General features: G+C 61.4%; 43 protein-coding genes and 1 tRNA gene (1 of these 44 running past the window's edge). 35 read left to right on the top strand and 9 right to left on the bottom strand.

Annotated features, from left to right (window positions below):
- The first annotated feature begins 197 nt into the window (after window positions 1-197).
- From carA to DWZ15_RS07020, 6 genes are all read left to right on the top strand, one after another.
- Window positions 198-1,637 (top strand): glutamine-hydrolyzing carbamoyl-phosphate synthase small subunit, encoded by a 1,440-nt coding sequence (carA, locus tag DWZ15_RS06995; protein WP_118450132.1) that lies wholly within the window; start codon window positions 198-200, stop codon window positions 1,635-1,637.
- Window position 1,638: 1 nt separating this feature from the next.
- On the top strand, window positions 1,639-4,953 hold the full coding sequence (gene carB / locus DWZ15_RS07000) for a carbamoyl-phosphate synthase large subunit (protein ID WP_117564030.1): 3,315 nt from the start codon (window positions 1,639-1,641) through the stop codon (window positions 4,951-4,953).
- Window positions 4,954-5,885: 932 nt separating this feature from the next.
- Complete coding sequence (locus DWZ15_RS07005; RefSeq protein WP_158572513.1) at window positions 5,886-12,266, top strand: discoidin domain-containing protein; 6,381 nt, start codon at window positions 5,886-5,888, stop codon at window positions 12,264-12,266.
- A gap of 217 nt (window positions 12,267-12,483) precedes the next feature.
- Window positions 12,484-12,948, top strand: coding sequence for a 5-(carboxyamino)imidazole ribonucleotide mutase (gene purE, locus DWZ15_RS07010; RefSeq protein WP_006235810.1), 465 nt, complete (start codon window positions 12,484-12,486; stop codon window positions 12,946-12,948).
- Between the two features lie 36 nt (window positions 12,949-12,984).
- Window positions 12,985-13,983: a class B sortase gene (locus DWZ15_RS07015; protein WP_118450136.1), complete on the top strand. Its 999-nt coding sequence runs from the start codon at window positions 12,985-12,987 to the stop codon at window positions 13,981-13,983.
- Window positions 13,984-14,048: 65 nt separating this feature from the next.
- Entirely contained in the window at window positions 14,049-14,468 is a 420-nt protein-coding gene (locus DWZ15_RS07020) for a molybdenum cofactor biosynthesis protein MoaE (protein WP_233544662.1), read from the top strand.
- A 100-nt stretch (window positions 14,469-14,568) separates the two neighbouring features.
- Here DWZ15_RS07020 and DWZ15_RS07025 read toward each other — a convergent pair whose 3' ends face one another.
- Complete coding sequence (locus DWZ15_RS07025; RefSeq protein WP_118450138.1) at window positions 14,569-15,798, bottom strand: putative ABC transporter permease; 1,230 nt, start codon at window positions 15,796-15,798, stop codon at window positions 14,569-14,571.
- Window positions 15,799-16,083: 285 nt separating this feature from the next.
- Here DWZ15_RS07025 and purF point away from each other — a divergent pair, with 285 nt between their 5' ends.
- The 13 genes from purF (at window position 16,084) to DWZ15_RS07090 (ending at window position 27,086) form a co-directional block, all read left to right on the top strand.
- Entirely contained in the window at window positions 16,084-17,754 is a 1,671-nt protein-coding gene (purF, locus tag DWZ15_RS07030) for an amidophosphoribosyltransferase (RefSeq protein WP_118450140.1), read from the top strand.
- 157 nt (window positions 17,755-17,911) lie between these two features.
- Window positions 17,912-19,015, top strand: a complete 1,104-nt coding sequence (gene purM, locus DWZ15_RS07035) for a phosphoribosylformylglycinamidine cyclo-ligase (protein WP_118450142.1) — start codon at window positions 17,912-17,914, stop codon at window positions 19,013-19,015.
- A complete protein-coding gene (gene purN / locus DWZ15_RS07040) occupies window positions 19,005-19,703 on the top strand; it encodes a phosphoribosylglycinamide formyltransferase (protein WP_117862818.1) in 699 nt (232 codons plus the stop codon). Before purM ends, purN begins: the two co-directional genes overlap by 11 nt.
- 144 nt (window positions 19,704-19,847) lie before the next feature.
- Window positions 19,848-20,192: a type II toxin-antitoxin system RelB/DinJ family antitoxin gene (locus DWZ15_RS07045; RefSeq protein WP_117776588.1), complete on the top strand. Its 345-nt coding sequence runs from the start codon at window positions 19,848-19,850 to the stop codon at window positions 20,190-20,192.
- Window positions 20,189-20,656, top strand: a complete 468-nt coding sequence (locus DWZ15_RS07050) for a PIN domain-containing protein (protein ID WP_199574312.1) — start codon at window positions 20,189-20,191, stop codon at window positions 20,654-20,656. Before DWZ15_RS07045 ends, DWZ15_RS07050 begins: the two co-directional genes overlap by 4 nt.
- A 65-nt stretch (window positions 20,657-20,721) precedes the next feature.
- On the top strand, window positions 20,722-21,186 hold the full coding sequence (locus tag DWZ15_RS07055) for a PTS sugar transporter subunit IIA (protein WP_118450144.1): 465 nt from the start codon (window positions 20,722-20,724) through the stop codon (window positions 21,184-21,186).
- An 88-nt stretch (window positions 21,187-21,274) separates the two neighbouring features.
- Window positions 21,275-22,495: a peptidylprolyl isomerase gene (locus tag DWZ15_RS07060; RefSeq protein WP_118450146.1), complete on the top strand. Its 1,221-nt coding sequence runs from the start codon at window positions 21,275-21,277 to the stop codon at window positions 22,493-22,495.
- A 54-nt stretch (window positions 22,496-22,549) separates the two neighbouring features.
- Entirely contained in the window at window positions 22,550-22,993 is a 444-nt protein-coding gene (locus tag DWZ15_RS07065; RefSeq protein WP_118270581.1) for a GatB/YqeY domain-containing protein, read from the top strand.
- A gap of 272 nt (window positions 22,994-23,265) precedes the next feature.
- On the top strand, window positions 23,266-23,997 hold the full coding sequence (locus DWZ15_RS07070) for an amino acid ABC transporter ATP-binding protein (RefSeq protein ID WP_118450148.1): 732 nt from the start codon (window positions 23,266-23,268) through the stop codon (window positions 23,995-23,997).
- Between the two features lie 8 nt (window positions 23,998-24,005).
- Window positions 24,006-24,881: a transporter substrate-binding domain-containing protein gene (locus DWZ15_RS07075; RefSeq protein ID WP_118450150.1), complete on the top strand. Its 876-nt coding sequence runs from the start codon at window positions 24,006-24,008 to the stop codon at window positions 24,879-24,881.
- 25 nt (window positions 24,882-24,906) lie between these two features.
- Window positions 24,907-25,653: an amino acid ABC transporter permease gene (locus tag DWZ15_RS07080; protein WP_117734777.1), complete on the top strand. Its 747-nt coding sequence runs from the start codon at window positions 24,907-24,909 to the stop codon at window positions 25,651-25,653.
- Window positions 25,654-25,656: 3 nt separating this feature from the next.
- Window positions 25,657-26,295, top strand: a complete 639-nt coding sequence (locus DWZ15_RS07085) for an amino acid ABC transporter permease (protein WP_055285379.1) — start codon at window positions 25,657-25,659, stop codon at window positions 26,293-26,295.
- Between the two features lie 167 nt (window positions 26,296-26,462).
- Complete coding sequence (locus DWZ15_RS07090) at window positions 26,463-27,086, top strand: AAA family ATPase (protein ID WP_089572632.1); 624 nt, start codon at window positions 26,463-26,465, stop codon at window positions 27,084-27,086.
- A gap of 461 nt (window positions 27,087-27,547) precedes the next feature.
- Here the strand turns inward: DWZ15_RS07090 and gltA are convergent, their stop codons facing one another.
- The 5 genes from gltA to glmU form a co-directional block, all read right to left on the bottom strand.
- Entirely contained in the window at window positions 27,548-28,957 is a 1,410-nt protein-coding gene (gene gltA / locus DWZ15_RS07095) for an NADPH-dependent glutamate synthase (RefSeq protein ID WP_118450152.1), read from the bottom strand.
- Entirely contained in the window at window positions 28,948-29,787 is an 840-nt protein-coding gene (locus tag DWZ15_RS07100) for a sulfide/dihydroorotate dehydrogenase-like FAD/NAD-binding protein (RefSeq protein ID WP_006235793.1), read from the bottom strand. The genes gltA and DWZ15_RS07100 overlap by 10 nt, the downstream gene beginning before the upstream one ends.
- Before the next feature lie 374 nt (window positions 29,788-30,161).
- Window positions 30,162-30,791 (bottom strand): aminoacyl-tRNA hydrolase, encoded by a 630-nt coding sequence (pth, locus tag DWZ15_RS07105; RefSeq protein ID WP_199580047.1) that lies wholly within the window; start codon window positions 30,789-30,791, stop codon window positions 30,162-30,164.
- A 239-nt stretch (window positions 30,792-31,030) separates the two neighbouring features.
- Window positions 31,031-32,017, bottom strand: a complete 987-nt coding sequence (locus tag DWZ15_RS07110; protein WP_089573682.1) for a ribose-phosphate pyrophosphokinase — start codon at window positions 32,015-32,017, stop codon at window positions 31,031-31,033.
- A 192-nt stretch (window positions 32,018-32,209) separates the two neighbouring features.
- Window positions 32,210-33,622, bottom strand: coding sequence for a bifunctional UDP-N-acetylglucosamine diphosphorylase/glucosamine-1-phosphate N-acetyltransferase GlmU (glmU, locus tag DWZ15_RS07115; protein WP_099432438.1), 1,413 nt, complete (start codon window positions 33,620-33,622; stop codon window positions 32,210-32,212).
- 199 nt (window positions 33,623-33,821) lie between these two features.
- Here glmU and DWZ15_RS07120 point away from each other — a divergent pair, with 199 nt between their 5' ends.
- Genes DWZ15_RS07120 through DWZ15_RS07130 form a run of 3 tightly spaced genes read left to right on the top strand, consistent with a single transcriptional unit; the run spans window position 33,822 to window position 37,070 of the window.
- The gene (locus DWZ15_RS07120; RefSeq protein ID WP_233506729.1) at window positions 33,822-34,709 is read left to right on the top strand and encodes an energy-coupling factor transporter transmembrane component T; all 888 of its coding nucleotides are present in this window, start codon (window positions 33,822-33,824) and stop codon (window positions 34,707-34,709) included.
- A complete protein-coding gene (locus DWZ15_RS07125) occupies window positions 34,709-36,352 on the top strand; it encodes an ABC transporter ATP-binding protein (protein WP_118450154.1) in 1,644 nt (547 codons plus the stop codon). The genes DWZ15_RS07120 and DWZ15_RS07125 overlap by 1 nt, the downstream gene beginning before the upstream one ends.
- 4 nt (window positions 36,353-36,356) lie before the next feature.
- Window positions 36,357-37,070, top strand: a complete 714-nt coding sequence (locus DWZ15_RS07130) for a DUF6580 family putative transport protein (RefSeq protein ID WP_117766305.1) — start codon at window positions 36,357-36,359, stop codon at window positions 37,068-37,070.
- A 535-nt stretch (window positions 37,071-37,605) separates the two neighbouring features.
- Here DWZ15_RS07130 and DWZ15_RS07135 read toward each other — a convergent pair.
- Entirely contained in the window at window positions 37,606-38,424 is an 819-nt protein-coding gene (locus DWZ15_RS07135) for an exodeoxyribonuclease III (RefSeq protein ID WP_117629805.1), read from the bottom strand.
- 135 nt (window positions 38,425-38,559) lie between these two features.
- On the opposite strand from DWZ15_RS07135, the gene DWZ15_RS07140 reads away from it, so the two are divergent.
- The 3 genes from DWZ15_RS07140 (at window position 38,560) to DWZ15_RS07150 (ending at window position 41,840) form a co-directional block, all read left to right on the top strand.
- On the top strand, window positions 38,560-39,312 hold the full coding sequence (locus DWZ15_RS07140; RefSeq protein ID WP_117776603.1) for an NAD-dependent protein deacylase: 753 nt from the start codon (window positions 38,560-38,562) through the stop codon (window positions 39,310-39,312).
- A 95-nt stretch (window positions 39,313-39,407) separates the two neighbouring features.
- Window positions 39,408-41,138 (top strand): dihydropteroate synthase, encoded by a 1,731-nt coding sequence (gene folP / locus DWZ15_RS07145; RefSeq protein ID WP_117766302.1) that lies wholly within the window; start codon window positions 39,408-39,410, stop codon window positions 41,136-41,138.
- Entirely contained in the window at window positions 41,139-41,840 is a 702-nt protein-coding gene (locus DWZ15_RS07150; RefSeq protein WP_118450156.1) for a hypothetical protein, read from the top strand.
- Window positions 41,841-42,035: 195 nt separating this feature from the next.
- Here DWZ15_RS07150 and DWZ15_RS07155 read toward each other — a convergent pair whose 3' ends face one another.
- On the bottom strand, window positions 42,036-42,809 hold the full coding sequence (locus DWZ15_RS07155) for a type III pantothenate kinase (protein ID WP_118450158.1): 774 nt from the start codon (window positions 42,807-42,809) through the stop codon (window positions 42,036-42,038).
- Between the two features lie 253 nt (window positions 42,810-43,062).
- On the opposite strand from DWZ15_RS07155, the gene DWZ15_RS07160 reads away from it, so the two are divergent.
- From DWZ15_RS07160 to DWZ15_RS07190, 7 genes are all read left to right on the top strand, one after another.
- Complete coding sequence (locus DWZ15_RS07160) at window positions 43,063-44,250, top strand: protein phosphatase 2C domain-containing protein (RefSeq protein ID WP_118450160.1); 1,188 nt, start codon at window positions 43,063-43,065, stop codon at window positions 44,248-44,250.
- A gap of 135 nt (window positions 44,251-44,385) precedes the next feature.
- A tRNA-Met gene (locus tag DWZ15_RS07165) sits at window positions 44,386-44,462 on the top strand.
- A gap of 380 nt (window positions 44,463-44,842) precedes the next feature.
- Entirely contained in the window at window positions 44,843-45,115 is a 273-nt protein-coding gene (locus DWZ15_RS07170; protein ID WP_158572514.1) for a hypothetical protein, read from the top strand.
- A gap of 256 nt (window positions 45,116-45,371) precedes the next feature.
- Complete coding sequence (locus DWZ15_RS07175; protein ID WP_118450164.1) at window positions 45,372-46,877, top strand: FAD-dependent oxidoreductase; 1,506 nt, start codon at window positions 45,372-45,374, stop codon at window positions 46,875-46,877.
- A 133-nt stretch (window positions 46,878-47,010) separates the two neighbouring features.
- Window positions 47,011-49,143 (top strand): FAD-dependent oxidoreductase, encoded by a 2,133-nt coding sequence (locus DWZ15_RS07180; protein WP_118450166.1) that lies wholly within the window; start codon window positions 47,011-47,013, stop codon window positions 49,141-49,143.
- A 17-nt stretch (window positions 49,144-49,160) separates the two neighbouring features.
- Entirely contained in the window at window positions 49,161-50,237 is a 1,077-nt protein-coding gene (locus DWZ15_RS07185; protein ID WP_118450168.1) for an NADH-ubiquinone oxidoreductase-F iron-sulfur binding region domain-containing protein, read from the top strand.
- A 194-nt stretch (window positions 50,238-50,431) separates the two neighbouring features.
- Window positions 50,432-51,424, top strand: a complete 993-nt coding sequence (locus DWZ15_RS07190) for a flavodoxin family protein (RefSeq protein ID WP_118450170.1) — start codon at window positions 50,432-50,434, stop codon at window positions 51,422-51,424.
- A gap of 22 nt (window positions 51,425-51,446) precedes the next feature.
- Here the strand turns inward: DWZ15_RS07190 and DWZ15_RS07195 are convergent, their stop codons facing one another.
- Complete coding sequence (locus tag DWZ15_RS07195) at window positions 51,447-52,760, bottom strand: CdaR family transcriptional regulator (protein WP_118450172.1); 1,314 nt, start codon at window positions 52,758-52,760, stop codon at window positions 51,447-51,449.
- A 501-nt stretch (window positions 52,761-53,261) separates the two neighbouring features.
- Here DWZ15_RS07195 and bilR point away from each other — a divergent pair.
- The 3 genes from bilR to DWZ15_RS07210 all read left to right on the top strand — a co-directional run.
- Window positions 53,262-55,292: a bilirubin reductase, long form gene (gene bilR / locus DWZ15_RS07200; protein WP_233544664.1), complete on the top strand. Its 2,031-nt coding sequence runs from the start codon at window positions 53,262-53,264 to the stop codon at window positions 55,290-55,292.
- A gap of 447 nt (window positions 55,293-55,739) precedes the next feature.
- Window positions 55,740-56,135, top strand: coding sequence for a helix-turn-helix domain-containing protein (locus tag DWZ15_RS07205; RefSeq protein WP_118450176.1), 396 nt, complete (start codon window positions 55,740-55,742; stop codon window positions 56,133-56,135).
- A 287-nt stretch (window positions 56,136-56,422) separates the two neighbouring features.
- Window positions 56,423-57,671: the 5' portion of a proton-conducting transporter membrane subunit gene (locus tag DWZ15_RS07210; protein WP_118450178.1), read on the top strand. The gene runs 1,634 nt beyond the window's last position; only the first 1,249 of its 2,883 coding nucleotides appear in the window; its start codon is at window positions 56,423-56,425; its stop codon lies beyond the right edge, outside the window.

The following is a 57,671-nucleotide window of genomic DNA, read 5'->3' on the forward strand; positions in this document are numbered from 1 at the left end:
GCAACGGAAAAGAGCCGCCCTTTCGGACGACTCAAACTGTAATGGGGATTAAAAAATCATTATGCATAGAAAGTCATAATTATCATTTCGTAAACATTTCGATGAAATTAACGCCATGAGGCATGCTTGCGGTTACAATACCGCGAGGCCTAACTGCACACCTTTAAGCCGGTCCTGTGAGACCGGGAAGGAGAACTATGGCGAACAACCATATTGCGGGCGCTGCCGCCCGCACCATCGCGCCCAGCGAGCTGTGCCAGCGTATGCTGGCCAAAACCAGCAAGGGCGCTTGCGGTCCCTGCACCCTGTATCTTGAGGATGGGACCATTTTTTATGGACGCGCATGCGGCGCCGAGGGCACCGCGACCGGCGAAGTCTGCTTCAACACCTCGCTCGAGGGCTACTTTGAGGTCATGACCGACCCGAGCTATGCCGGCCAAATCGTAACCATGACCTATCCGCAGATCGGCAACTACGGTATCGACGAGACCGATGTCCAGTCGGCCTTCCCCGGCGGCGCCGTGCGCCCTGCGAGCGCTCCGGCCATGCGTGGCATGATCGTTCGCGACATGTGCGCCACGCCTTCTAACTGGCGCTCGGCCGTCAGCGTGCCGGAGTACCTGCGCGCTCACGGCATCGTCGCTATCGAGGGCGTCGACACCCGCGCTCTGGTGCGCCACCTGCGCGACAACGGCTCCAAGATGGGCATTATCTCGACCGAGATCTTCGACGTCGACGAGCTTGCCGAGCGTCTGGCCGCAGCGCCCACGCTGGTAGGCGAGAACCTGGTCAAGACCGTAAGTTGCCCCGCGCCTCACGAGTTTGTGGCCGCCGACCTGCCTGCCACGCATGACTTTGCGCTGGCTCCTGCTGCTCCCGCCCGTCACAAAGTGGTCGCCTACGACTGCGGTGTGAAGCGCGGTATTCTGGAGGGCCTGGTCCGTGCCGGCTGCGACCTCACCGTCGTGCCGTGGGATACGCCCGCCCAGCAGGTGCTCGACATGAATCCTGATGGCGTCTTTTTGTCCAACGGCCCCGGCGACCCCGATGCCGTGGTGGAGACCTACGAGCAGGTGCAGCAGCTGATCGGCAAGGTGCCGGTCTTTGGTATTTGCCTGGGTCACCAGATGATCAGCTTGGCCTGCGGCGCCCAAATGGAAAAGCTTAAATTCGGTCACCGTGGCGGTAACCAGCCGGTTATGAATCTGGTGAGCCGTCGCGTGGAGATCACCGCGCAAAACCACGGCTTTGGCCTGCTGTTCCCCAGTCTGGGCAAACTGATTCCGGAGCTTTCCGGCGGCGAAACCGAGCATGCGGCCGATGGCGACCTGCGCGCCTGGGTGCGTCGCGGCGTCGCGCCGGTCGTGATGAACGAGCGCTTTGGTCGCATTCGCCTGACACATGTGAACCTCAACGACGGCACCGCCGAGGGCATCCAGCTGCTCGACGCCCCGTGTTTCTCGGTCCAGTACCACCCCGAGGCTTCGCCCGGCCCCACCGATGCCCACTATCTCTTTACCGCCTTTACGCGACTCATGGACGGCGAGGAGAACTACCTGGACATCGACACCGCGAAGGACCGCCTCGCCGGCTGGAATTTCGCCGAGTCCGAGAACGCTGCGACCGAGGAGAACTAACATGCCTAAACGTACTGACATCAAGCGCATCCTCGTTATTGGTTCGGGCCCCATCGTTATTGGCCAGGCCTGCGAGTTCGACTACTCCGGCGCCCAGGCCTGCAAGGTGCTCAAGGAGGATGGCTTTGAGGTCATCCTGGTCAACTCCAATCCGGCGACCATCATGACCGACCCGGGCTTGGCCGACCGCACCTATGTTGAGCCTATCACCGCCGAGTTTATCGAGCGCGTGATCAAGAAAGAGCGCCCGGACGCGCTGCTGCCCACGCTGGGCGGCCAGACCGGTCTGAACGCCGCCGTCGAGCTGGCAAAGGACGGCACGCTCGACAAGTACGGCGTCGAGATGATCGGCTGCGACCTGGCCGCTATCGAGCGCGGCGAGGACCGCAAACTCTTTAACGAGGCCATGGCCGAGATCGGCCTGGAGGTCGCGCGCTCGGGCTATGCCTACAGCGTGGCCGACGCCGAGGCTATCGCCGAGCGCGTGGGATATCCCTGCGTACTGCGTCCGAGCTTTACCCTCGGTGGCGCCGGCGGCGGCATCGCGCATACCCACGAGGAGCTCGTCTCCATCGTGAGCCAGGGCCTTGAGCTCTCGCCTGCCCATGAGGTGCTGGTCGAGGAGTCCATCGAGGGTTGGAAAGAGTATGAGATGGAGGTCATGCGCGACCACGCCGGCAACGGCATCATCGTGTGCTCCATCGAGAACCTCGACCCCATGGGCGTGCACACCGGCGACTCCATCACCGTGGCGCCAGCGCAGACCCTCTCCGACCTTGAGTACCAGCGCATGCGTGTCGCGTCGCTCGCCATTCTGGAGAAGATTGGCGTCGAGACCGGCGGCTCCAACGTGCAGTTTGCCGTGAACCCCCAGACCGGCCGTCTGATCGTCATCGAGATGAACCCGCGCGTGAGCCGTTCGTCCGCACTGGCCTCCAAGGCCACGGGCTTCCCCATCGCCAAGGCCGCCGCTCGCCTGGCCGTGGGCTACACGCTCGACGAGATCGTCAACGACATCACCAAGGCAACGCCCGCCTGCTTTGAGCCCACGATCGACTACTGTGTGGTCAAGGTGCCGCGCTTTGCCTTCGAGAAGTTTAAGGGTACCGACCCCACGCTCACCACGCGCATGAAGGCCGTGGGCGAGATTATGGCGATCGGCCGCACCTTTGAGGAGGCCTTCGGCAAGGCCATGCGCTCACTGGAGGACGGTCACCAGGGCATCTGCGCCGGTGGCAAGGAGGGTGCCGACAAGCTGAGCGACGATGAGCTCGCTCAGGCCGTGGCAACCCCGACCGAGCACCGCATCTTCTTTGTGGTCGAGGCCCTGCGCCGTGGCTGGGACATCGCCCACATCCATGCCATCTGCGGTATCGATCCGTGGTACCTCAACCGTATCAACGACATGGTGCAGGTCCAGGAGAGCATCCGCGGCCTGCGTGTGGAGGATATCGACGCCGACGCGATGCGCCTGCTCAAGCAGTACGGCACGAGCGACGCCGAGATTGCCGCGCTGACCGGCTCGGACGAGCGCTTTGTGCGCGCCTATCGCAAGGGTCTGGGCGTGGTTCCCAGCATGAAGACGGTCGATACCTGCGCTGCGGAGTTTTCGAGCGCCACGGAGTACCACTACAAGACGTACGAGAACATCTACCGCACGAGCCCGGATGCCAAGAAGTGCGTGGCTCCCGACGAGACCACGCCGGCGGACAAGCCCAAGGCGATGATCCTGGGCGCCGGCCCCAACCGCATTGGCCAGGGTATCGAGTTCGATTACTGCTGCGTGCACGCGAGCTACGCGCTGGCGGCCCGCGGCTTCGAGACCATCATGGTCAACTGCAATCCCGAGACCGTCTCGACCGACTATGACACGTCCGACCGTCTGTACTTTGAGCCGCTCACCTACGAGGACGTCATGGACGTTATCGATGTCGAGCGCCCCGACGGCGTCGTGGTGACGCTCGGCGGCCAGACCCCGCTTAAACTGGCGCGCATGCTCGAGGAGAGCGGCGTCAACATTATGGGCACAAAGCCCGACGCCATCGACTTTGCCGAGGACCGCGAGCGCTTTGCCGCCCTACTCGACAAGCTGGGCATTATGTACCCGCCGGCGGGTCAGGCCACCTCGTTTGAGGAGGCCGAGGCCGTGGCCGCGCACATCGGCTACCCGCTGCTGGTGCGTCCGAGCTACGTGCTGGGTGGCCGCGGCATGATGATCGCCTACGATGCCGGGCATCTACGCGATTACATGGCCGAGGCTGCGCGCATTAGCCCCGACTACCCGGTGTACCTCGACCGCTTCCTGGAGGGTGCGATTGAGTCCGATGTCGATGCCCTGTGCGACGGCGAAGAGGTCTACATCGGCGGCATCCTGGAACATATTGAGGAGGCCGGTATTCACTCCGGCGACTCTGCGACCTGCATTCCGCCGTTTAGCTTTAGCGAGAGCCTGCAGGCGAAGCTCCGCGAGACCACGCGCCGCATCGCGATGGCGCTGGGCGTACGCGGCCTGGTCAACGTGCAGTATGCCATCAAGGGTGAGACCGTCTACGTGATCGAGGCCAACCCGCGTGCCAGCCGTACCGTGCCGTTTATCTCCAAGGCCACCGGCGTGCCGCTGGCCAAGTGCGCGGCGCGTATCATGGCGGGCGATTCCATCGCGAGCTTGGGCCTGCCGAGCGATGAGCGTCAGCTGGACTGGTTCTGCATGAAGGAAGCCGTTATGCCCTGGGGCCGTTTCCCGGGCGCCGACGTCATCCTGGGGCCCGAGATGAAGTCGACGGGCGAGGTCATGGGTATCGCCAAGAGCTATCCCGAGGCATACGCCAAGACGCAGCTGGCGATCGACTACAAGCTGCCCGACCCGAGTTGCGGCAAGGTGTTCATTAGCGTGTGCGACCGCGACAAGCGCCATATCCTTTCGGTCGCCCGTATCCTGCGCTATCTGGGCTTTGACATCTGCTCTACCGAGGGTACGGCGCGCGTGCTGCGTGGAGGCAACGTGACGTGCGAGATCGTGGAGAAGATTAGCGGCCCGCACGACGGCGAGCGCCCCAACATCGGCGACCTCATCGCCGATGGCAAGATCGCGGTGATCATCAACACGCCGTACGGTCCGGGCTCGCGCGGCGACGGCTATCTGCTGCGCACCGAGGCAGTGCGACGCGGTGTGACCTGCGTGACCGCGATGTCTGCCGCCAACACGTACGTGAGTGCCATCGAGGCGGTGCGTGAGGACCAGCAGGGTCACGGCAGCGCCAACGACATGGGCATGGACGTCATCGCCCTGCAGGACCTGCCGCAGCACACGGTGTAATGTGACCTGGTCGGCCGGGGCGGCAGCCGGACACTTTCTCTCGGAAACTGGGCTTCGCGAAGTTTTCCGAGAGAAAGGACCGCCTCCCGCCCCGGCCTACGGTGACTCGGTTGCACCGTGTGCTGCCGAAGGGGCTTTGTGCGATGACTAGGGCTAAATAGAAAATGAGTGTGGGCCCTGCCGTTCGTTCGAGCGGCAGGGCCCACGTTTTGTATGGAGGCCTTTTTACTGTTAGTCGAGGACGCCTCTGGACAGTTAGTTCAAATTCGTATTTATTAGAGAGTAGGAGAAGATCGATTTGGACTCATTCGGCCTACTTTTGGCAATCTGAATCGATCAAGATGCTCAGCCAAGCCGGGAACGGCCCAATATTGGGTCCGCGTCGGCTTCCAAGCGGCAATTTTGTGCCCAAGGCCACGGCCAAATTATACGTATCTGAACTAACTGCCCATCACTCTCCATCAACCTTTTTCCAAACCAAATCAGTCAACGTACGTCATGGCAATATCCGGTAGGTCGCAGGGTGGCGGCTGAGCCTTTCCCTCGGGAAACTTCGCGAAGCCCAGTTCCCGAGGGAAAGGTATGGTCTGTGTAATACCAGATAAACAGTACATTTTTGCTAGATTGGTATTTGACTGAAGAACCAATTGGTATGGCTTATTAAGCCCACCTTGTCGTTGACGCTCATTTTACTGCCGCTGGGAGAATTCCGAACTTGGTTGCGCAAGTGCTCCCATATATTGATATGACCTAGTAGGTGGCTATCTGGTTACTACCAGTTGGCCCCTTGGTAACGGGTGGCCCCATTGTGCGGAATGTACCGAACATCCCCGTTTGATACGTTTTCCCATGCTGCCGGGGGGGGGGCGTCCTCGGCATGTCGGAAGAAAGGAGCCCAGGTGCGCAGGAATTCCATTTTTACGAAACGGTGGGTGAAGGGAAGCGCGGTCCTCGTTGCCACTGCAGCGACGCTCGTGTTTGCCAATCCCCAGCAGGCGATTGCCACGCCACTCAAGGGCGTCGACTCAGCGACCGTGTCCCAGTCTGCCTCGAATGTCGTCGACATCGATTTCGCTGACGGCATCAAGGGCCGTATTACGTTCCTCGAGGACGGTATTTTCCGTTATAACGTCGACCCCAAGGGTGAGTTTTCCGATTACGCCACACCGCGCAGTAAGTCCCACACGGCTAAAATCCAGGCTCAGCCCGATACCTCGGACACCTACAGCAAGCCGAGCGCGACGGTTGCCGACAAGGGCGACACTATCGAGATCACCGGCGGAAAGGCGACCGTGATCCTGGACAAGGCGACTGGCAAGATGAGTATCAAGTCAGGCGACCGTGTCGTGGTTTCCGAGTCCGCGTCCCTCGACCTTGATAAGAAGGGTACCGTCCAGACGCTCGCCAAGGAGAAGTCCGAGAACTTCTTTGGCGGCGGCACCCAGAACGGACGCTTCCTGCACACCAACCAGACCATCGCCATCTCCAACACGAACAACTGGACTGATGGCGGCGTTGCCTCGCCCAACCCGTTTTATTGGACGAGTGACGGCTACGGCGTACTCCGAAACACGTTTGCAGAGGGTTCCTACGACTTCGGTTCCACGGACTCATCGACGGTCACGACTTTGCACAGCGAGAATGAGTTTGATGCCTACTACTTCGTGGCGACCAACGAGGGCGCTTCGAACGTGGCAACCGAGATGCTGCAGGACTACTACAAGGTGACCGGTAACCCGGTACTGCTGCCCGAGTACGGGTTCTACCTTGGTCATCTTAATGCCTATAACCGTGATGGCTGGTCAACGACCTCGGGTCAAAAGAAGTGGGAGACCAAGGGCAGCAAGTCCTCGAGCGAGAAGGGCGACGTTAAGTACGAGTCTGGCATGTCGACGGGCTACAAGCTCGACGGCACACTTGCGGCCGAGACGCTCAACGGTGAGGGCCCTACGGTTGATACCGAGAACATGAAAGCGACCGATTTCGACCGCCAGTTCTCTGCTCGTCAGGTTATCGATGACTACGAGGACAACGACATGCCGCTCGGCTGGTTCCTGCCGAACGACGGTTACGGCGCCGGCTATGGCCAGAACGGTTACTACAAGACCGGCGGCGTCAACTCCGACGGAGCGAGCTCGGCCGACCGTCTTAACGCTGTGCGTGCCAATGTCGACAACCTTAAGAAGTTCACCGAGTATGCCAACTCCAAGGGTGTGAGCACGGGCTTGTGGACCCAGTCCAACCTTGAGCCCGACAGCAACCCTGAGACCCCGTGGCATCTGCTTCGCGACTTCGACGCCGAGGTCAAGACGGGAGGCATCACTACCCTTAAGACCGACGTTGCCTGGGTTGGATCTGGCTACTCCTTTGGTCTTAATGGCATCAAGACAGCTTATGACACGGTGACGACCGGCGCTAACAAGCGCCCCAACATCATCACGCTCGATGGTTGGGCCGGCACGCAGCGCTTTGGTGGCATTTGGACCGGCGACCAGTATGGCGGTAACTGGGAGTACATTCGCTTCCATATCCCCACGTATATCGGTCAGAGTCTTTCGGGCAACCCCAACATCGGCTCCGACATGGATGGCATCTTTGGCGGCGACCCCATCATCTCTGCGCGTGACTACCAGTGGAAGACGTTCACGCCCTCTATGCTTGACATGGACGGTTGGGGCACCTACCGTAAATCGCCCATGACGCACGGCGATCCCTACACAGGCATCTCGCGCTTCTACCTCAAGCTCAAGGCGCAGCTCATGCCCTATATCTACACGAGCGCGGCCTCGGCGGCCAACATCGACACGGGTAACGGCGATGCCGGCCTGCCCATGATCCGCGCCATGCTGCTTTCCGACAACTCCGAGTACGCCGCAAGCACTTCGACGCAGTACCAGTATATGTTCGGTGAGAACTTCCTAGTGGCACCGGTGTATCAGGATACCCAGGCAGACGAGAACGGCAACGACATTCGCAATGGGATTTACCTCCCCAACTACGGCACCGAGGAGGATCCCACCATCTGGATCGACTACTTCTCGGGTAAGCAGTATCGCGGCGGCCAGGTTCTCAACAATTACGAGGCTCCGCTTTGGAAGCTGCCGCTGTTTGTGAAGGCCAACGCTATCGTGCCGATGTACGCCGAGAACAACAACCCCGAGGCCGTGAGCGACACCAACACCAAGGGTACCGACCGTAGCCAGCGTATCGTCGAGTTCTTCGCCACCGAGGGCGACGGCACCTTTACGCAGTACGAGGACGACGGCTCCTCCATCGAAAACAACACGACTGAGGACGATTCCTACGGCACGATCGACAATATCTCCTACGGTGAGCATGTGAGCACCGTCTACAGCTCCAAGGCCGCAGGTGGCACCGCGACCTTTACCGCCGAGGCCTCGAAGGGCGGCTACAACGGCTACGACTCCAACCGCACCACGACCTTCGTGGCCAATGTGTCCGCCAAGCCCACGAGCGTTGTCGCCAAGAACGGCGGATCCGCACTCAACGTGGTTGAGGTCGACTCGCAGGAGACCTTTGACGCCGCGACCCCCGAGGCCGGCCAGGCGGTCTACTTCTACAGCGAGACCCCCAACCTCAACCACTACGGCAGCGATGCGGACGGCACCGAGGCCGAGCAGGGCGAGAGCTTTAACAACACCAAGATCACCACGAACCCCAAGGTCTACGTCAAGTTCGCGAAGACCGATGTTGCTGCAGCGGCGCAGACGCTTGAGCTGGGCGGTTTCGTGAATGCCGACGCCACGCTCACAGCCGATCGCCTCAACGAGAACCTCTCCGCACCCACGAACCTTGCTGCCCCCGAGGACGTCACGACCCCAACGAGCATCAAGCTCACCTGGGGAAAGGTCGATGGTGCTACCTCCTACGACCTTAAGGTCGACGGCACTGTGTTTGCCGTGGGTGATGCGGCCGAGTTCACGCACACCGACCTCGCCTACAATAGCAAGCACACCTACCAGATTCGTTCGCGCAACGCCGAGGGTTACTCCGCCTGGAGCGATGTGCTCGAGGCGAACTCCGCACTCGATCCGTGGCGGAACGTCCCCGACGCCGAGCAAATCACCTGGGAGGGCTCACTTTACGGCAGCCATAAGGCCGAGCTCGCCTTCGACCATGAGTTCCAGTCGGGCGACGGCGGTTTCCACTCCGGTGGCAACGATCTGGGCAAGGCGCTTACCGTTGACTATGGACGCGCTTACAAGCTCGATAAGCTCGAGTACTATCCGCGCGATGACGCCGGCAACGGCACTGTGACCAAGATGCGTGTTGAGACGAGTCTCGATGGCGTCCACTGGACGAGCCAGGAGGTCGATTGGGCACGTTCCGCTGATTGTAAGACGGTAGCGTTTGACGGCACCGTGGCCGCCCGTTACGTGCGCATGACACCGCTCGCCTCGGTCGGCAATTTCTTCTCCGCGTCCGAGATTGCCATCTACAAGACCGACGGCACGGATGGCTTCGCCGTGGGCTCCAACCTCAACAAGGCCACGATCTCCGACGGAGACTACTCCAACATGAAGAACTATCTGGGCCTCGAGAATCGCGAGCCCGATACCCCGACGTTCGGTTCGCAGATCCGCGACCACTTCGCCGACCTCAACGATAACGGCGTTTACGACGTCTACGATTACTCGTTCACCATGGCGGGTCTTGACGGCGGCACTAAACAAAAGGGCAAGGTCGCAGGTTCGCTCGCGGTGATTCCGAGCAAGACCGAGGTCGAGGCCGGTGATGAGATCACCGTTGATGTCTATGCGGCCGACGCCAAGAACGTCAACGCCCTGGGCGCTCTCGTCAACTTCAAGAGCGACCAGTTCGAGTTTGTGTCCGAGAGCATCGCGCAGGACGGCTCGACTGCCGGCATGGAGAACCTGTCTCGCGAGAAGGTCCAGTTCGCGGACAGAACGCAGACTATCAATCTCGCCTTTGCCAACCGCGGCGATGGCAAGCTCTACAACGGTACCGGCGCGGTGGCGAGTTTCAAGCTCAAGGCCAAGACCGCCGGCAAGGTCGAACTGCCCTCGACATCTTGGCTCATCGGTCCGGCATGCGACGCACTTGAGTTTGCGAGCGACGGCACGGTGACGATGCCGGATGTTCCTCAGCCAACGGTCGCCGAGTACGGTCAGGATGCCTTCAACATCACGATGACCAACGATGAGCTCACGACCGACGACGGGACCAACGTCGAGAAACTTATCCAGCAGAAGAGCTATAACGCGCTGTTCGATAATAACGAGGGCGACAACGGCTTTGAGTTCCTATGGAACTGGAGCGGCAACTGGGACAGCGAGGGTAAGCTTCCGAGTTACGTGAAGCTTCCCACCACGATGACATTCGCATTTAAGACGCCTTCGAAACTCGATAGTGTCGAGGTCGTTAACCGCAACGGTGGCAACGGAACCGTGCAGAAGATCAAGGCTGTCGTGACGTTCGAGGATGGCTCGACCCAAGAGTTCGCGGGCGGGGAGTACGATTCCTTCCGGGCTCGCTACGCCTTTGGCCTCTCTGCCGAGAACAAGGGCAAGAAGGCGACCAAGGTTGACCTCACGCCGCTTGAGGCATCGGGTGACCAGATGCTCACACTGCGTGAGGTCAACTTCAACTACACGCAGGGTGTCGAGGCCATCGAGGGTGTCGAGCTAGGCAAGAACCAGACCGAGTTCTTTGAAGGCGACGTTACGCTCGTCGACGCCAAGGCCACGCCTGAGAGCGCCGGCTACCCCTATGTGACGGTCGAGAGCTCCGACCCCTCTGTGGTAAGCGTCTCCGCTGTTCAGGCTGGCGATAGCGTGAGCTACTACCTGCGTGCCAACAAGGCCGGCAAGGCAAAGATCACGGTGGCGTCGGTACTCGACCCCTCCAAGACCGCATCCTATGAGGTCGAGGTCAAGGCTGGTGTCGATACCTCTGCGCTCGTGGCAGCGCTTTCCGAGGCCGCGGGCTACAGCGAATCCGTCTACACTAAGGATTCCTATGCAGCTCTCACCGCTGCGGTCGAGGCGGCTCAGAAGCTCCTCGACGGCGGCCAAGGCAGCTATAGCAAGAAGGATGTCGCAGACGCCACAGCCAAGATCGAGAAGGCAATCGACGGCCTCAAGATGCGCCCTGTCGATGAGAAGATTCTTATCAACACGCCCGAGAACCGCAAGAACGTCAAGGTGGCCGGCTTCTCGAGTGAGGCCGACTACGAGGGCAGCAACGCCGTCAACGCTCTCGACGGCGACGAGCGGACGCTTTGGCACAGCGACTGGGCCCATGGGACCGGTATGCCCCAGTATCTGAGTGTCGACCTGGGCCGCGACTACGATCTCACCGACGTTACATTCCTGCCGCGCCAGGACGGCGGCACTAACGGCGATATCTTCGAGGCCGAGATACTGGTCTCCGACACTGCCGACGGTTATGAGATGGGCACCGCCGCGTCGATGGGTACGTTCGCCTTCGACAACGACGGCCGCGTGCTCACCGACCGTGGCGACTGGAAACAGATGAGCTTTGGCGCCGCGCGCGGTCGCTACGTGACCGTCAAGGTGATTCACGCCGGCGGTGGCAACGTTGATGCCTACTGCAGCATGGCGGAGCTCAAGTTCTACGGTACGGCCGTCCCCGATCCGGTGGCGAAGGATGATCTCGCTACCGCGATCGAAAAGGTTGATGCCGAGGTTGCTGCCGGCGACCTCAAGGCCGGTGACTACACCGAGGCCTCCTGGACGGCGCTCGAGAACGCCCTGGCGAGCGCCCGCGCCATCTTGAGCGACGAGAAAGCCACGCAGGACGAGGTCGACCAGGCGCTCAGGGCGCTCGAGAGCGCCCGCGGCGCGCTCGAGAAGACCCCGGTGGCCCCGGTCGAGAAACCGACTAAGAAGCAGCTCAAGGCCCTGGTCAAGCAGGCGAAGGAGACTGACACCAGGGGCAAGACGGCCGAGTCTGTCAAGGCCCTGACGGATGCCATTACCTACGCCGAGGACGTCTTGGGTGCTGAGAATGCTTCCGACACCCAGCTCCAGGCGGCCTATGACCAGCTCAAGCTGGCTATTGAGAGCCTCAAGGATGCCGATTCCGGCAATCAGGGCGGCTCGGGCAACCAGGGTTCCGGCAATGGCTCGAACGGCGGCAACCAGGCGGGCAAGCCCGCAGGCGACAAGACCCAGGGCAGCAAGAAGAACGGTTCGGCGATTCCCAATACCGGAGACCAGACGGCGGCGACCGTCGCGACCGTCGGTGGTCTTGGCGCCATCATCGCCGCGATCGGCGCTTTCTTCCATCGTCGCAGCAAGGCTAAGTAGCCCCAGCAACAGCTAAGCAAGCGTGCCCGCCGTCCCACCCAAGGATGGTGGGCACGCTTTTTGAATGTAGGCGGAAAGCTCCGACCCTTCGGCCTTAATCTCGCAAAGCGTTCCGTCTCCCGCCGAACACATCAGCATCGGCGGCTATACTTGAATTATTTGCAGTTAAGGGTCGCGGATTCGCCGCGTCACCGCTCTCAACAGGAGGTCTTTGTTTATGGCAGATCAGAAGCCGGTTGTCGGGATCATCATGGGCTCCAAGTCCGATCTGGGCGTTATGGAAGGTTGCACCGCCGAGCTCGAGGCGCTAGGCGTGCCCTATGAGCTCGTGATTGCAAGCGCGCACCGTACGCCGGCGAAGGTCCATGAGTGGGCCTCGACTGCTGCTGACCGCGGCATCAAGGTGATTATCGCTGCTGCCGGCAAGGCTGCTCACCTGGGCGGTGTCGTGGCGGCCTTTACGCCGCTGCCGGTCATCGGCGTGCCTATGAAGACGAGTGACCTGGGTGGTATGGACTCGCTACTGTCGATGGTGCAGATGCCTTCGGGCGTGCCCGTTGCCTGTGTGGCCATCAACGGCGCCAAGAATGCCGCGATCTACGCCACGCAGATTCTGGGCGCTTGCGACCCCGAGTACCGCAAGGTTATCGAGAAGATGAAGCAGGAGATGGCTGACGCCTAAGCGCTCTGCCAGTCCATTTGCAGCATAAGGAGAGCCATGTCCGACTATCAGGGAAAGCGTTTTTCGGCTTCTCGGATTCCCGATCCAGCCACGTCGGGAGCAGCCCGCGCGCCGCAGCAGGGTCGGACATCCTCTCCTCAGCAGCCGCGCGCGCCGCGCCCCGTGACGCCGGCGAAGCATCGCCGTCAGGATACTCCTGCTGCATATCGCCCTTCGTCATACAGTACGGCCAAGAAGTCACCTCGCTCTTCGGCGCATACCGCGCCATCGAGCTATACCGAGACGCCGCGCAAAAAGCGTCGCTCCGTTATCCCCATCTTGCTCATCATTATCGGCATCGGCCTAATCGTTGCTGCGGCCGCCATCTTTATCAACGCGCAGATTGGCTACAAGCAGGCGAGCGAGTCGTATCAAAAGATCGAAAAACAATATGTGAGCGACAAGGACGCCAGCGGCGTGCCGATTATCGACTTCAATGCGCTTGCCCAGACAAATCCCGAGGTTGTGGGTTGGATTTACGCGCCCGGCACCAACATCAACTACCCCGTGGTGCAGACCAACAACAACTCCAAGTACCTCAACACGCTGTTCGACGGCACCGCCAATGCCTCGGGAGCCATCTTCTTGGATAGCGACGACACCGCGCCGGGCATGGTGGATCAGCAGACCACGATTTACGGTCATCACATGAACGACGGTTCGATGTTCAACGTGATTTCGGGTACGACCGATCAGGCGACGTTCGACAGCATAGAATACGTGTACTACATTACGCGCGATGCGACGTATAAGTTGCGCCCACTGGCGACCAAGGTGGTCGAGGACACGTATGCCAAGGCGCGCACGCCCAACTTTGAGGGCGATGACGGACTGAAGAATTACCTGTCCGAGATGCTCGACGGTGCCTCTGCCGTGGCGAGCGACGCAGGCGACCGCGCCGCTTCGGCAACGAAGGTCGTAACGCTTGTGACCTGCCGCTCGCTGTCATTTAGCAATACGCGCGCCGTCATGGTGCTCACGCCGGTCGAGGAATAAGTTGTTCAAGAGTAGCTAAAAAGCCCCGTCCCAAATGAGCTACTCGACGACGGTAAAAGGGAGAAATGATGCTTGAAAGTGGCAAACCGATGCCTTCGATTGATGCTTGGCTGCGCGAGGCCAAGGCCGATTCGTCGGCATCTGCGTGCGGTATGTACCTGACGCATAACGGTGTGGTGCGTGCGACGCCTAAGTCCGAGGTGCGTGGGGTCGAGACAGATGGTGTGGCGCCTGGACATAAGGTGGGCGGCATGGTGTTTGGCTTCGATGCCGAAAAGGTGCAGGCCGCTATCGAGGCAACGCGCGCGATGCCGGGTATCGGCTATGTGCGCGTGTGGCTGGCGAACGGCGAGCTTACCGTGGGCGACGACATCATGCTCGTGCTCATTGGCGGGGACATTCGCCCGCATGTGGTCGATGCGCTGCAGGCGCTCGTCGGTACCATCAAAAATGAATGTGTGAGCGAGGTCGAGCGCGAGGCGTAATGCCGGCAGCAGCACTCGCCAACAAAAAGCCCGCTGGCAGTTCAAATCAGTCTGCCAGCGGGCTTTTCTGTGCGTTGGAAAATCTCGGCATTGCTTGGCGCTACACGCGCGTCGCATCCTTGGGACTCATGGTCATGCTCTGGAAGCGGTTCTCCATATAGTCGTTATCGAAATACTTGCCGTAGAACTGCGCGACGGGAATATCCGGCTCCGTGCCGTTGACGCGCTGGTACCAGTAGTCGAGCGACTGCAGCGTCATGACGCCGTCGACCAGCATAATGACGGTAAAGATGACGGTAGCCGAGTAACGACTCTTCCACGGAATCATGTTGATGAGCTTGAGCAGCCTCGGCAACAGCAGCTTGATCCAGATAAGGCCACCCAGGCCCCACAGGCAGGCAAAGCCCGTGCAGGTGCGTCCGCCCGTAAGAACGGCGAGTGGGTCGGGCATGCCAAACAGCTTCATGTGCGAGTAGCTCCACGAGACCACGCCAAATGAGGTCTGCATAAACCAGCCCACGAACACCTCAAAGCTCGCGCCGAGCACAGCGCTTACCAGGAAAATGATGACGGGGTTCTTTTTATAGAAGCGGTTGAGCACCATGGTCATGAGTACGGCGCCAAAGCCATAGATGGGGCTGAAGGGACCAAACAGCATGCCGGCGCGGTCCTGGTAGACGCCTGGGTCGTCGACCGTCATGTGCCAGATGTCCTCGGCGATCAGGCCGAGCACGCAGCAGACGAGGAATACCCAGAACAGGTTGAAGTAGTTGAGCTTGATGTAGCCCTCGCCGGTTTCATCGCGGCCGAGCATGCCCTCGGCGGCGGCGTCGCGGTCGAGCATCTCCTGCAGGCGGCGCTGCAGTTCGCGCTCCTGGCGCAGCGTGGGATCGACGGTGGCTGAAAGCGCGATGAGGATACCGAGCTGAATAGCGGGACGAAGCAAGAAGAGCCCGATACCTTGGAGCATCACGTCGACCAAAAGCTCGACGACGGTGAATGCAATAAGGATGTAGGACAGGCGGGCGGCGTTGCGGCGCTGGTTTTTGATAAGGTCCAGGCCAAAGATGATCAGGATGACGGCACTTGCCGCAGAGAGCATGATGCCGGCGACGATGAGTCCAGCCGCGACGAGCGTGTTGTCGCCGAGCTTGGCAGCGGCGTTGCCGTTGATGAGCGCGGTGATGACCTGCCACATAAAGGCGGCGACCGACGGGAGCGTGCCCACGCCGGATAGGATGCACAGGACGGCGTACACCTTAATGATGAGGGGGATCTTCTTGACCTCCGTGGCGCTGGGGACGCTGGGGTCGAGTTCGTTTCGATCCATACAGAACCTTTCTCGCTTTGTTGTCGGTTATAAGGATACGTCGCCGACCTGCCAAAAGACAGGACGAACGTCCCAATTGCAACTTTGTAATCCCCAACGGCGGACGCGGCGGCCATCTGGGGGCGCGGGCGCTTGCGCTGGACAGACCGATAAAATGTTTGGCCGCAAAACGGATTATTAGCTCGGTGGGCTTTTAAAAAGCGCTGCTCATGCGCTGGGGAGCGCGTCGCACCGTGCGTATAATAAGGCGGGTAACGCCAAAATACGAGGCTCTGAGGGGATGCCATGTCTCAAGAAACCATCCGCGCGGCCGAGCGTGCCGCGGGACAGGTGAACGCCATGTCGACGTATGATCCGGACTCCGACCAGCTGCATGAGGAATGCGGCGTTTTTGGTGTCTGGGCGCCCGATCGCGACGTGGCTCGACTGACGTACTTTGGCCTGCGTGCGCTGCAGCACCGTGGCCAGGAATCGGCTGGAATCGCCGTGGGTGACGGCGGCACGGTTATGGTCCGCAAAGATCTGGGCCTGCTCGACCGCGTGTTCTCCAACGCCGACCTGTCGACGCTCTCCGGCCAGCTGGCCGTGGGTCATGTGCGCTACGGCACTGCCGGTGCCAAGAGCTGGGAAGCCTCTCAGCCGCACCTCTCTACCATCAATAGCGTCATTATCGCGCTCGCGCACAACGGCACCCTCGTCAACACCGACGAGCTGCGCCGTCAGCTGATCGAGCTGGGCGTGCCGTTCCTCTCCAATTCGGATTCCGAGGTCGCGACCAAGCTTATCGGCTACTTTACCCAGCGTACGGGCCACCTGCGCGAGGGTATTCGCAAGACCATGGAGCTCGTGCGCGGCGGCTACGCCATGACGCTCATCAACGAGCAGGCGCTCTACGCATTCCGCGATCCACACGGCATTCGCCCGCTCGTGCTGGGCAAGCTGGTGGACGAGGGTCTGGACCAGGCCGATGCCGCAGCCGTTTCGCAGCTGCCGTCGCAGGACGGCGCCGCGACGGTCGACTCCGCCGTCCGTGTCACGCGCGCCGGCGGCTGGGTCGTTGCTTCCGAGACCTGCGCACTCGACATCGTGGGTGCCGAGTACGTCCGTGACGTCCGTCCCGGCGAGATCTTGCGCATCAGCGCCGAGGGCCTGGTATCCGAGCAGGGCGTGCCTGCAGCCGAAGAGCCCGCCAACTGCATCTTTGAGCAGGTCTACTTTGCCCGCCCCGACTCCATCATGAACGGCAAGAGCGTCTATGCCTGCCGTTACGACATGGGTCGTCAGCTGGCACATGAGGAGCCTGTCGAGGCCGACCTGGTCATCGGCGTGCCCGACTCCGGCCTGCCGCCTGCGGAGGGGTATTCGCACGAGAGCGGTATTCCCTTTGGCGAGGGCCTTATCAAGAACCGCTACGTGGGCCGTACGTTTATCGAGCCTACGCAGGAGTTGCGCGCCATGGGCGTGCGTATGAAACTCAACCCGCTGCGCGACAACATCGAGGGCAAGCGCCTGGTCGTCATCGACGACTCCATCGTGCGCGGCACCACCATGGTGCAGCTCGTCAAGATGCTGCGCAACGCCGGCGCCAAGGAGATTCATATCCGCATCAACTCGCCCGAGGTCATCTGGCCGTGCTTCTACGGTATCGATACCGACGTGCAGTCGCAGCTTATCAGCGCCAACAAGACGGTCGACGAGATTTGCGAGTATATCGGCGCCGATTCGCTGGCCTTCCTTTCGGTCGAGGGCCTGCTTAAGGTCATGCCCAAGGGCGGTTACTGCGATGCGTGCTTTACCGGCCGCTACCCCGTGGCGATTCCCGAGAGCTTTGGCCGCGACAAGTTTATGGAGGGCTTTAAGCCCCGCAACCTGGACAAGCCGCTGCACTTTGACGACGACGCCGTGATCGAGAAATACGACGACCGCAGCTGGGAAGAGGAGCACGGCGAGGCATAAAACCTGCCATATGGGGACAGGTTTATTTTGGTAGGTTTTACCTGCTGTTTTGTTGATATGACGGCGCGTGCTGTTATGGCGCGCGCCGAAATGAACGCAACTATGAGCACCGTTTGGCGCCCGTGCGGCGCCACGGTAGTGGGAGAGGAAGGCTCAGATGGGCGACAGCAAGCATGTGACGTACGAGGACGCCGGCGTCGATACCGCCGAGGGCGGCCGCGCCGTCGACGCGATTAAGCAGATGGTCAAGGACACTAACCGTTCCGAGGTTATCGGTGGCATCGGCGGCTTTGGCGGCCTGTTCTCGGCCGCCGCGCTTAAGGATATGGAAGACCCGATCCTGATCAGCGGTACCGACGGCGTGGGCACCAAGCTCGTGCTCGCCCAGATCATGGACCGTCACGAGACGGTGGGCCAGGATCTGGTCGCTATGTGCGTCAACGACATTTTGGCTTCGGGCGCCGAGCCGCTGTTCTTCCTGGACTACGTTGCCATTGGCCACATAGAGGCCGAGCACATGGCAAAGATTATCAAGGGTGTGGCCGACGGCTGCAAGCTCGCGGGCTGCGCGCTCGTGGGCGGCGAGATGGCCGAGCACCCGGGCGTCATGGCTCCGGCCGACTACGACCTCGCCGGCTTTACCGTGGGCGTCGTCGACCGTCCCAAGATGCTCGACCCCGCAAACGTCCGCCCCGGCGACGTGATCCTGGGCCTGCCTTCCACCGGCGTGCACTCCAACGGCTACTCGCTCGTGCGCAAGGTCATCGGCGTCGACGGCATCAAGCCGGGCACGCCCGAGGCCGCCGCTAAGGCCGAGGAGCTGAGCCGTCCGCTCGAGGAGCTCGGTGGCGCTTCGCTGGCTGACGCCCTGCTGGCCCCCACGCGCATTTATGTGAAGCCGATTCTTGAGCTGCTGCGCGGCGGCGCCAACGTGCATGCTGTCGCCCACATCACCGGCGGCGGTATTACCGAGAACCTCAACCGCGCGCTCGCCGACGACGTTGACGCCGTGGTCACCCGCAACGGCGCCGAGATGGGTTGGGACGTTCCTCCCGTCATCACCTACGTGTCGCGCCAGGCCGAGCTCGCCCCCAACGAGGCATGCAAGACCTTCAACATGGGCGTTGGCCTGTGCCTGATCGTCGCCCCCGAGGACGAGGCCGCGGTTACCGAGGCCCTGGTCGCGCTGGGCGAGAAGCCGTTCCGCGTGGGCGAGTGCGTCGAGGGTTCCGGTAAGGTCGTGTACTCCGATGAGCGCTAACGAGCAGATGGCTGCCGCCGAGGGCCTGGACTTTGTGCCCTATACCCGTCCGACCGCCACCGATACGGCCGAGCCGCTTAAGATCGGTGTGCTCATCAGCGGTTCGGGTACCAACCTGCAGGCGCTGATCGATCTGATCGCCGCCGGTAAGCTCAACGCCTCGATTGAGCTTGTGGTGTCGAGCCGTCCTTCGGCTAAGGGTTTGCAGCGCGCTGAGCGCGCGGGCATCCAGACGCTCACGCTGTCCAAGGATGTCTATGCCGACCCTATTGCCGCCGACGAGATCATCGCGCACGAGCTGCTCGAGCGCGGCTGCGAGTATGTGGTCATGGCCGGCTACATGCGCATGGTGCACACGCCTCTGTTGGCGGCGTTTCCCAACCGCGTGGTCAACTTGCATCCGGCGCTGCTGCCGAGCTTTACCGGTGCGCATGCGATTGACGATGCCTTTGCGCGCGGCGTCAAGGTAACTGGCGTGACCGTGCATTTTGCCAACGAGGTCTACGACAACGGTCCCATCATCGCCCAGCGTGCGCTGGCTGTCGAGGAGGGCTGGGATGTCGACACGCTCGAGGAGCACATCCACGCGATTGAGCACGTGCTGTATCCCGAGGTCGTGCAAATGCTCGCCGACGGCCGCGTCCACGTGCTGGAGAGCGGCAAAGTGGCAATTGATGCGGCACGCTAGTCGCGTGTAAGAGAGTTCGCTGAGCGCTCTTTGGGACGCAAGCGATCGAAAAAAGTTGATAGGGCTCCGTCCGTACGCGGGCGGGGCTCTTTTTGTGTGGCCTCTCAAGTTTGCTATACTGCCAGCAAGCAGAGAGGAGTCGCCATGGCAACAGCAACAGTGCAGCTCAACACGCGAATCGACCCTATGCTCAAGGCTGGCGGCGATGCGGTCCTGACTCGCAATGGGCTGGGGCCGAGTGACGCTATTCGTGCGCTTTGGACCTACCTTGTCGAGCATCAGACGTTGCCAGGATTTATGGTGGAGGATAGGTGCGAGGCACCCCGTGCGGAGAGTCTGGCCGAGCAGGGATGCGGGCTGGCTTTTTTCTCATTGGGGTTGAGCGCGGCGGATTTTGCGCCAGCTGAATCATCGGCAGACAACTGGGGTGCCGTACGCGACGACATGTACGATGCGATGATCGCTGGCATAGAGGCGAATTGCCGATGATTGCGGCAAAACGACTCTTGGTAGACACAAACGTTTGGCTCGATTATTACCTGCAAGAGGGAGCGTTCGACGAGGCGAAAAGATTGATTGAGTTGGCCGAGGCGGGAAAGATTGACCTTCTGTACGCGCCAACGACGGCAAAGGACCTGTTCTACATTGTGCCGCGGCGTCTAGCTCAGCGGAATGTGAATGGGGTTAACGCTCCGTTCGGTCCGGCTGCATGGGCCTGTATCGAGCATATGATGCAGGTGGCAACGGCTTCTCCGCTTTCGTTGGCGGAATGCGAGATGGCGCGTATGCTTGGCAAGCGTATGCCGGACCTTGAGGACAATCTCATCATTGCATCGGGCGATACGGCGGATGTCGACTACGTAATCACGAGCGACCGACGCATGTTGGAGGCGATGCCCGAGGTATGCTTGACGCCCGCGCGCGCACTCGAGCTCATCGGGATCCTCGGCTAACCTTGCATACTCCGTTTCGCTATCATATTGAGCATTGTGGCCCTCATGCAACTTTGGAGGACGATATGGCGGATAACGAAGCGCTGTTTACGCCTGAGCTGGTGTTTTTTGATTGGGAGTGTGCGACGCCTGATGAGGTGCTTGCGCGACTCGAAGGCGAACTTGCCCCACGCGGCTACATTGGCACCGGTTGGCTCGACGCCGTCCGCACGCGCGAGGATGCCTATCCCACAGGGCTTGCCATGCCGGCGGCCAACATTGCCATCCCGCATACCGATCCGGGGTTTGTGGCTAAGCCCTACATCGCGGTGGTGAAGCCGGCCACGCCCGTGACATTCAATGCTATGGCGGGCATGGGTGCCCCTGTGCCGGCGCAGATCGTCATCAACTTGGGCATTGCCGAGCCGGGCGGCCAGGTCGAGGCTCTGCAAGCGCTTATGAATATCTTTATGGACGCGGACACCGCGGCCGATGTGCTCGGCCAGACCACGCCCCAAGGCATGGTCGAAGCCATCCGCCGCCACTTTTAAATCCGGCCCCTGGGGACGTTCCTTTTGTCGCGGGGGCCGCGTTGTGACACAATGGCGTTTGTTCGATTCGTTATGCGAAAGGCCAACTATGGCAAATAAGAAAAAGAACTCCGAGGCCGCGCCGACGCCCGAGCAGCAGACTCGCGCTGCCTCCAGCTCTCGTAAGAAGCAGCGCAAGACGTACGTGTCTAAGACCGTCAAGATTGTTCTGGTGGTTATCGGCGTGCTGGCAATGTTGCTTTCCGTCTCGGCCATGGCGTGCTCCGGTCTTATGTCGCAGACCGAGGACACCTCGGGCTACAAGCTCACCGGCGGCGTTGCCGCCACCATCAACGGCACCAACCTCACCGAGGATACCGTGACCAAGCAGATCATGAGCATGCGCACGTCCTATGGTTATACCAAGGACAAGGATTGGGCGCAGTACCTGGTCAACAACGACCTTACGCCCAAGAAGTACCGCAAGCAACTCATCGACTCCTACACGCAGCAGATTCTGCTTCAACAGGCACAGAAGGAGAACGGCGTGACGGTGTCGGACGAGGAGGTCGAGAAGGCTTGGAAGGACGCATGCAAGAGCGCGGGCGGTGCCAAGGCCTTTAAGAAGACCCTCAAGACCTACGGCTATACCGAGGATACCTACAAGGATTCGCTCAAGGAGAGTCTGGCGCAGCAAAAGCTCAAGGAAGCCGTGGCGCCTACCAGCAAGCCCGAGGACAGCGAGATCGTCGATTACATCAACGAGAACCTGTCGAAGTACAACGATGCCCGCCGCTCGTCGAACATCCTGATCAAGGTCGATTCCGAGGCATCCGACGAGGACAAGGCTGCCGCCAAGGCCAAGGCGCAGGAGTGCCTGGACAAGATTAACTCCGGCGAGCTGAGCTTCGAAGACGCTGTGAAGCAGTATTCCGACGACACCGGTTCCAAGGAGAAGAAGGGCGACGTGGGCTGGGACAAGCTCACCACCTTCGTCGACAGCTACCAGACGGCACTCGAGGGGCTCAACAAGGGCGATGTGAGCGGCGTGGTCGAGTCGACGTACGGCTATCACATTATCAAGTGCACTGACTACTTCCATGTCGATAGCCAGGTCGATGATATCAAGCAGGTACCCAAGGCCATCAAGAAGTACGTCTCCAACGTGGTGAAGACGCAGGCGGCCAGCACTGCATATAGCGAGTGGCTGGAGCAGTACAAAAAGGACGCCGACATCACCGTCAACCCCATGCCCAAGGACGTACCCTACAACGTGAGCCTGAAGGGTGTCACCAAGAGCTCGACCGACAATTCGTCGACGACTGAGTAATCATGGGGCGGTGCTCGCGCGAGTGCCGCCCGCACTATTGAGGAGGATTTGCAGATGACCAACGAAGAGCTGCAGCAGGAAATGATCGCCGCCATGAAGGCCAAGGACAAGGTTCGCCTGTCCATCATTCGCCAGGTTAAGGCCGAGGTGAAGAATATCGAGGTTAACGAGCGCCGCGATGTGACCGAGGAAGACGTCAACAGCATGATCAAGCGTCTGATTAAGCAGACGAGCGAGACGCTGGAGATGTCCATCAAGGCCGGCACCGACCAAGAGCGTACCGACAACCTGACCGAGCAGGTCAAGATTCTGGAGAGCCTTCTGCCCGCGCAGGTTTCGGGCGAGGAGCTCGAGGCCCTGATCGAGCAGGTCATCGCCGAGCTGGGCGCCACGTCCAAGAAGCAGATGGGCCAGGTCATGGGCGCTCTGGGTAAGGCCACTGGCGGCAACTTCGATAAGCCGGCAGCAGCAAAGATCGTTGGAGCCAAACTCGCGTAGGGACCGAGCGGCATATAGTTGATGTTGAGGGGGCGTGACCATTGCGGTCGCGCCCCTTTTTTGATGGCAGCTGAAGGGCACTCATTGGGGACAGACTTAAATGAGTGCCCACTTCCCGGGTACTCATTTAAGTCTGTCCCCAATGAGTGCCCGAGTGCCCAATGAGTGGGTGGAAGGTTGCGGGTTCTTTACGGGGATGCAGCGTGGACTGCGGAAACGTGGTTCTTTCCGTACAATAGTGCAATTCGTATTAACGCAGGGAAGGGACATTCATGGCAGACATGATCGAGATCAAGCATCTCAACAAGTACTTTGGCGACCTGCATGTGCTCAAAGATATCAACCTCACCGTCAAGCGCGGCGAGAAGCTCGTAATGATCGGGCCTTCCGGTTCGGGTAAGTCGACGCTCATCCGTTGCGTCGACTATCTTGAGGAGCCCACGTCGGGCGAGGTCATCATCGACGGTACGCCGCTCACCAAAAAGAATCACCTGGAGATGGCCCGCAAGTATAGCTCCATGGTGTTTCAGCAGTTCAACCTGTATCCCAACATGACGGTGCTCGGCAACCTGACGCTCGCGCCCATCAAGCTACAAAAGAAGAGCAAGGAGGAGGCGACCGAGGTCGCCATCGCCGCGCTCAAGCGCGTCGGCATGGCGCATAAGGCCGGCGAGTATCCGCAGAACCTCTCGGGTGGTCAGCAGCAGCGCATCGCCATCGCCCGCGCCCTGTGCACCAAGCAGCCCATCATCCTGTTTGACGAGCCGACTTCGGCGCTCGACCCCGAGATGGTCCAGGAGGTTCTGGACGTTATGATTGAGCTCGCGCAGGAGGACATCACCATGATCTGCGTGACGCACGAGATGGGCTTTGCGCGCCAGGTGGCCGACCGCGTCATCTTTATGGAGGACGGCCGCATCCTGGAGGAGGGCACGCCCGAGCACTTCTTCGATAACCCCGAGAACCCGCGCTGCCGCGAGTTCCTGTCCAAGATTCTGCACTAGGCGCGGTGATGGACATGACGGATATGACGAGGACGGCCGTGTCGCGCCGTCACTTTTTGCAGCTGGCGGGCGCCGGCATGCTCGTGCTGACGGGGACCGCGCTCACCGGTTGCGGCAACTCCACCAGTGGCGAGGGTTCCGACAAGGGATCCAAGCTTGCGGCCATCAAGTCGCGCGGCCATCTGAATGCCGGCGTCAAGAAAGATGTTCCCGGCTACGGCTATTACGACACCGCCAAGGGTCGCTTTGAGGGCATGGAAGTCGATTTGTGCTACCAGATTGCCGCTGCCGTCTTTGGCGTGAGCTACAAGGAGGCCCGTGCCCAGGAGCTTGTCGAGTTTACCGACGTAACGCCCAAGACGCGCGGCCCGCTGATCGATAACGGCCAGCTTGATGTGGTCGCGGCGACCTACACCATCACCGACGAGCGCAAGAAGAGCTGGGACTTCTCGACGCCGTACCGCACCGACTACGTGGGACTCATGGTCAAGAAGCGTTCGGGTTTTACCTCGATTGAGGACTTGGACGGCAAGGTCATTGGCGTGAGCCAGGGCGCTACCACGCAGGGCCTGATCGAGCAGATGATCAAGGACAACGGCTTTAGCTGCAAGCCCGAGTTTAGGGCCTTTAGCGGCTACCCCATCATCAAGAGTTCGCTCGACGCCGGCAATATCGACGTCTTTGCCATGGACCGCTCCACGCTGGCCGGTTACATGAACGAGACCGTTGAACTGTTGCAGCCCGAGGTCAAGTTTGGCGAGCAGGGCTACGGCGTGGCGACCAAGAAGGGCTGCGACCTTTCGGCCGTGGTCGATCAGGTGATTTGCGATCGACTGGCCGATGGCTGGCTCGACCAAGAGGTCAAGACCTGGGGTCTTGTATAGGCGCATCGTCCAAGGAAGGAATCAAATGCTCGAAGGATTGTTTGACGCCGACCGCTGGTCGACGACATTTCAAAACATGGGGCCCTTCTGGGAGGGCTTTGGCGTGACGCTGCAGGTGGTCATTGCCGGTCTGCTACTGTCGCTCGTGCTGGGCACGCTGCTGGGCGTGTTCTCCACCACCCGTTCGCGCGTGCTGCGCGCCATAAGCCGTGTGTACGTGGAGTTTTACCAGAACACTCCGTTGCCCGTTCAGGTGCTCTTTATGTACATGGCCGGTCCGCAGTTTTTGCAGGCCATAACTGGTGCCGACCAGCCGGTGCGCATCGCGCCGTTCGTGCTGGGCTTCTTGGGCGTGGGCCTGTATCACGCGGCCTACATTTCGGAGGTCATCCGCACCGGTATCGAGGCCGTTCCGCGCGGTCAGATGGAGGCGGCCCAGAGCCAGGGCTTCACCCGTGCGCAGGCATACTGGTACATCGTGTTGCCCCAGACGTTCAAGATCATTCTGCCGCCGCTGTGTAACCAAGCGCTCAACCTGGTCAAGAACACGTCGGTGCTGGCGCTTGTGGCCGGCGGCGACCTTATGTACCGTTCCGACAACTTTGTGAGTCTGTACGGTTACCTGCAGGGATACATCGTCTGCTGCCTTATGTACTTCATCATCTGCTTTCCGCTCGCCATGCTGGTGCAGTGGCTCGAGCGCCGCTCCAAGGAGCGTCCGCGCGGCGTGAGCCTGGCCGAGCTGGGGCTCGACAACGTAGAGGAGGCCTAGCGCATGGAAATCTTCAACGCGACCAACCTGCTCTACATTTGGGGCGGCTTTGTTAAGACCATAGAGATCTCGGCGCTGTCGATCTTTTTCTCGCTCATCTTTGGCACGGTCCTGGCGCTCGTTAAAAGCTATGCGCCCCGCCCATTCCGTATTTTGGTGAGCGCCTATATCGAGCTGTTCCGTTGCACGCCGAACCTGCTGTGGATCCTGTTCATCTACTTTACGGTGCAGGGTTTGGACATTGTGATTTCGACCATCGCCTTTACGCTGTTTACCAGCGCTGTTATGGCCGAGATTGTGCGCGGCGGCCTCAACTCGATTCCGCGCGGCCAGTTTGAGGCGGCGCAGAGCCAGGGCTTCGGCTTCTTTGCCACCATGCGCTACATCATTCTGCCGCAGACGTTTAAGACGATCATTCCGGCGTTGTTTAGCCAGTGCACGACCGTCATTAAGGACAGCTCGTATCTTTCGGGCATTAACGTGGCCGAGCTCATGTACACGGCAAACGTCGTGATGGCCCACGCGATCGATCTGTCGCAGGTGCTTATGCTCTACGGCTTGGTGTTTGCGATGTACTTTGTGCTCAACTTTGGTATCTCGCTGCTGGTCCGAGCTTACCAACGCCGCATCGTAGCCGCATAGCCTGGCTTTCCCTGGCACCCAACCTTGGCCTTCAAACCGTCGCTCGCGTACCAAAGTACGCGTCGCTCCTCTTTCAGGCCAATCTTGGGCACCAGGAAAACCCAGGTACGGTATCGTGGGAATAAGAGATAAACAGCCCTTTTCTCATTTGTTAGAAAGGAATCGCGATGAGCGATCTGGAGAACAAGAAGAATCCTGTGGTCATTACCATCGCGCGCGATTTTGGTGCCGAGGGTCATGAGATTGGACGCATCCTCGCCAACGAGCTGGGGATTCCGCTGTACGACAACGAACTGCTGGTGCGTGCGTCGCTGCGCGCGGGCGAGTCGCTCGATAAGATGGCCGCCTACGACGAGCGCCTGGCCGTGGAGAACATGGCGTTTTTGCCCGACCGCTACGACGCCCGTTCGTACTCGGACAAGCTGTTCCAAAAGATGAGCCAGGTGATTTTGGACTTGGGTGAGACCGAGAGCTGCATTATCGAAGGCCGCCTGTCCGATTACCTGCTTCGCAACAACCCCAACCACATTGCCGTGTTGGTGACCGCTCCCTTTGAGGACCGCGTCGAGATTGTGCGCAAGAAGCGTGGCCTTAACAAAAAGAAGGGCGCCAAGCTGGTCAAACAGCAGCAGAAGGCGCGCGAGGCGTTCTATAAGCGCTACAGCGCCGGCAAGTGGAAGATGACGAGCGGTAAGGATATCGTCGTCAACCGCGCCAAGCTGGGGCGCGAAGGCTGCAAAGACGTTATCGCCGCTGCCTACCGCTACAAAGTGGCTCAACTCGAAGGCTAGCCGACCAAAAACCACCGCAAAGGGTACAGGCACCTTTGTGGTGGTTTTTGTTTTAGGCCGAGGGGAAGGCCTTGGCGGCAGTGCCTATCCTCGGCTTTTGCATAGTCTCGATCTGTAACACCAAGCCAGCGAAAATGGCTCTAACTGTTACAGATTGAGATGAACCGTTCGGCCGTCAGCCCAACGTCTTGATCTGTAACACCAGGCGGCATATTTGGTCTCTAACTGTTACAGATTGAGATGCAGCGTGGCCGGCCGGCACAATATCTCAATCTGTAACAACTGCAGGGCTCAACGGACTCCAGCTGTTACAGATTGAGACAAAACGACCGGGCAAGTCCCAAACCACCACAAAGGTGCCTGCCCCATCGTGGTGGTTTGGGTGGTCGGCATAGAAAAAGTCCCCGCCGGGCGTGTGCTCGACGGGGACTTTGCCGTTTGATGGCGAGCGCTGCAGGTGATTACTCACCCAGCAGGCTCTTGGTGATGGAAGCGGCGGCCTTCTTGCCGGCGCCCATCGCCAGAATGACCGTAGCGGCACCGGTGACGATGTCGCCGCCGGCCCAGATGCGGGGATCGGTGGTCTGGCCGGTCTCCTCGTCGGCGACGATGTAGCCCCACTTGTTGAGTTCCATCTTGCCGCCGATCTTGGCAGCGAAGGGGTTGGCGTTGGTGCCGATAGCCGAGATCGCGACGTCGCAGGGGATCTCCTCGATGGCGCCCTCGATGGCAACCGGGCGACGACGGCCGGACTCGTCAGGCTCGCCGAGCTCCATTTTCTGGACCTTGACGGCGCACACGGAGCCGTCCTCGCCAGCGACAAACTCGAGCGGGGAGACGAGCGGCAGAACCTCGACGCCCTCGGCCTTGGCGTGGTGCAGCTCGGCGCGACGGCAGGGCATCTCGTCCTCGGTGCGACGGTAGGCGATGATGGCGTGCTCGGCGCCCAGGCGCTTGGCGGTACGGACGGCGTCCATAGCCACGTTGCCGCCACCAAAGACAACGACGTTCTTGCCGTGCTTGGTGGGGGTGTCGTACCCGGGGAACTTGTTGGCCTTCATCAGGTTCACGCGGGTGAGGTACTCGTTAGCGAAGAAGACGTTGGGCAGGTTCTCGCCGGGGACGTTGAGGAACTTGGGCAGGCCAGCGCCGGTCGCCACGTAGATGGCGTCGAAGCCCTGCTCGAACAGTTCCTCGGCCGTGGCCATGTTGCCCACGACGGAGTTGTACTCAAACTTGACGCCCATGTCCTCCAGGCCGTCAATCTCGCGCTTGACGACCGCCTTGGGCAGACGGAACTCGGGGATGCCGTAGACCAGCACGCCGCCGCCGGTGAAGAATGCCTCGAAGACGGTGACGTCAAAGCCGTTACGGGCGAGCTCGCCGGCGCAGGTGATGCCGGACGGGCCGGAGCCGACGACGGCGACCTTCTTGCCGTTCTTGGGGGCCATCTTGGGCGTGGAGGCGAGCTCGGGGCGGTCACCCAGGAAGCGCTCGAGCTGGCCGATGGCCACGGGCTCGGACTTCTTACCACGGATGCACTTGCCCTCGCACTGGTTCTCCTGCGGGCAGACGCGGCCGCAGATGGCGGGAAGCATGGAGTCCTCGCGGATGGTATCGAGAGCGCCGCCGAAGTCCTTCGCGCGGATCTGCTCGATAAAGCGGGGAATGTTGATGTTGACGGGGCAGCCCTCAACACAGAACGGCTTCTTGCAGTTGAGGCAGCGCTCGGCCTCGGCCAGCGCCATCTCCTCGGTGAAGCCCTTGTCGACGGGGCGGAAGTCGCAGGCGCGCTCGGCAGCCGGCTCCTCGTTATCGGGGGTGCGGGGCGACTTCATATCGGCAACGAAACGACCGTTAACTAGTGGCATGCGCAGCTCTTTTCCTCATAGGCCTTGAGGGACTCGCCCTCTTCGGAACGGTAAGCGGCCTGGCGGGCACGAAGGTCATCCCAGTCGACCAGGGTGGCATCGAAGTCGGGGCCGTCGACGCAAGCGAACTTGGTCACGCCGCCCACCTCGACGCGGCAGCAGCCGCACATACCGGTGCCGTCAACCATGATGGGGTTGAGCGACGCGGTGATGGGGGTGTCGTACTTCTGGGCGGTGAGGGTCGAGAACTTCATCATCGGAACGGGGCCGACACAGAAGACCTGGCTCACGGCCTTGTCCTGCAGCAGGCGCTCCAGCGGAGCGGTGACAACGCCCTGCTCGCCGTAGGAGCCGTCATCGGTGGTGATATGGATGTGGTCCTCGTCGAGGAGCTCGCGGAACTGGTCCTCCATGAGCAGGAGGTCCTTGGTGCGGGCGCCCATGATGGCGTGCACCTCGTGGCCGGTCTCGACCAGGTGCTTGGCGACCGGGAAGGCAATTGCCAGGCCGACGCCGCCGCCAATGACGGCGCAGGGGCCCTCGGCCATCTCGGTGGGAACGCCCAGCGGGCCCACGACGTCGCGCAGCGACTCGCCGGCCTCGTAGGTGGAAAGCATCTCGGTGGTCTTGCCGATCACCATGAAGATGAACTCGACCCAGCCCTCGTCACCGTTCCAACCGGCCAAGGTAAACGGGACGCGCTCGCCCGTCTCGTTGGCGCGGACCATGAGGAACTGTCCAGCGTGCGCATGTTTGGCGATTGCAGGCGCCTCGATGCGGAACTTGAACACCTTCTCCGAGAACTGCGTCTTCTCCAGGATCTTATACATAGAACCCCTCTCTTGTTAGGGCCGCCGAACCGTGCCTCCACGGAAATGGACGGTAGCCCGAATAAAACCGTACGCGCACAGGCGTTGTGCAGACATACGGTGCAAATTATACCCTCATGGACATGTCGCTTACGTGTGTCTTCGGCGGTTGGGAAAAGGGTTTATCCACTTCGGCCTACCAAAGGGTGACGGGTTTATTTTGGCAGGTTTTATCAGGCAAAACGGCAAAGGGGGCCGGCCTCGCGCATCGGTGAGGCCGGCCCCCTTTGGGGCGTTATGCATGTATGGTGGCACGGGGTTTATTGCGATGTGCCGACTGCGGCGTTTACGCAGATAAAACCTGCCGAAATAAACCTGTCCCTAAATGGTAGGTTTTAGTGCTTGCCGTTGGCGGAGGCGGAGCCGTTGACGTGGTCGCGGGCATAGACCACGCCGTGCACGATCGCCAGGCCGGCGGCGTCGGCCGCGCGGGCGCAGGTGTCCTGGAAGTCCTCGGCCTCGCGGGCGCGCAGCTGCTTGAGTACGTAGTCGGCGACAGCCATCTTGCCGGGAGGGTTGCCGATACCGGTGCGGATGCGGCTGAAGTCGCGACTGCCCATCTTGTCGATGATGGAGCGCAGGCCGTTGTGGCCAGCATGGCCGCCGCCCACCTTAACACGCACATCGCCGGCGGGAATATCGAGCTCGTCGTGGATTACGAGCAGCTCCTCGGCCTTGATTTTGTACTCGCGGCAGAGCTTGGAGATGGGGCCGCCCGAGGTGTTCATGTACGACTGCGGCTTGACCAGCACAATCTGGCGCTTGCCGCCCTCTTCCTCGGGGTCGTTGATGTTGATGAGCGCGACCTCGGCGCCGGCCTGGTTTTTCCAGTACGTGACGCCGGCCTGACGGGCCAACTCGTCGACTGCTTTGAAGCCAGCGTTGTGGCGGGTCTCGGCATACTCATCGCCCGGGTTGCCAAGTCCGGCAACCATGCGAATCTTAAGCGGCTGTGCAGCTGCCATAGGCTTCCTTTCGTTACATAAGAAGTTCGTTCAACGACAAAGGCTACCACGCCCGCCGAAGGCGAGGAAAGGGCACGGCAAAGTCATTTCAGAAAACAGCTGCCCCGAGACAGCAGGAAGCCCGGTAGGCCGGGAGGGGTTATCTAAGCCGACATCCCGCAGCCGCGAAGCGGCGAGGACGTCGGCGTGATAACCCCGCAGGCCTACCGGGCTTCCGGTGGGATGCGAGGGTCAAGCGACTACAGCGCGAAGTCGCCGCCGACGAGCGTGGAGACGGGCTCCTCGTGGTAAACGGCGGAGATGGCCTGAGCGAACTCCTCGGCGACCGAGATAGTCTTGATCTTGCCGCCGACCTCGACGGGGATGGCGTCGGTGACGACGCACTCGACGATGGGGGCATCGTTCAGGCGCTCGATGGCCGGACCGGAGAAGATGCCGTGGGTGGCGCAGACGTAGATGTCGCCGGCGCCCATAGCCTTGAGCTCCTTGACGTTGGCGCACAGGGTGCCAGCGGTGTCGATCATGTCGTCGTTGATGATGCAGGTCTTGCCCTTGATGTCACCGATGATGCCCATGACCTCGGCGGCGTTGTGGCGCGGACGGCCCTTGTGGGCGATGGCCAGGTCGCAGCCGAGCATGTCGGACAGCTTCTTGGCGGCCTTGGCGCGACCCACGTCGGGGGAGACGACAACCAGGTTGTCGGTGTCGAAGTGCATGTCGTTGTAGTACTGGCCAAACAGCGGCAGTGCGGACAGGTGGTTAACCGGGATATCGAAGAAGCCCTGGATCTGGCCCTGGTGCAGGTCGAGGGTGATGATGCGGTTGACGCCGGCACGCTCGAGCAGGTTGGCGACGAGGCGGGCGGTGATGGGCTCGCGCGGGCCGGCCTTGCGGTCCTGGCGGGCATAGCCGTAGTGGGTGATAACGGCGGTGATGGAGCGGGCGGATGCGCGCTTGGCAGCGTCGGTGGCGATGAGCAGCTCCATGAGCATGTCGTTGACGTTGCCGCCGGCCACGGACTGAATCAGGAAGACGTCGGCGCCGCGGACGGTCTCGTCGTAGCGGGCGTAAATCTCACCATTGGCGAACTGCTTTAGCGTAAGGCCCGAAAGCTCGACCCCAAGGTACTCAGCAATCTTCTGAGCGAGGGGACGGTTGGAGGAACCGGAATACACGCGGATGGACTTGCGCATATTCTCCGACTTCTCGGGATCATTAATCGGCATTACCCTTCTCCTTTATACATCGAATGCCATATAGATGCCTTGTTGCATTGTAACCGCGCGGCGGGGTTTATCGGGTCCTGATAACGTCTTTACCGCCAACGGACACGAACCGACCACTCATCCGGTTGCGCAGGTCACGATAGAAAAAGGAGCCGCCCCCATGGAGCAGCTCCTTTTGTGCTTGGTAAAACGTTATACCTCGTCGTCCTCGTGCAGGCGGCGGCGGTAATCGGCGGCCCAGCCCTCAATATTTACCTGACGGGCGCGGCCCAGACCGAGCGCGTCTGCCGGGACCGGCTCGGTGATGACGGAGCCAGCGGCCACGAGCGCGCCGTCGCCGATCTGGGCGGGCGCGACCATCATGGTGTCGGAGCCAATGAAGGCGTCCTTGCCGATGACGGTCTTGTGCTTGTGCACGCCATCGTAGTTGCAGGTGATGGAGCCCGCGCCCACGTTGACGCCGGAGCCCATGGTGGTGTCGCCGATGTAGGACAGGTGCGGCACCTTTGAGCCCTCGCCGATCGTGGACTTCTTGATCTCCACGTGCGTGCCGGCCTTGGAGCCGTCGAGCATGTGGGTGCCCGGGCGCAGGTAAGCGCGCGGGCCGCAGTCGACGCCGTTCTCGATGACGGCCTCGATGGCGATGGTCTCATCGATGGTGCAGCCGCTGCCGACAGTGGTGTCGGTGAGGCGGCTGTTGGGGCCAAGCTGGCACTCCTCGCCCACGGTGACGTGGCCGATCAGGTGCGTCTGCGGCCATACGACGGTGTCGCGGCCGATGGTAGCGTCGGGGCCGATCCAAGCCTGCGTGGGGTCGATGAACGTGACGCCCTCGGCCATCCAGTGCTCGTTGATGCGGTCGCGCGCGATGGCGGTGAGCTGCGCGAGCTGGATACGGCTGTTGACGCCCAGACCGTCGCGGTAGTCGTCGCAGTGGAAGATGGAGACAGCCTGGCCGTGGCCTTTGAGGATCTCGAGCATGTCGGGCAGGTAGTACTCGGATTGCGCGTTGTCGTTGCCGATCTCGTTAATGTGGGCGGCGAGCTGCGCGCCGTCAAAGGCGTAGCAGCCGGCGTTGCACTCCAGCAGCGTGGCGGCCTGCTCGGGCGTGCAGTCCTTCTGCTCGATGATGCGCTCGATCTGACCATCGGCGCCCAGCTTGATGCGGCCGTAGCCAAAAGGATCGGGCGGGGTCATGGTCATGACGGTGCAGGCGAGCTCGCCGGTGGCGACGGTTTGCGCGAACTTGGCGACGGTGTCGGCGGTGATGAGCGGCAGGTCGCCGTTGAGCACCACGACGGGGCCTTGCGTGATGCCACAGGCCTCGAGCGCGACCTTCACGGCGTGACCGGTGCCCAGACGCTCGGTCTGCTCGACGCACTCGACCTTGGTGGCGCTGTTGGCGTAGGCGCCGTCGATGAGGGCGCGCATCTCGTCGGCGTGGCTGCCGATGACAACCACGACGCGGCTGCAGCCGGCCTTGATGGTAGCGTCGACGATCCACTGGACCATGGGCTTACCCAGGATCTTGTGCGAAACCTTGCAGTGGTTCGACTTCATGCGGGTGCCCTCGCCGGCAGCGAGGATAATTGCGGTTGCGTCCATGTGATCTCCTGTTACGTTATAGAGACGTGTGTTTGGAAACGATACACGGCGCAATATGATACCGCAGGCATATGACGAGCGCGTAACGATTGGTTTGCGGCGGTTGAGGCTTGCGCCGCCGGCGTGGCGTTTGCACTGCGTACGTGCGGCGTTGGCGGTGCTGCGGAGCTGTTGTTTGAGCGAGGGGACGGGGGTGCCCGTGGACAACATACGAGAGGAGTTTGGCGGCGAGCCCGTCGCGGCATTCTCGATGTCGCATCCGGCTGTGCCGGCACTCTATATAGTGCTGACGCTGGGGCTCACTATGTTCTCGATGCAGCCGGTACTGATTGCGCTGTCACTTGCGGGCGGGCTGGCGTATGGATTTGCGACGCGTGGGGCTGCCCGCACGCTGGGCGCACTCCGCTGGCAGCTGCCGGTGATTTTGATCGTCGCGGTGCTCAATCCGCTGTTTAGCGCCTCGGGCTCGACGGAGCTGTTCCGTATTGGCATGCGCGCGGTGTATCTGGAGAGCATGGTATACGGCCTGTGCATGGGCGGGCTGTTTGTGGCGAGCGTGCTGTGGTTTGAGGCGGCGGCGTCGATGCTCGAATACGACAAGGTGCTCGCGCTGCTGGGCAATGCCGCACCGGTGATTGCGCTCATGATCTCGATGTGCATGCGGCTTATCCCGCAGTTTTTGCGCCGCGGTCGTACGGTGCTGGCGGTGCAGGATGCGATTGATGTGCCGGGCCGCGCGCCGGCCGACCCCGTGCGCTCGCGTTTGCGGGCATCGAGTGTGTTGATGGGCTGGGGCATGGAAGATTCGCTGGAGCGCGCGGACGCGATGCGCTCGCGCGGGTGGGGTGCCGCGACGCGTCGTACGACGTATGCGCGGTATCGACTGGGGCGCAGCGACGTTGCCGCGCTGGCCGGGCTCGCACTGTTTGGTGCTGCCGCGGTGGCAGTGGCGTGGACCGCGACGACGCAGTATTCGTTTTATCCGCAGCTCTCGGTGCCGGCGCCGTGGCCGGGCTATGTCGTGTACGCTGCCTGGATGGTGCTGCCTTGCGCGTTTCATGCGATTGATGAGAAGAGGTTTGGCTGATGGCTCGGTTGGATAGGGGCCCGGTGTCGGGCGCGGCGTGCGGCCCGGATATTCCGGCGATTGAGGTGCAGGGCCTTAGTTTTGCCTATCCCGGGGCCGAGGCACCGGTGCTCGAGGGACTTGATTGGCGTGTTTCCCAAGGTGCGTTTGCGCTGCTTGTTGGCGGTACCGGGTCGGGCAAATCGACGCTGCTGTCGCTGCTCAAGCCCGAGATCGCTCCGGCGGGCGAGCGCACTGGTGATGCGCGCGTGCTGGGCGAGAACGTTGCCGACATGGACGTGCGGGCATCGGCGGAGCGCGTGAGCTATGTGTTCCAGGATCCCGAGAACCAGATCGTGTGCGAAACCGTGTGGCACGAGATGGCGTTTGGCCTGGAAAACTTGGGGCTAGCACGTGATGAGATGCGCCGTCGCGTAGCTGAGACCAGCTATTTCTTTGGTCTGGAGGACTGGCTTCATCGCGATACCGATACGCTTTCGGGCGGCCGCAAGCAGCTGCTGTCGCTTGCCGCCGTCCTGGCGCTGTGTCCGCGTGTGCTGCTACTCGACGAGCCCACGTCTCAGCTCGATCCCGTTGCCGAGAAGAATTTTCTGCACGCGCTGTTTCGTGTGAATCGCGAGCTGGGCTGCACGGTTGTTGTGGCTACGCATCAACCGCGCCCAATGCTCGAGTATGCGACGTGTGCGTACCGGATTGAGGACGGTCGCGTGCGCGAGGTGGCGGATATGGCTTCTTTGGGGCGTCGAGAATCGCTGTTTTCCGACGACATGTTGGGGTGGGGTGCCGTCCGATGTGCAAAAAACGGAGTATTCAGCAGGCGTGAGGACAATTTGGGCTCTCTGGAACCGCCCGGGGACGTATCGAGCGCGAAAAAAAGTTCGGAATTGGACAAATCGTCCGAATTTGTGGCGCAAACGTCGCTCGAGAACGGCTCGGAAGCCTTCCCGCGCACGGATGGGAGCAGAATACTCCAAAAAATGCACGGCGGGTCGGCTACCACCCTGGCAGGGAGCTGGTTTCGCTACGATCGCGCGGGCGGTTGGGTTCTGCGCGGGCTCGACGTGGCGTTTTCGGCCGGTGCGGTGCATGCGATCGTGGGCGGCAACGGATGCGGTAAGTCGACGATGCTCTCGGTGCTGGCGAAGACCGCCAAGCTGCAGCGCGGTCGCATGGTGCGCGGAGCGGCCTCGGCGGCGCTGCTGCCTCAGAACCCCAAAGCATTGCTGGTTGCCGAGACGGTTCGCGATGAGCTGATGGAATGGGCCTCGACCTGCGGATATGACGAGAACTTGGCGCGGGAGCGTGCGGCGAGCTTGGGGCTGTCGGGTCTGGATGGGCGCCATCCGTACGATCTTTCGGGCGGACAGCGTCAGCTGCTTGCGTTGGCAAAGCTGCTGTTGATCGGCCCCGAACTGCTATTGCTCGATGAGCCCACCAAGGGTTTGGACCTGGCCAGCCGCTGCATCATCGCCCGCGCCCTGCGCGACCATGCGCAGGCTGGCGGCACCGTCGTCATGGCGACGCACGACCTGGACTTTGCCGAGCAGGTTGCCGATGACATTTCCATGATGTTTGATGGCGAGATCGCCTGCATGGAGCCGCCGACCGACTTCTTTGCCGACAACGTGTTTTATAGGGCGTGATGGGATGGCGGATTATCGCATCGTGCGCCTACTCGCAAAACTGGAGATACCGCTGCTGCTGGCGGTGCCAGCCGTGATGGCTGCGGCGTTGCTGGCGGGCGTTGAACAGGCGGCACTTGCCATGCTTGTCGTGGTGGCGCTGGTGCTCGCGCTGTTCTTTGCGGGCTACGAGGCGTCGCGCCCGGGCTTACGCCAGATTATGCCAACGCTGGTTCTGGCGGCGTTGGCTGCGGCGGGGCGCATTCTGTTTGGCCCCATTCCCGACTTTAAACCGGTGAGTGCCATCGCCATTATTGCGGGGGCGACGCTTGGTCGCCGCAATGGTTTTATGGTTGGCGCGTTGGCGGCGCTGACCAGCAATTTCTTTTTTGGACAGGGCATGTGGACGCCGTGGCAGATGTATGCCTGGGGCCTGGTTGGCTATGTTGGCGGCGCGCTGGCGCATGCGGGTGCGTTCGACCGCGCCGACGGCACCGTGCGTATGCCGGCGCTGCTGACCTACGGCTTTGCTTCGGGTTTGCTGTACGGCGTTGTGATCAACGCCTACGACATTATCGGTTTTGTTCAACCGCTCACGTGGGCGGGTGCCATGGCGCGTCTTGCCACCGCCGTACCGTTCGATATCACGCACGGCCTTGCGACCTGCGTGTTTTTGGTCGCCCTGTACAAGCCTTGGTGTCGCCGCATCAACCGAGTCGTCGTGAAGTACGGACTGTAGGGCTGGTTGCGCCGGGGCGGGAATCAATACTGCCGAAGTGCCATTTTAAAACTATGCCGGTTTACGGGGCCAGATTGGCACAAGCAGACCATGCCGGCTATTTTTGAAATAGAGCAAGCCGTTTACCTGCGGTTTTATTATTTCGGAATTGCGTATGGTTGGGGGTTCGCGATTTAGCCCCGTAAACTGGCATAGTTTTGGAATGGCCGGCTGATATGACGGGCGTCGTGACCCTCAAGAGCCAAATTGATCCGTTTTCTTCCGTCTCCAGACGTCCCCGGGGAATCAGCTGAACTCGCCCGCCACGAAATCAGCCTATCTACTACGTTTGACCCGACACCCCCAAACACAACCGCGTTTTATGAAAAACCGCAGGCTTTCTACCTGCGGTTTTCTTTTTGCGTTGTTCGCTGTGGTTGAGGGTGGTGGCTTAAACGTAGTAGATGGGCGTGTTTCGTGGCGGATGGGTCACGTGGATACCACCACGAGGCCCAAAATGATTCGTTTTCCTCCGTCCCCAGGGGATCAGCTGGGGCTAGAGCTCTAGCGTGAGGGTGACGGGGCAGTGGTCGCTGCCGAAGATGTCGCCGCGGATGCCGGTGTCGCGTACGTTGTCGGCGATTGCGTCGCTTACCAGGAAGTAGTCGATGCGCCAGCCGGCGTTGTTCTTGCGGGCATTAAAGCGATAGCTCCACCAGCTGTAGACGCCCTCGACGTCGGGGTTTGCCGCGCGCCAGGTATCGGTAAAGCCGGCGTTGAGCAGCTCGGTAAACTTGCCGCGCTCCTCGTCCGAAAAGCCGGCGTTGCCGCGGTTGGACTTGGGGTTCTTAAGGTCGATCTCCTCGTGCGCCACGTTAAAGTCGCCGCAGGTCACGACGGGTTTGCCGGTCTCGCGCTCGAGCGCGTTCAAAAAGCCGCGGTAGGCATCGTCCCAGGCCATGCGCACGTCGATGCGGGCGAGTTCGTTTTGCGCGTTGGGAGTGTAGACATCCACAAACCAGAACTTGTCGAACTCCAGCGCGCAGACGCGGCCCTCGGTTGCGGCTTGGGCGACGAGTACGGCCGCCTCGTTCTCGCCGGCGTAGGGTAGCAGTGCGTCGGCGTGCAGCACGCGCAGCGGTTCCTGGCGGCTAAAGACTGCAGTGCCCGAATAGCCTTTACGCTCGGCGTAGCTCCAGGTTTGGTGATAGCCGGGCAGGTCAATATCGACCTGGCCTTCTTGCAACTTGGTCTCTTGCAGCGCCAGGATATCGACGTCGAGTTCTTGCGCGATCTGGATAAAGCTCGGGTCCTTTTTGAGCACGGCGCGCAGGCCGTTGACGTTCCACGAGGCGAAAGTGTAAGTCTGAGGCATGGTGTCCTTTCGACGGGGTTGGCAGGCTTAAGATTAGCGCAACAGGGGCGGGGTGGGCTCCGCGCATGCTGACTTAAAGGTCGCATGCTGGGACATCGCCCGACGCCGCCCGATCAACAAGGACGGAGGGCTCATATGACGCAGGCAATATCGGACCCCAGGCAGGCGTCCGCCGCGCTGGCGGATCTGTTTGACACCCACAAGCGCGTGGTCTTCTTTGGCGGCGCTGGTGTTTCCACGGCAAGTGGCATCCCCGATTTCCGCAGCGTGGACGGCCTGTATCACCAGCAGTTTGCCTACCCGCCCGAGACTATGCTCTCGCATAGCTTTTATGAGACACATCCGGCCGAGTTCTTCGACTTTTACCGCACCAAGATGATCGCGCTTAACGCTAAGCCCAACCGCTGTCACACCAAGCTGGCCGAGCTGGAGCGCGCCGGCAAGCTTGATGCCGTGGTGACGCAAAACATCGACGGCTTGCATCAGATGGCGGGCTCGCAGCGCGTGTTCGAGCTGCACGGATCGGTCCATCGCAACATTTGCCAGTCGTGCGGCGCGGTCTATAGCGCCGAGTGGATTTGCTCGCGCGAGCACGAGGACGCCGCGGGCGTGCCCGTGTGCCCCGCGTGCGGTGGTCGCATCAAGCCCGATGTGGTGCTCTACGAAGAGCCGCTCGACGAGCATGTGTTGACCGGTGCCGTTGCCGCCATTGCCGCGGCCGATGCCCTCATTGTGGGTGGGACCTCGCTCGTGGTGTATCCGGCGGCAGGCCTTACGCGTTACTTTACTGGCGATACGCTGGCCATTTGCAATTTGGCGCCTACCGATCAGGATGCAAATGCCGACCTGCTGATTTCTTGCGACATCGCGGCCGCGTTTGCGTTCTAGCCCGTGTGCGCGGATACAATAGAAAGACTGAGTGCAAAGCGACCCCGCCGCCAGCTCCCCAAGCTCGGCGGCGTGGGCATTTTAGGAGGATGTTCATGGCGAACGACAGCAAGACATGGCGGTGCGGAAAGTATGAGCTCAGCTTTGACCGTCCGCGCATCATGGGCGTCCTCAACGTGACGCCCGATTCGTTTAGCGACGGCGGGGAGCACTTCGACCCGGATGCCGCCATCGAGTACGGCCTGGCGATGCTTGACGCCGGCGCCGACATCATCGACGTGGGCGGTGAGTCCACGCGCCCCGGCTTTACCCCGGTTAATCCCGACGAGGAGGCTCGCCGCGTGCTGCCCGTGGTGCGCGCGCTGGCCAAAGAGGGCGCCATCGTCTCGATCGACACGCGCCACGTGGCGGTTGCCAAGGCGGCCGTGCGCTGCGGCGCCTCGATCGTCAACGACGTGACGGGCTTCACCGACCCCAAGATGGTCGAGTTTGTTAAGACGAGCACCTGCGGCGTCATCGTGATGCATGCCGGCGAGGTCGCCGCGCCTACACGCACGCACGCAACGGTGCAGCTCGATACCTCGGCTGCGGCGTTTGTTGCCGAGAAGGCGCGCGAGGCGGCTGCCGAGGCCGCGCGTGAGGCTGAGAAGCCGGCTCGCCGCCGTCGCGGCAAGTTGCTGGGCGAGCCTAAGCCGGAGGCCAAGCTTCCGGGCGGCGTGGTGCAGCCCTCGTTGCCGTTTGGCGATCCGGAGCCCGCGACCGAGCCTGCAAGCGAGCAGGAGACGCCGGCCGCCGAGCAGGCTGCTGCCGCCGAGACCGTCGCGCCCGCGCCCGAGGCCACCGAGGCCGCATCGGAGCCCAATGACCGCCTGGCCGCCATGATGCGCCGCAGCGCCCGCCGCGAGGAAGCCTACGTGCCCACCTCGCAGCTCCGCCGCTTCACCCTGCCCGATTCGGCGCCCATCATGCGCCGCGTCATGGGCTTTCTGTCCGACCAGGCCCGCGCGCTCATCCACGCCGGCGTGTCGCGCGACCGCATCTGCATCGATCCCGGTCCGGGCTTTGGCAAGACGGCCAACGAGGACATCGTCATCCAGCGCGAGACTGCCAAGATGGCGTCACTGGGCTATCCGCTCATGTGCGCCGTATCGCGCAAGCGCTTTGTAGGCGCCGTCTCGGGCGTGACCGAGGCCGCCGAGCGCGATGCCGCTACGTTTGGCGTGTGCCTGGGCGCCATCCAGGCCGGTGCCAACATCGTGCGCGTGCACGACGCCGCGGGCTTTGCGCAGTTCCTGAACGGCTACTGGGCGGTTGCCAAGCCGCAGCCGCGCCGCGCGTTTGTGGCCGTGGGCTCCAACCTGGGGCATCGCTGTGACAACATCCGCGCCGCACGCGACATGATCGCCGAGATTCCACTCACCTGCGTGTCCAACTCCTCCAAGATCTACGAGAGCGAGCCGGCCTACGAGACGCGCCAGGACGCGTTTGCCAACGCCGTCATCGAGATTAAGACCGAGCTGGCGCCGTTGGTGCTGCTCGACGAGCTCATGAAGATCGAGGCCGAGCTGGGTCGCGACCGCTCCAAAAAGGCCAAGGCCAACGGTCCGCGCACCATCGACTTGGACCTGCTGTGGATGGACGGCGAGACCCACGGCGGCAAAAAGCTGCGCCTGCCGCATCCACTGATCGGCGAGCGCGACTTTGTGCTGGTGCCGCTTGAGGACCTGATGCACGACCCGGCGCGGTTCTTCCGCTACAACGGCGTCGAGGTCAAGGAGCCCGAGGATCGTGTGGGCCATATCGTGGGTGAATTGGGGCGTATGTAGATGATCGAGATGAACGCTGTAGTCGCTGCCACTGAGCTTGACGCGGCGCGTGACGCGGGTCGCGAGGGCGTGTCCGCGGGCTGGTGCGCGTGGAGCGTGGGCGATGCTTCGCTGACGTTTTCGCTGGTTGTGCGCCCCGATGTGAACATGCACGCCTTCCACGGCCTGCCGTTTGTGGCCGCGATGGGCATGATGGACGCGCTCGTGGGCACGGCTTCGACGCCGGGGTTGGGCCTTGCCGGTAAAGTGGGTATCCAGTGGCCGAGCGATATCGTGTGCGGTGCGCCTGCGTTTGAGACGTCGCTCGCGCGTGTTGCCGTGAACGGCGGTGCCGGTGCTGCGGGCATGTTCGGTGCCGTGACGGTGGATATTGAGCGTTCGGCGTTGAGCGAGCTCGGTGTAGATGTGGCTGACGAAGCGCTGGTCGAGGCGCTGTCCGCCGCCGTGCTGACCCGCGTGGACGCCTGGGCGGTTGTTGCCAACACGCCGCAGGGCGCTGCCGGTCCGCTGGCTCCCGTGCTGGGCGAGTATTTCGATATGGTGCCGCTGCTGGGCCGCCAAGTTGCGGCGGTGTCGCCCAACGGCCTGCCGCTCGCGGTCGGTGTGTTCGCGGGTCTGGACATCTGGGGCCGCGCGACCATCAAGACCGATGCCGGCGAGCAGGAGTTTCCGCCCGAGGCCGTACGGATTCGCGGGCTGTAATGCGAGGCGCCCGCGCCCAAAGATAACGATGACAACGAAGCTCTCCTCGGCTGTGCCGGGGAGGGCCTCGCTTGTTTGGGGAATGGGTTACCAGCGTCCTATTCCCCAAAACTGAAAAATTTTCGATTTTGAGGAATAGGGCCGATGTGTTGCCTAGTTCGCCGCTCGCGCTCGCGCTCGACTTAAGCCCCTGTCTTACCCCAGCTCCTGCATGCGGTGGTAGATTTCGCAGATACCCTTGATGGTGAGTTGTCCGTCGACCACGTCGAAGGCATCGGTCGAATCGGCGACGATGCCGGCGAGACCGCCCGTGGCGATAACGGTGGCGTCTTCGCGTCCCAGCTCGCGCTTCATGCGTGCGACCAGGCCCTCGGCCATGGCGGCGGCGCCCATCACGGCGCCGACCTTGATGCATTCCTCGGTGTCGCGACCGATGGCGTGCTCGGGTGCCTCGAGCGGCACGCTGGCGAGCTTGGCGGCACGGGCGGCAAGCGCGTCCATGGAGATGCGGATACCCGGCGCGATCGCTCCGCCAATGTAATAACCGTCCTCATCGATGACGTCGATATTGGTCGCGGTGCCAAAGTCCACCACGATCGCCGGCGCGCCGTAGAAAGTTTCGGCCGCAACGGCGTTGGCGACACGGTCGGCGCCTACGGCCTGGGGACGCGCCGCACGCAGCTTGGTCACCGCGGCCGTCTGCGGTCCGATGACGATGGCGTCCGCGGCAATGCGGTCGGCTACGGCATGCCATTCGCGCGAGAGCTGCGGCACTACGCCGGCAAAAGCGATCGCGTCGACCGCATCGAGCGAAAGGCCGTACATCTTAAAGAAACCCATCAGGCGCACGTGGATCTCGTCGGCGGTATAGGAGCGGTCGGTGGGCATGCGCCACGACTGCACCAGCTCGTCTCCGTCAAACAGGCCCATGGCCGTCTGCGTGTTTCCCATATCGATAGCGAGCAGCATGTCTACTCCCGGTGTCGGCGTAAAAGGACGCGCACCATTGTATACGTGCCGTCGGCGCTGCTGCGCCGCGATTCGTCAGCGTGGGCGTTCGGCCCTGTGTTCAGCTGAACCGAGTTCGACCGAAGCGCCCGTTTTGCTGCCAGACTGTCGGCGACGAAGCGGGCGGTCTAAGCTCGCGGAAGCAGCCCTGGACGCGGTGCCGGACGGACCAGAGCCCGCCGCGCCCAGCCGGTGTGGACGATAAGGAGCAGACATGTTGATTCATTACGAGGCGAGCGTGGCGAGTGCCAGGCACGAGCTGCAGGGGCGCGGAAATCGGGAGCATTGCTGCGTGCAGGTGGTCGAGCCGCCTCGCGCGTTCGGCGCGGCGGGGGATGGTGACCCGGACGGCGGAGGCTCGGTGACCGACGCGGCGCCTCGCCAGGCGATCGTTGCCGCCGTCGCGGGCGGTATGCCATCCATGATTTTGAGCAGCGAAGGTGCCCACCTTGCCAGCGAAGCCGCCGTCGATGCCGCGGCCGAGGCGTATCATCGGGGCGAACTGGTGCCAGGTGACGCCTCTGCCCTTAAGGGCGTGTTTGAGCGTGCGCTTCGTGCGGTCGCGGACGCGGCCGTCGATCAGCCCGCGGCCGATATCACTTCGTTTGCCTGCACGTTATGCCTGGTAGTATGGGACGGCGTGCGCGTTTGGTATGGCAATGCCGGCGATTGCGGTGCGGTTGCCGTGGACTTCTTGGGTGATCCGTTTGCCCTGACGCGCATGCATTGCGGGCCGTTGTCGAGTCAGCCGTTCCCACTGCACGATTCCTATCACTGGGAGTTTGGCTATCGCACGAGCGCCGAAAGCGTGCTTGTGGCCACGGGTGGCATGCTTGGGCAGTTTGCCGAGTGGGCGTCCGGCTCTTACGGTGCGCCGAAGGCGTATGACCGCGAGCTCATTGGCCTGCTCACGAATCGGAATATCGATGTGGACGATTTGCCGTTGATGAATGTCGCTGCGGCTAAATATCTGAACGAATTGCCCGCGACCCGCGTGGACGGCGATAAGACGGTGGTGGCGCTGATTAACAGCGAGAGGCCTTCGGTGACAGATTTTATTTGCGCCACGGCGAAAGACGTGACGGCTGAGCGTCTTGCTGCGGCGGGCGCGTCCTTTGCGGACGAGGACGACGATCGAAAGGTCGTGCTGCCGTGGAACGACGAGCTGCGCATGCGCGCCGGCGATGTGGCGAATGACGTGGGCGGCGATTTTACCGTAGAGCTTGAGTATCAGCTTATGTGCGGCATGTCGCTCGACCGCGCGTTTGAGCTGGCGGCTGCTGCTGCCCGCGAGCGCGCCGAGAGGTACCGCGTGTTCGAGGACTGTGTGGTCGATGGACCTGAAGATTTTGACGCTGCCGTTTTGTCCGACGACGAGGTGTCGTTTGACGAGATGGCCTAGGAGCGTCGTGGGCCCTGGACTCTTCGCGCTAGGGGTGTTCAAGATATGAAGGAATTATGCTCTACGAGATTTTCCTCGCCGTTTACCGAAGTCTCGCGTAATATTCTTTCTTGCGCACATGAGGCGCCCAGACATTGCGGGGTGGAGCAGTCTGGTAGCTCGCCGGGCTCATAACCCGGAGGTCGTAGGTTCAAATCCTGCCCCCGCGACCAAGAACTTGCAGCTCGTCGGCCTAGCCGGCGAGCTTTTTTGTTATTCCGGGACCGTGTTTTCGGTCCAATTCTCGGCCTCTCAAACAACATCTCGATCTGTAACATCTAGACCCGATTTGGACGGCTAGGTGTTACAGATTGAGATGTTTCGGCAGGACGGTCTTCGTTTGTCTAAATCTGTAACACGAGGGACGGTTTTTGCTGAGTAACTGTTACAGATCTAGATCTTTCGGCAGGCTAGATTGGTTTGTCTCAATCTGTAACAGGTAGGGGTCAAAAGTGGGTCCAGATGTTACAGATCTAGATTGTTAGGGATGGGTCGAGAGGAATGTCTCGATCTGTAACATCTAGGGTCGTTTTTGGCCTGTAGCTGTTACAGATTGAGATTATCCGACAGAGCGGTCCCGTTTGTCTCGATCTGCTCCAATGTGCCCTGCGTCTTTATGGGTCTTGCCACGTCGTTCTTCACGTTTATGCTGCAGCAGCCGATCAACTTTGGCCACCTCTTCGCATTCTGGGCCTTTGGAATCGCGCTCGCGGTTTGCCTGGTTATGTCGGGAACGCTCGTGTGCTCGGCAATCTTTGGAAAAGAGCGCGCTATTCAGGCGCTTACGCCGCTCGATGTGCTCGAGGCACGGCGGAACCATAAATAAGAAAACTCGATTATCAGGGGCGGACGCCGTGAAGCACACCGCCCCCCCCCTGTACGTGTGGCGCCAGGGCCATGCGCTCGAAAGCGTTGCCCAAACGCATGGTTCATCTGCACAAAGCCCATGGTCGCTATGGGCAAACATCGGTGCGCCTGCACATGGCTTTGAGTCTGTTTTCGAGCGAAAGTATGGCTGTCGATACGCATGCAATTCGCATGAAGTCCGGGTTCGTCCAAGAGCCCTATAAAGGAGGATTCGCATGAAACAGTTAGAGACCGACGTCGTTGTCGTTGCCGCGGGTCTGAGTGGCCTTGCCGCGGCGGTCGCTGCAGCCGAGGCAGGCGCTCGCGTCATTGCCCTAGAGAAGGCCCCCATTACCGGTGGCGCCGCCAACATGGGCATGGGGCCTGCCGCCGCTGGCTCTCCGCTTCAGAAGGCCTCGATGATCGAGATCACGCCTGGCGAGCTCTTTCGTCGCCATATGTTCTACACTCATTACCAAGTCGATGCCCGCCTGGTGCGCGACTACTACTTTAAGTCGGGCGATACCATCGCATGGCTGCAGGACATGGGCGTGGAGTTTAACTCCGTGCGTCCGGCGTTCCGTGCCCGCGAGCGCACGCGCGCCTACTCCGACGGCGAGTACACCTGGCATGTCGTGCAGCCCGAGGACGGCTCGGAGCCCGGTCCTCGCGCGGCGACCACGATGACCAAGCGCATGACCGAGCGTGCCCAGGACCTGGGCGTCGAGTTTATGTTCGAGTGCCCGGGCACCGGTCTTATCAAGGGCGAGGACGGCGCCATCTGCGGCGTGACCGCCAAGGACAAGGACGGCGAGGAGTACCAGATCTCGTGCAAGTCCGCGATTGTCGCCACGGGCGGTTTTGGCCACAACGCCAAGCTCATCAAGGAGAAGCTCGACTTTGAATGGGGTACCGACCTGTTCTCGTTTGCCATTCCGGGCATGGACGGCGACGGCATCAACATGTGCCACGAGGTCGGCGGCGGCCACACCCCGGTGACCATGGAGCTCATGTACCAGATCCCCGACAACATGAACCACTTCTATGTCGAGGGCGCATTCCGTCAGCCGTGCTACTGGTGCAACCGTCTGGGCGAGCGCTTTATGCCGGAGGACGAGATCTTCAACACCACCTTTGTCGGCAACGCCATCAACCATCTTCCCGGCAAGGTCGCCTATGCCATCTTTGATTCCCGTATGCTCAAGCACTGGAAGAAGGATGGTCCGGATATCGTCAGCCACGTTCATCCGCACGACCTGTACGACGGCTTTGAGGAGCAGTGGAACCGCGACCTGGAGGCCGGCTATCCGGCGATCTGCCAGGCCGATACGCTGGAGGAGCTTGCCGAGAAGGCGGGTATCGACGTGGAGGGTCTGCTCACTAACGTCGACGAGTACAACGAGATGTGCGACAACGGCTGGGACGACATCTTTGAGAAAGAGCGCGAGTTTATGAAGCCGCTCGAGAAGGGCCCCTTCTATTGCTGCAAGCAGTACTGTGGCGCCTACGGCACTCTGGGCGGCGTGCTCATCAACCACAAGATGGAGGTCATGACCGATGACTATGAGGTCATCCCTGGCCTGTACTGCGTTGGCACCGATGCCTGCACCATCTATGGCGACTCCTATAACTACTGCATTCCGGGTAACACCATGGGCTTCTGCCTTAACTCGGGTCGCATCGCCGGTGAAAACGCCGCCGCAGCCCTCTTTGAGGACGCCGGCGACGAGGAGTGGTCGTAACACCGTAGCTATTCGCGCCTGCAGGCACCCACACATTGGGTGCGGGCGAGGATTTGCCCTACACGCGAGGCGCTCGGGATCGCTTTGGTCCCGGGCGCCTTTCTGGACAAGAGCGACGTTTTGAGGGGAACGAATGAAGCTAACGATTAATGGAGCCGAGGTCGAGGCACGCGAAGGGCAAAATGTCCTGGAGGCCGCGCTCGATGCCGGCATCTACATTCCGCATCTGTGCAAACATCCCGATCTTGAGGCCGTTGGCGGGTGTCGTCTGTGCATGGTCGAAATCGAAGGCCAAGACGAACCGGTGTGTGCCTGCAAGACGCAGGTTGCCGAGGGAATGGTCGTCAACACGACAGGCGAACAGGCCGAGCGCGTGCGTAAGCTGGCAATGGAGCTGATCTTGGCCACGCATCCCGCCGATTGCACCGGCTGCCCCAAGTACGGCAAGTGCGAGCTGCAGTCTATGTATCAGTACATGGGAGTTTCGCCTGCGCGCTGGCGCACCAAGAGCCGTCCGGTCGCCACGGACGAATCGAACCCGCTGATCATCCATATGTTCACCCGCTGCATTCGGTGCGGTCGCTGCGTGCGCGCGTGCCGCGAGCTGCGCGGCGCCGGCGTCTTGGACTACCAGCGCACCGAGGACGGCATTCGCATTGGTACGGACGGCAGCGTGAGTCTGCAAGAGGCCGGATGCCGTTTTTGCGGTGCTTGTATCGAAGTGTGTCCCACGGGCTCGATCGTCGACACGCTCAATATGTTTGACGAGAACAAGTCCTATGCCGATAACGTGGTCCCCTGTCGCTCGGGCTGCCCCGCCCACGTGGATATCCCGCGCTACCTGCGTCACATCCGCAACGGCGAGTACACCCGAGCCGCCGCGGTGGTGCGCGAGAAGGTCCCGTTCCCCGAGAGCTTGGGCGACATTTGCGTCCATAGCTGCCAGGATGCCTGCAAGCGCAACGAGCTCAACGGCACGCCGGTTTCGGTCTGCCGCCTTAAGCGCGCGGCGGCCGTGCGCGATACGGGCGACTGGAAGGCCAATGTGCGCCATGAGCCGTTGAGCGGCAAGAGCGTCGCCGTTGTGGGTGCCGGTCCCGCCGGTTTGACCGCCGCACTCTATTGCGCCGAGAAGGGCCACAAGGTCGTGGTGTTCGAGGCCAACGAGAAGGTCGGCGGCCAGATGCGCTACGGCATTCCGGCGTATCGCCTGCCCGATGCCACGGTCGACGCCGAGGTCGCGACGATTTTGGAAATCGCCCAGGGTGATGACGCCGAGCCGCGCATTGAGCTGCGCTGTGGCGAGCGAATCGCCGATCCCAAGGCTCTTCTTGACCAGGGCTTCGATGCCGTGCTGGTTGCGGTGGGCACGCATGACGGAACGGTGCTTCCCATGCCCGGCCACGACCTCGAAGGCGTGCTGCGTAACACCGATTTTCTGAAGGCCGCCCGTATGGGCAGCGCCCCGGACCTGACGGGCAAGCGCGTCGTGGTGCTTGGCGGCGGCAACGTGGCGTACGACTGCGCCCGCACTGCCGTGCGTCTGGGTGCCGCCTCGGTCGATGTCGCCTGCCTTGAGGCCCAAGACGCGATGACCTCGACGCCCGAGGAGCGTGCCGAGGCCGCCGAGGAAGGCGTGGTCCTGCACGATGCCTATGCCTTTACCAGCATTAACGAGACCGAGGACGGTTCGGGCAAGGTCGGTTCCATGACGATCCACAAGATCGAGCGGTTCTACTTTGACGAGAACCACCGCGCCGTCACCGAACTGCTCGACGGCGGCGAGAAGACCATCGATGCCGACTGCGCGATCTTTGCCGTGGGTCAAAAGCCCGAGGGCACGGCCCAGATGGGCCTTGAGCTTACGCACGGCCCGTATATCGTGGTCGATACCGAAGGCAAGACGAGCGTTGAAGGCATCTGGTCGGCGGGCGACTGCGTGACGGGTACCAAATCGGTGATCGCGGCAATCGCCGCAGGTCGCACGTGCGCCTCGGCCATCGACCGCGCTTTGGGTGGCGATGGCAACATCGACGAGGAGCTGACCGAGCATGATGCTCCCGAGCAGTGGATTGGGCGTGTCCCCGAGGGCTTCTACGACGATGCCGTGCAACCCGAGTTTGTCGATGCCCAGACGCGTAAGGATAACTTCGATACGTTTGAGTGCCCCTATACCGACCATGAGGCTACGTGCGAGGCGAGCCGCTGCTTGCAGTGCGATTTGCGCCTAACGATCAGTACGCCGCGCCTGTGGAACGAATACTAGGAAAGGAGCGATAACCCATGACGATCATCAACTTTATGCCTGCGCATAAGCAGGCCCCCGTCGCGCTCTGGCTCCTTAAGAAGGACGTGGCGGCCGCTGCGGAAAAAATTGCAGGGGCCGGTGCCCAGGCGGTTTTGGTGCCGGCAGGCGATGAGGTCTCTGCCGCACTCGCGGATGCGTTGGGCGAGTCCTGCCGCGTGATCGAGTGCGACCCGAGCCTGGGCTTTGTCTATGCCAACGGTTCGGCCGCGGCCAAGATGCTCGACGGCGAAAAGCCTCTCCCATCTTGCTGCGAGGGCGATGGCGCCGACCGCTGCCTGAGCGGATCAGAGTTACTTGCCGCCGAAGGCAAGCGCTGGGTGTGGATTGACGGGGCCGAGGAGCCCGTTGAGGTCGACCGTGTCGTGAGTGCGGAATCCCTGGTTGCCGCGGCGGGCGCCGACGACGCTAAAGCGGTGGGGATTGGCTATCCCAGCGGTCTGCTGCTGAGGCCCGATGACACCTCAAAGATTGAGCTATGCAGCGACTACGTGCGCGTCTACACCGCCAAAAACTGCATGGCAAAGGCGCTTTTGGACATTTGCACGCTCTATCGTCACGAGAGCTGCGGACGCTGTGTCTTTGGCTACGAGGGCTCGCATCAGATTGCAACGATTCTTGCCGATACCTGCCGCAAGAAGGGCAAGCCGGGCGACTTGGCGCTCCTTCGCGACCTTTGCCCCGTGATGCAGGCGCAGTGTCTGTGCGAGCAAGGCCGCGTGCTGGCGCGCACGGTGCAGTCGTTCCTCGACCTGTTCGAGGGCGAGATCATGCAGCACACCACCAAGAAGGTCTGTGCTGCCGGGGAATGCCAGGCATTCTTGACCTTCCATATCTTGGCCTCTAAATGCCAGGCCTGCAACAAGTGCGTCGATTCGGACGTTTGCGAGGAGGACGCGATCTTGGGAAGGCCGCGCTTTATCCATGTGATCGACCAAAAGGCCTGCAGCCAATGCGGTGCCTGCCTGGACATTTGCGACAACGGCGCGATCGTCACGGCTGGGGCCGTCAAGCCCAAGTGCCCGCCCAAACCCATTCCCTTTAAGCGCAAATAAGAGCGCCGACCCCTTTCGTTTTGTCCCTTGTAGGCATGCGGGAGGGGCCTTTGTTTATCTGCACGAGGTATTCCGCAAATACCGAGCGGGCCTTGGTTGCCTGGACGGTGCGCATGTTTTGCGTCTGCCGTACGCTTTTTGCGAAGTACACACGGGCAGAATCCGTGTCCAAAATGCTCTGGAGAGGAGCGACCATGTCGTTTAAAATGATGGCGATTTGTGCCGGCAGGCACGGTGGCAACGGCGAGGCTTTGGCCAAAGAGGCCCTTTGCGCGGTGCGCGAGGCTGGCGGCGAGGTCGAGCTGATCAATTTGTTCGACTATAACATCTTGCCCTGCACCGGTTGCGAGGGCTGCACCATGCAGATGGGAAAGATGGGCGCCGGCCTGCAAAAGGAATATCACGGCTGCGTTCTTAAAAACAAAGACGATGTAGATGCGATTATTCGCGAACTGCAGACCTGCCAGGGCGTGATCTTCTCGGTTCCGACCTACGACCTTACGCCCAGCTCGGTGTACACCCGCTTTGCCCAGCGCTTCTTGGCATACGAGCTTTCGTTCTTGCTTGCCATCGGTGCCGTAAAGGAGAATCCGCATACCGTTGCCGGCCTCATCTCCGTCGGCGGCTCCATGCACGATTGGCAGTCCCTGGCACTGGAGAGCCTGCAGGCGACTATGTTTACCATGTCGATGACTGTCGTCGATCGCTATATGGCGCAGCGCGACGGCCGCCCGGGCAATGCCTTTGTGTGGGGAGACGACGTGGAGTGGGGCGGACAGATCGCCCGCGCCCACAAGATGGGCGAGAACATCGTCAAGGCCATTCGCACGCCTGTTGACGAGCGCTGCTGGCTGGGCGATCCGGATGACGGCGTGTGTCCCAACTGCCACAGCTCCCTGGTGTACCCCGGCGACAAGCATTGGGACGGTGTCGAGTTTCCGTGGGAGTGTGCGGTCTGTGGCGCAGGCGGCGATATCGTGACCGACGAGCGCACCGGGCGTCCCAAGCTCAAGATTGCCGAGAACGGTCTGATCCGCGACCGCAATGACGACCATGCGCGCGCCGAGCACCTCAACGAGATCAACAAGACCCGCGACGAGTTCTTTGCCCACATGGACGAGGTCAAGCCGCTGGTGGATAAGTACGCCAAGATGACGTTCCCCACGCTGGAGATTAAGCGCGACTAGTTTTGCCCAAGCCCCGCCCGGCCTACTTGCGGCAGTGCAGGTCGGCGCTGGTGCGGGGCTTAATCCTCGGCTCAAGAAAGCCAAGGTAGATTAGGGTGCGAATCGAGAGGTGGAACAAAAAGAGGTCCTCTCCCGATGCCAAGTCGTTACCGGTGATTTCCTTTATGCGGTTAATGCGATAGAGCAGCGTGTTTTTGTGAAGCGACAAGATCGCGGCGGTGCGCGCCGTGTTACAGCTGTGCTGCATAAAGGCAAAGAGCGTCTCGACCAACTCGGAATCGTGCGACTGGTCGTGTTTCCAAAGTGCCCAGATTGCCGGATGGCAGTAGTTTATAAGGTTGATGTGGTCGTTGCAGATGTCGAGCATTTCCATGTAGGTGTATTCGCAATAGCGATACACATGGGTGTCTTCGAGGATTTTGGTAAAGGTCGAGCCGTATCGAATGGCGGCGCGTGCCTGATTGAGGTGCGAACGCACATCGGTTGCCTGGGAAAACTCGTTGCTGATGCCAATGAACAAATTGTTCGTGGCAGCAACGCGGGCAAGGATCGCCTCATCGTTGGCGGGTAGCTGCGTGGAGGGCGGACGGCTTACCAGCGCCACGAGCTCACCTTCGTACATGGTGATAAGGCTATGGTGCAGTAGCGGCTGCAATTGTCCTCGGATGCTCTCCGCCTCGCGCGCCTCGAGCTGGGAATCTTTTTTGAGCAGGCATACAACGTAGAGGGCGGGAAGCGGCGCAAAGCCGACGAGCTGCATTTTGCGTGTGCAGGTGATGGGGTTGGGGATTTCGTCGTCCAGGAGGCGCGAGAGAAAATATGGCCCCTGTTGCGGGCCGCCCAACGAAAGAAAGCCGCCTTTCTGCAGTTCTTGCGCGAGCAGTCGGACAAAGAACTCAAAGACCTCGCGATCGCTATCGCCAAAGGCGTGATTGCGTTCGATCATCATCGCCCGGCCCAGACACGTGCCGTGCACCTTGATCGCATCGGTCATGGTGTTGAGGCGGAACATGTCGTTATAGCGTGTAAGCGGGCCTGTCGAGCGGGCAATCTCCTCGTCTAAGCCGCATTTGATGATGTAACGTACGGCTTCGTCCTGCAGCATGTCGCCTTCGGAGAGCTCGGCGCGGGTGATGGCTGCAAAGGGGGAGTCGTCGGCATCGTCGAGCTCAAAGCCGCCACGGGCGGCGTAGCGGTAGACGGGATCGACGACGAGCACCGGGTTGCCCATAACGGTAGAGGCTGTTTGCGTGAGGTTTTTGAGCCCCGCGTCGCTCAAGAGCGCCTCGAGCAGCGCTTGCTTTGCTGTGGACGTATCGGTGGTGCTCGGTTGCATGGGCGTCCCTTCTGCCGCGTCTTCGCCGTAGTCGACGCGTGACCAAATTATTATCGCAGGCTGTGCAGTATTAGGTTGTTTAAAAAGGTGAGCGTGGCGGTCGTTTCCTCGAACGGGGACGGTGTCGTTGTTATTGGGGTTTGTCTCGATCTGTAACAGGTGGGTCCGGTTTTGGTCTGTAGTTGTTACAGATTGAGATGTTTCGGCAGGACGGTCTTCGTTTGTCTAAATCTGTAACACGAGGGACGGTTTTTGCTGAGTAACTGTTACAGATCTAGATCTTTCGGCAGGCTAGATTGGTTTGTCTCGATCTGTAACAGTGAGACCCGGTTTTGCTGAGTAACTGTTACAGATTGAGACAAACCGGCAGCCAGCCCCGTTCCATCCACCTGCCGCCACCTGATATTCGCCGATTTTCGTTGTGCCGCTGTGCCCCCATGCCATATCCTCTAAACAACTACGCGGCAACATCGCCGCCGCGCCTACAAGAGAGGAATGTCCATGACCACACCTGCGTCTAAGCTGCTTCAGCCCATTACGGTTGGCCCCCTTGAGCTCAAAAACCGCATTATGTTCCCGCCGCTTACCACCGGCTACGAGGAGCGCGACGGTTCCATTGGCGAGCGCAGCCTGGCTTTTTACGAGCGCCTGGCCCGTGGCGGCGTGAGCTACATCGTCATCGGCGACGTCGCTCCCGTTATGACCGCGAGCCCCACGCCCAAGCTGGCGACCGACGCCCAGATCCCCACGTTTAAGGCACTGGCCGACGCCGTCCACAAGCACGGCGCCAAGGTCGCGCTGCAGCTGTTCCACCCCGAGTACGACGTGCCCGGCGTCGGCCGCATGGTCATGGGTTCCATGGCCGCCGCCAAGGCCGCGCAGGAGGCCAAGGCCGCCGGCGACGAGGAGACCTTCGCCGCCAAGATGGCCGAGTCCAACGAGATCCGCAAGCAGGCCTACGCCAAACTGCACCACGACATGCGGCACTTTGTGAACGAGGCCACAGTGGAGCAACTCACCCAGATCAAGGAGGCTATCGCCACCTCGGCCGCCCGCGCACAGCAGGCCGGGATCGATGCCATCGAGGTCCACGGCGACCGCCTGGTGGGTTCGCTGTGCTCGGCCATCCTCAACAAGCGCACCGACGAGTACGGTGGCTCGTTCGAGAACCGCGTTCGCTACGCGCTCGAGGTCGTCGCCGCCATTAAGGAAGCCGCGCCGCAGCTGATGGTGGAGTACAAGCTCCCCGTGATTATGGAGAACCCCGACGGCACGCCGCGCGGCAAGGGCGGTCTGCTGCCCGATGAGGCCTGCGAGTTCGCCAAGCTGCTCGAGGGCGCCGGCATCGACATGATTCAGGTGGCGCAGGCAAACCACACCGGCAACATGGGCGACACCATTCCGCCCATGGGCGCCATGCCCTACAACTGGACGCTGCCCGTGGCCGAGCGCGTCAAGGCCCTGGTCTCCGTGCCGGTGGCAACCGTGGGCCGCGTTGTCTCGGTCGAGGCGGGCGAGAAGATCCTGGAAGACGGTTCGGCCGACATCGTCGCGTACGGCCGCTCGCTCATGTGCGACCCCGACATTGCGCTCAAGGCCGCCACGGGTGAGCCCATCCGCGAGTGCCTCAACTGCAACAAGGGTTGCGTCGATGCGATCCAAAACCGCCAGTACATCTCGTGCGTGCTCAATGCCGAGAACGGCGACGAGGCGACCATCGCCATTAAGCCGGGTGAGGGCGACAAGAAGATTGCCGTGGTGGGCGGCGGTATTGCCGGCCTGGAGGCCGCGCGCGTGGCGGCCAAGCGCGGCTACGACGTGACCGTCTACGAGGCGGGCGATCATCTGGGCGGCCAGATTGTGCTGGCGGCCGCGCCTCCGCGCAAGGACGAGATCATGCGCTCGGTCGAGTATTACGAGAAGATTCTGCCCGGCCTGGGCGTGAAGGTCGAGCTCAACCATGCCGCTAGCCCTGCGGACCTCAACGCCGCCGACGCCGCGATTGTTGCCGTGGGCGCGCACGACGTGGTCATCCCCGTTCCCGGTGCCGACTCGGAGAAGGTCGTCTCGAGCTGGGACGTGCTGGCCGGCAAGGTGGAGCTTACGGGACGCGTCGCCGTCATTGGCGGTGGCCTGGTGGGCACCGAGACTGCCGAGTACTTGCTGCAGCACGGCTGCGAGGTGGCGATCGTGGAGATGCTCGACAAGATTGCCGCGGGCGAGTCCGAGACCATTCTGCCGCTGATCATGAGCGACTTCGCAGAGCACAACGTGGAGCAGCACGTGAAGACCCGCCTGACCGCCATTACCGACGAGGGCGTGGAGGCCATTCGCACCACCGAGGACGGCGCCGAGGAGCCAGTGAAGATCGCCTGCGATTACGTGGTGATGGCCGTGGGCTCCAAGGCCAACGCGTTTGACCTGGACGGCGTGACGGTGCCCGTGACTTGCGTGGGCGACTGCTCGGGCGAGCGCACCGCCGACATTGCGAGCGCCATCCGCACGGCGTATCACGCGGCCAACGAGCTGTAGTTAACTTCGCGGCCAGGCGGGGCGGTAGCACGGATCCGCCTCGCCCGACTGCGTCCCATCGGGTGTCAACCAGGGCGGGGCCTGCAAGCGCAGCAGGTCCCGCCCTTTTGTTTTGCTCCGATGGATGGCAACGTGCGGTAATCATGGGGAGTGAGGCCGTCTACTGCTTTGTAGAACGCTCAAAATTATTGGGGGAGGGGTTAATAATTATGTCTTCTATACCAAAGGACATAAAGAGATGCCATTTTTGTTAGCAAGCGAATGACGATTAGCTGCGAGCTAGTTACCAGCGTAAATAATCGATAAAGAAATGTCGTAAATTGGTGCCAAATGCCCAGATAACGCCGCATCTATTTTAATTAACTGTTACGCGCGAACAGCAAAATGCTACTATCTAACATGCACGTAAGAAAGCAGATTAACGGTTAAGACTAAGAAGTGGCAGGTATGTCAGAAGCAACTAGGACTCGCACGCATGCGCCCGAGGTTAGGCAGCGCGCCGTCGAGGTCCTCAAAGAGGGGGTCGGTCATCGCGCCCTCGCCGCGGAGCTCGGCATTCCCCAGGCCACGGCTCGTCAGTGGGCCCGCGCGTATGCCGTGGGCGGTGCCGACGCCGTGCTCAACGCGGGCACTCGCCACCACACCTATTCGTACGAGGTTAAACTCGCCGTGGTTAAGGACCGCTTGGAAAACGGCCTTACGGTTCGCGAGGCTATGATCAAGCACAAGATTCCCAGCGAGTCTTCGGTCAAGGCCTGGTGCCGCCAGTATCGCGAGGGCGGTGAGTCCGCACTGGTCGATAAGCCGCGGGGTCGCAAGCCGCGCGTTAAAAAGGCGGAATAGCGAACGGGATGGTGCGCCCACAGGGGGCGCATTTTTCTTGCCGCACCAACTTTTTGGACCGTCGTGAGCCTACTGGAACATCCTCCAAAGTGGTTAATAAGCCGCGCGCAATGGCCCGTGCGCCCGTCGCTGCGATAGGGGGAGCGTCGCCTCTCTGCTCCAAAGCGGACGTGCCCTTACCCCGTACGCTTAAAACTCCCCAGTTGACCGAAAACCTGCCGCCGCTGCTCATCAATTGAGCTATAACGTTAAACAATTGCAGCGTTTTTGCATGGGGGAGTGATGGTATGACACTACTGTATTTCCTTACCCTGTTTCCGCTGGTACCGGCGCTGGGCATGCTGCTCGCGCGCGGTGACCGCGCCCGCGATGCGGTGGGGCTCATAGGCTCCGGCATTATTATGGCGGTGACAGCTGTAGTCGCCGTCATGTTTTTTTGCGCGGGCCCGCAGAGCTTCGAGGCGGCACCGGGCGCCTCGCATGTGCTCTCGATCATCAGCTCCGCCATCGATGTCATCCTGTGCGCCGTCATCCTGTATAACGCGCGTAAATATAAGAGCACGCTCACCACGGTGCTCGGCATAGTCCAACTGGTGGGCTCGTTCGCCTTTGCGGCCATGGCGTCGCCTGCGGTCGAGGTCGTCACCGCCACGCCGCTCTACCTGGATTACATGAGCGTGATCATGGTTCTCGCCGTCGGCATTGTCGGCAGCCTAATCTGCGTGTATGCCCTGGGCTACATGAAGGACTTCCAGGCCCATGACGAGCACGAGGCCGCGCTGCGCGGGCAGACCGCTCCCGACCGTCGCCCGCAGTTCCTGGCGCTTATGTTCCTGTTCCTCTCGGCCATGTTCGTCATCGTGACGAGCGACAACCTTGAGTGGCTGTTCTGCGGCTGGGAAATCACCACCGTGTGCTCGTTCCTCATGATTGGCTACACGCGCACGCCCGAGGCCATCAAAAACGCCTTTACCCAGATCATCCTCAACATGCTGGGCGGCATCGCGTTTTTGGCGGGCCTTATGTTCTTGCACCTTAACGGCATGCCGCTGACCATCTCGGGCATGATCGATCTTGCCGGCGCCGGCACCGCGCAGTCCGCGCTCCTGGTGATGCCGGTCGTCCTGCTATCGCTCGCCGCCCTTACCAAGGCCGCGCAGATGCCGTTCCACACCTGGCTGCTCGGTGCTATGGTTGCCCCCACTCCCACGAGCGCCCTGCTGCACTCGTCAACCATGGTCAAGGCCGGCGTGTTCTTGATGGTCAAGCTGAGCCCGCTCTATGCCATCTATCCCGTGACGGGCTTTATGGTCACGAGTGTGGGTGCCATCACGTTTTTGCTCGCTGCCCTCATGGCCATCTCGCAGAGCAACGCCAAACGCGTGCTCGCGTACTCCACCATTTCCAACTTGGGCCTTATCAGCGCCTGCCTGGGCGTCGGCGCGCCCGAGGCCGTATGGGCCGCTATCTTTCTGATCCTGTTCCACACGGTGGCCAAGTCGCTGCTGTTCCTGTGCGCGGGCACCGCCGAGCATC

The organism is Collinsella sp. AF29-7AC (assembly GCF_003475665.1).
In the GTDB taxonomy this organism is placed as follows: domain Bacteria; phylum Actinomycetota; class Coriobacteriia; order Coriobacteriales; family Coriobacteriaceae; genus Collinsella.

Coding starts and splice junctions, on each gene's coding strand:
- DWZ15_RS07050 (WP_199574312.1), top strand. CDS start 20,189: ATGATTGCGGCAAAACGACTCTTGGTAGACACAAACGTTTGGCTCGAT.
- DWZ15_RS07125 (WP_118450154.1), top strand. CDS start 34,709: ATGGCTCGGTTGGATAGGGGCCCGGTGTCGGGCGCGGCGTGCGGCCCG.
- DWZ15_RS07190 (WP_118450170.1), top strand. CDS start 50,432: ATGTCGTTTAAAATGATGGCGATTTGTGCCGGCAGGCACGGTGGCAAC.
- purN (WP_117862818.1), top strand. CDS start 19,005: ATGAGCGCTAACGAGCAGATGGCTGCCGCCGAGGGCCTGGACTTTGTG.
- DWZ15_RS07175 (WP_118450164.1), top strand. CDS start 45,372: ATGAAACAGTTAGAGACCGACGTCGTTGTCGTTGCCGCGGGTCTGAGT.
- carA (WP_118450132.1), top strand. CDS start 198: ATGGCGAACAACCATATTGCGGGCGCTGCCGCCCGCACCATCGCGCCC.
- purM (WP_118450142.1), top strand. CDS start 17,912: ATGGGCGACAGCAAGCATGTGACGTACGAGGACGCCGGCGTCGATACC.
- DWZ15_RS07070 (WP_118450148.1), top strand. CDS start 23,266: ATGGCAGACATGATCGAGATCAAGCATCTCAACAAGTACTTTGGCGAC.
- DWZ15_RS07135 (WP_117629805.1), bottom strand. CDS start 38,424: ATGCCTCAGACTTACACTTTCGCCTCGTGGAACGTCAACGGCCTGCGC.
- DWZ15_RS07045 (WP_117776588.1), top strand. CDS start 19,848: ATGGCAACAGCAACAGTGCAGCTCAACACGCGAATCGACCCTATGCTC.
- DWZ15_RS07150 (WP_118450156.1), top strand. CDS start 41,139: ATGATCGAGATGAACGCTGTAGTCGCTGCCACTGAGCTTGACGCGGCG.
- DWZ15_RS07140 (WP_117776603.1), top strand. CDS start 38,560: ATGACGCAGGCAATATCGGACCCCAGGCAGGCGTCCGCCGCGCTGGCG.
- glmU (WP_099432438.1), bottom strand. CDS start 33,622: ATGGACGCAACCGCAATTATCCTCGCTGCCGGCGAGGGCACCCGCATG.
- DWZ15_RS07080 (WP_117734777.1), top strand. CDS start 24,907: ATGCTCGAAGGATTGTTTGACGCCGACCGCTGGTCGACGACATTTCAA.
- DWZ15_RS07025 (WP_118450138.1), bottom strand. CDS start 15,798: ATGGATCGAAACGAACTCGACCCCAGCGTCCCCAGCGCCACGGAGGTC.
- DWZ15_RS07100 (WP_006235793.1), bottom strand. CDS start 29,787: ATGTATAAGATCCTGGAGAAGACGCAGTTCTCGGAGAAGGTGTTCAAG.
- carB (WP_117564030.1), top strand. CDS start 1,639: ATGCCTAAACGTACTGACATCAAGCGCATCCTCGTTATTGGTTCGGGC.
- DWZ15_RS07180 (WP_118450166.1), top strand. CDS start 47,011: ATGAAGCTAACGATTAATGGAGCCGAGGTCGAGGCACGCGAAGGGCAA.
- DWZ15_RS07205 (WP_118450176.1), top strand. CDS start 55,740: ATGTCAGAAGCAACTAGGACTCGCACGCATGCGCCCGAGGTTAGGCAG.
- DWZ15_RS07015 (WP_118450136.1), top strand. CDS start 12,985: ATGTCCGACTATCAGGGAAAGCGTTTTTCGGCTTCTCGGATTCCCGAT.
- DWZ15_RS07195 (WP_118450172.1), bottom strand. CDS start 52,760: ATGCAACCGAGCACCACCGATACGTCCACAGCAAAGCAAGCGCTGCTC.
- folP (WP_117766302.1), top strand. CDS start 39,408: ATGGCGAACGACAGCAAGACATGGCGGTGCGGAAAGTATGAGCTCAGC.
- DWZ15_RS07185 (WP_118450168.1), top strand. CDS start 49,161: ATGACGATCATCAACTTTATGCCTGCGCATAAGCAGGCCCCCGTCGCG.
- DWZ15_RS07155 (WP_118450158.1), bottom strand. CDS start 42,809: ATGCTGCTCGCTATCGATATGGGAAACACGCAGACGGCCATGGGCCTG.
- gltA (WP_118450152.1), bottom strand. CDS start 28,957: ATGCCACTAGTTAACGGTCGTTTCGTTGCCGATATGAAGTCGCCCCGC.
- purF (WP_118450140.1), top strand. CDS start 16,084: ATGTCTCAAGAAACCATCCGCGCGGCCGAGCGTGCCGCGGGACAGGTG.
- DWZ15_RS07060 (WP_118450146.1), top strand. CDS start 21,275: ATGGCAAATAAGAAAAAGAACTCCGAGGCCGCGCCGACGCCCGAGCAG.
- DWZ15_RS07065 (WP_118270581.1), top strand. CDS start 22,550: ATGACCAACGAAGAGCTGCAGCAGGAAATGATCGCCGCCATGAAGGCC.
- DWZ15_RS07110 (WP_089573682.1), bottom strand. CDS start 32,017: ATGCCGATTAATGATCCCGAGAAGTCGGAGAATATGCGCAAGTCCATC.
- DWZ15_RS07075 (WP_118450150.1), top strand. CDS start 24,006: ATGGACATGACGGATATGACGAGGACGGCCGTGTCGCGCCGTCACTTT.
- DWZ15_RS07020 (WP_233544662.1), top strand. CDS start 14,049: ATGATGCTTGAAAGTGGCAAACCGATGCCTTCGATTGATGCTTGGCTG.
- DWZ15_RS07160 (WP_118450160.1), top strand. CDS start 43,063: ATGTTGATTCATTACGAGGCGAGCGTGGCGAGTGCCAGGCACGAGCTG.
- DWZ15_RS07130 (WP_117766305.1), top strand. CDS start 36,357: ATGGCGGATTATCGCATCGTGCGCCTACTCGCAAAACTGGAGATACCG.
- pth (WP_199580047.1), bottom strand. CDS start 30,791: ATGGCAGCTGCACAGCCGCTTAAGATTCGCATGGTTGCCGGACTTGGC.
- DWZ15_RS07085 (WP_055285379.1), top strand. CDS start 25,657: ATGGAAATCTTCAACGCGACCAACCTGCTCTACATTTGGGGCGGCTTT.
- bilR (WP_233544664.1), top strand. CDS start 53,262: ATGACCACACCTGCGTCTAAGCTGCTTCAGCCCATTACGGTTGGCCCC.
- purE (WP_006235810.1), top strand. CDS start 12,484: ATGGCAGATCAGAAGCCGGTTGTCGGGATCATCATGGGCTCCAAGTCC.
- DWZ15_RS07090 (WP_089572632.1), top strand. CDS start 26,463: ATGAGCGATCTGGAGAACAAGAAGAATCCTGTGGTCATTACCATCGCG.
- DWZ15_RS07055 (WP_118450144.1), top strand. CDS start 20,722: ATGGCGGATAACGAAGCGCTGTTTACGCCTGAGCTGGTGTTTTTTGAT.